This window comes from Pseudoalteromonas sp. MIP2626, from assembly GCF_013414205.1.
Lineage (GTDB): Bacteria > Pseudomonadota > Gammaproteobacteria > Enterobacterales > Alteromonadaceae > Pseudoalteromonas > Pseudoalteromonas nigrifaciens.
The window spans coordinates 1-42,555 of the sequence record NZ_JAATTW010000030.1; the positions used below are offsets into that span (position 1 = coordinate 1).

Sequence of the window (42,555 nt, forward strand, 5' to 3'; positions counted from 1 at the left end):
AAAGTTTTCTGGCGAATTCAATTATACCTTATCTTCATGCTGTTTGTTTTTCATACCACAAAGATCAACACGCCCTAGTTAATACCGATGGTTTAACTAATATTGCCAATCGCCGCTGTTTTGATGAAACACTTAAAAGTGAAATACAACGTTGTGCTCGTAATAAGCATTCACTTAGCTTAATTATGTGCGATATAGACTTTTTTAAACGCTATAACGACAATTATGGCCACCAAAAAGGCGATGACGCACTTAAGCTAGTTGCTAAAACACTAAATCAACTTTGCAGGCGCGAGGGCGATTTAGCTGCGCGTTATGGCGGGGAAGAATTTGCAATTATTTTGCCTTCGCTTAACGCAGCAGAGTGCCATCAATTTGCATTATTATTACAACAAAAAATAGCGCTGCTAAACAAAGTACATAGCGACTCTAGTGTTGCAAAAACACTCACACTTAGCGTGGGCTTTTATAGCACATATCCAACTAAAAACACCCGCCCCGAAACAATTATTAATAATGCTGATGCAGCCTTATATGAAGCTAAAGAAACGGGCCGTAATAAAATTTGTCAGTTTTTTGAAAGTAATTGAATATCACCTTACTAACTATTTTATAGTGAAACCACATCAGCAATGTTACTCTAGCAACGTTGAAATTATAAACAACACAAACAATTCAACTTGTTAACTCTTTATTATTAGAAGGAATATTTACATGGACCCGATTGCACAAGTGCTCAATACAATATTTACCGTTGAAGCATTTTTACTCATTTTTGTTTTAGTACTGCTAAAAAGTAGTGTCAAATTTGTACCACAAAACCGCGCTTGGTTAATAGAACGCTTTGGTAAGTATCAATCAACTAAAGAAGCAGGTCTAAACTTTATCATCCCATTTATTGATCGTATTGCTGCAGATCGCAGTTTAAAAGAACAAGCACAAGACGTGCCTTCACAGTCGGCAATCACTAAAGATAATATTTCGCTTACTGTAGATGGTGTTTTGTATTTCCGTGTGCTTGACCCATATAAAGCAACCTACGGCGTTGATGATTACATATTTGCTGTAACTCAGCTTTCGCAAACAACCATGCGTTCTGAGCTTGGTAAAATGGAATTAGATAAAACTTTTGAAGAGCGTGACGTACTGAACACTAATATTGTAACTTCTATCAACCAAGCGGCAGAGCCTTGGGGCATTCAAGTATTACGTTACGAAATAAAAGATATTGTGCCACCACAATCTGTAATGGAAGCGATGGAAGCACAGATGAAAGCAGAGCGAGTTAAACGCGCACAAATACTTGAATCTGAAGGTGACCGTCAAGCCAATATCAATGTGGCCGAAGGGCGTAAACAAGCACAGGTATTAGGTGCTGAAGGTGAAAAGGCAGAACAAATTTTACGCGCAGAAGGTGAAGCAAAAGCAATTATTGCAGTTGCCGAAGCACAAGCCGAAGCCCTGCGTAAAGTGGGTGAAGCTGCCGATACAGAGCAAGGTCAAAAAGCAATTCAGCTTGATTTAGCAACTAAAGCAATAGCTGCAAAAGAAGCCATTGCCAGAGAGTCATCAATTGTATTGCTTCCTGATAATGCCACCGATGCAAGCTCAATGGTTGCACAAGGTATGGCCATTATTAATAGCTTAAATAAAAAGCATCAAGGCTAATAACTAAATAAAGGAGTCGGTATGGAATTTATTACCCAAAATTTACCACAAACCTTAATGGTACTTGGGGTTCTTGCGCTGATCATAGAAGTAGCCGTATTGGGGCTCTCTACCTTTATATTGTTATTTTTTGGCTTATCGTTATTTATAACCGGGCTGCTCATGAGTATGGGAATATTAGCCGACTCTATGACCACTGCGCTTTGGAGTAATACTCTAATAACAGCTGCAATTTCTATATTGCTTTGGAAGCCCCTAAAGCGGATGCAAAATAATGTTGAGCGTAAACCAGTTAATAGCGACTTTGCAGAGCTGACTTTTGTACTTAACCAAGATGTGACTATTGAAGGGTTAAGTACTCATCAGTATTCTGGCATTAGCTGGCAACTTAAAAGCAAACAGCCCATTAGCGCCGGTACGCAAGTTAAAGTAACTAAAAAAGAAGTTGGTGTAATGTGGGTTCAAAGCATTTAAAAACCTACAGCAATTATATTTTTCTAAACAGTTAAAATAACAATAAACGGGCAATTAAACACTGCCCGTTTATTTTGTTGAGTATTTATAATAAATAATCGCCTACCTCCTCCCTCGCACTTTGCTAACTAAGTTGATAGCATTAAAAAATGATGTAAGGAATATATCGTTATGACAAATCAACATAAACACACTTTGGTTGTTGAAGGGGGTGCAATGCGCGGTATTTTTGCAGCCGGTGTACTTGATGAGTTTTTAAAACAAAACTATCAACCATTTGCACGTTATTTTGGCGTATCTGCAGGGGCTACAAATGTAGCCGCCTATTTATGCAAGCAACCAATGCGCAATTACAAAGTGATCACCGACTATTCATGTCGTCCTGAGTTTATTAATCTTGCGCGCTTTATAAAGGGTGGCCATTTATTTGATTTAGACTGGCTATGGCAAGAAACCATTCGTGAAATACGGCTAAACACCGAAGTGTTTGCGCAAAACCCGGCAGACTTTTATATTGTTACTACGGCTATCGAATCGGGTAAAGCCCATTACTTAAAAGCCACCAGCACCGATATGGTCGAGCAATTAAAAGCGTCTTGTGCTATTCCTATTGCGTATCGCGACTATCCAATAATTAATAATATAGCCATGACCGATGGCGGCGTAGCCGACTCTATTCCCGTTATAAAAGCGTATGAAATGGGTGCACGTGAAATAACCGTTATTTTATCTCAGCCTTTGGGTTATCGTAAAAGGCCAAGTAAAGCACCATGGTTAACTAAACAAATATATAAAAACTACCCGGCACTTATTAACACAACCCTCACCAGAGCCGATGTTTATAACCACAGTATTGATTTTATTAATAACCCACCCGCTGATTGCCGGGTAAATATTATAGCGCCACCAGTTAATTTTAAAGTGGGCCGTACCACTAAAAAGCTTGCAACCCTTAACACTGGCTACCAAATGGGTGTAGACGCCGCAAAAGCATTTTTAGCTTAATTCAAAACTAACTTTGTATTATTTAAAATTACTGCCCTTTATTTTAAATAAACATTAAAACACTTTAGATATTGTTAATAAGCTCTTATCCTATGGCGGAATTTTGATAAGTGAGTTATGTATTGTTTCTCATGAAATATTATGAGCATTAGCAACTCCCATTGTATTTTTTATTAAGTATTTAGGAACACATTGAACGTGGACATTTTTAACGCAATTATTTTAGGTATTATTGAAGGTATTACTGAGTTTTTACCTATTTCGTCAACCGGGCATATTATTGTAGCAGCGCAATGGTTGGGTATAGAAGCAACGGCTACTAATCAAGCATTCGGCGTAATTATTCAATTAGCCGCCATTTTAGCGGTACTAGCCAACTATAAAGATAAGTTCACTCCAAAACATCTTAACTTATGGATAAAAGTAGCCATCGCATTTATTCCGTTAGGCATTATTGCTTTCATTTTTAGTGACGTAATAAAAGCACTATTTAACGTACCTGTTGTGGGAGTAATGTTTATTGTTGGTGGGGTGATTTTTTTACTGCTAGAGCGCAATTATAAAGAACAAAACTGCACCACTACCGATGTTACTCAAGTGACTTATAAGCAAGCAATATGGATTGGTATAGCCCAAGTATTTGCACTTATTCCTGGTACAAGCCGTGCGGGTAGCTCTATTGTAGGTGCTATGTTGTGTGGCTTAAACCGCAAAGCCAGTGCTGAATTTTCATTTTTACTTGGTTTACCTGTACTTGCTGCAGCGTCTGGGTATGATTTGCTAAAGCATTATGACTTATTTACTTTTGACGATTTAACCGCCCTTGCTGTAGGCTTTGTTACCTCTTTTATAGTGGCCTATTTTACAATTAAATTATTTATCCGCTTTTTAGAAAACTTTACTTTTGTAAGTTTTGGTATTTACCGCATTGTATTTGGTGTTATTTTATTAACCATAGCTTACGTTTAAAACATATTTAAGAGAGAAAATAATGAACGAAAAAATAAATCAAGAAGCACTCCACGCACTTAAAATAGCATTTACCTACATGCCTAAAGCAATCGAGGTGACTAAATACGAGTACGGCGAGCGTTATCAAACCGTACTTGATCATATTGAAGCCGTGCGCGAAACACTTCTCATAAACGATGTAGATCCTGAGGAAGTAGGCGGCGATATAAATCCAGAGTACACACCAAATTCAACCTATTAAATAATCATAAATTGCGTTAGCTTATTTACTATTATTTAACTAGTATATTTACTAAGTATTTTTAACTAACACTCTAAAAAGTAAGGATCTATTATGAATAACAAAGTGATTGGTATTGTGCTTATTATTATTGGCGTTGCGTTGGCTATTTGGGGGTATGATGTTTATGAAGCAGCTGGCTCACAAGTTAGCCGCGCGCTAAGTGGCGACACGCCAATAGAAGCATGGGCCGGTATGATCGGTGGAGCTGTGTGTATAATAGTCGGCATTACCAGGGTTAAGTAACATACAGCTTATAAACGCTGCATGTTAAAAAACAAAAATAATCAGTGTTTATTTAACCCCTAAATTAAATATAAAAAAAGCCGCCTTTGGAGAAGGGCGGCTTGGGTGAACAAACAGCTATGGGTGTATTTTTGCTGTTATATCAAGAGACGTTTTTTAACTAACCTGATGCAGATTAACTAAATTAAGCTTGCTCTGTTTCATCGCTGTGGCGAATTAAGTAATCAAACGCACCTAAACTGGCTGTTGCACCACTGCCCATAGCAATTATTATTTGCTTAAATGGCGTATTGGTTGCATCCCCCGCACCATAAACGCCTGGGAGTGATGTTGCGCCTTTGGCATCAATTAAAATCTCACCAAATTTGCTCAGTTCAAGCTCGCTGTCTTTTAGCCATTCTGTATTTGGTATTAAACCAATTTGTACAAATATGCCCGCAAGAGTGAGTTGCTTACTGTCGCCACTTACGCGGTCGGTGTAAGTTAAACCGGTTACTTTTTTGCCATCGCCGAGTACTTCGGTTGTTTGTGCACTTTTAATAATAGTAATATTAGCCATACTGCTAGCTTTGCGAATAAGTACTTCGTCGGCACGTAATGTATCGGCAAATTCAAGTACCGTTACATGCTCTACAATATTGGCTAAATCAATCGCGGCTTCTATACCTGAATTACCGCCACCAATTACCGCAACTGGTTTGCCTTTAAATAAGGGCCCATCGCAATGTGGGCAATATGCCACACCGTGGCCACGATATTGTTGCTCGCCAGTCACGTTCATTTCGCGCCAGCGTGCACCTGTTGCCAGTACCAGCGACTTAGCACTCAGTACCGCGCCGTTTTCTAGAGTAATTTCGTAACCATTATTATTGCGACTAAGCCTAGCTGCGCGTTGATTATGCATTACATCTACATCGTATTCTTTTACGTGCTCTTCTAGTTGCGCTACCAGTTTTGGCCCTTCGGTGGCTTTAATCGAAATAAAGTTTTCGATTGCTAAAGTATCGGCTACTTGTCCGCCAAACCTATCTGCAACAATACCGGTGTTTAACCCTTTTCGTGCTGAGTAAATAGCAGCCGATGCACCCGCAGGCCCACCACCAATAACTAACACGTCAAACTTTTCTTTTTTACTTAACGACTCAGCTTGGCGCATTGCACCTTTGCTATCTACTTTATTGAGTATGTCGGTTAGGCTTAGTGCACCTTGGCTAAATGGTTCGCCATTTAAATAAACAGCCGGTACAGCTAAAATGTTGCGCTCTTCTACTTCGCCTTGAAATAACGCGCCATCTATCATGGTGGCTTTAATTTTATTATTCGTTGCTGCCATTGTATTTAAAGCCTGCACTACTTGTGGGCAGGTTTGACAACTTAAGCTTATATACACTTCAAAATTAAGCGCTTGGTCGAGCGACTTTATTTGTTCAATGTCCTCGGCTTTTGCTTTACTGGCATGTCCGCCAGTGTGCAATAGCGCTAACACTAAACTAGTGAATTCGTGGCCCATAGGTACACCCGCAAACGTAATATGGGTGTTTTTAATAGGTGAATGTACAACCATTGACGGACGACGCGCGCTTGTGTCTGGGTTGTTTATTACCGTAAATTTATCGCTTAGTGAGGCTAAATCATTTGCTAAGCTTGCTACTTCTGTTGATTTTTTGCTGTCGTCCAAGGCGATAAGCAGCTCAACAGGTTGAGTAAGCGATTCAAAATGGCTTTTTAATTGATTTTTTATGTTGTTATCTAACATGGCTTAACCCTTTTAGAAAATTTAAACAGCAAGCCTCCCATGCCAAATAATGCATGTGCTTAAACAAGTATATTGATATAGGAGGCACCAACAAACGGATGTTCGTTGATTTAAGGGCAGTTACCTGCCCTTACTTGGTAAATCGAGTACTTAGATTTTACCAACTAGGTCTAGTGAAGGTGCAAGTGTGTCTTCACCTGGCTGCCAAGATGCAGGGCAAACTTCACCGTCGTGCGTTGCAATGTATTGTGCAGCTTGTACTTTACGAACAAGTTCTTTAGCGCTACGGCCAATACCTAAATCGTGAGTTTCGATAATTTTAATTTCGCCTTCTGGGTTCATTACAAATGTTCCGCGAAGTGCTAAGCCTTCTTCTTCGATCATTACGCCAAAGCTACGTGTAATACGCCCTGTTGGGTCGCCAATCATAGGGTAAGTAATTTTACCTATTGTGTCTGACGTGTCGTGCCATGCTTTGTGAGTAAAATGAGTATCGGTAGATACTGAATAAACTTCTACGCCCATTTCTTGTAATTGTGCGTAATAATCTGCCATGTCGCCAAGTTCAGTTGGACATACAAAAGTGAAATCAGCTGGGTAAAAGAAGAAAATAGACCATTTACCAAGTACGTCTTTTTCAGATAATTCTACAAAGTCGCCGTTGTGGTAAGCGGTTGCATTGAATGGTTGTAATTTTGTGTTGATTAATGAAGTGCTCATGGTATTTCCTCATTTATGTTTAATGTATTTAAAAAGTAATCAACGCTATCGTTTTAAACGACCTTCTGCGTTGGCTTGATTAATACTATAAGACTAATGAAGATTTAAATAAAATTGATTGTTTAGATTGATTCAATCAGTTTTTAAGATGATGGTTTGGCAAATTACTTTTATACGCAATTTTTTAAGGTAGCTATTAGTAATACTGTTACAATAGCCGCGCTAAATACTCACCATATAAACGAGGCGCGCTGTTATGGAAAAATTTATTAACCACATACAACTAGGCTACTTGGGCTTGCTCCCATTTTTAGGCTGTGTTGGTTGGCCACTAATGTTTGGCAGTAACAGTGTAAACTTAGAGTTTTTTACTTTTTACAGCATTGCTATTTTAGCCTTTATGGCGGGTAACTTATGGCGCGCTGGTGAGCAAAGTTACAGTAATGCTATAAAAGCAGTTATTGTAGTTATACCTGTACCGTTTTTATCATTTTTACCAGTTGAATGGGCGCTTGCGTGGTTAGCGGTAAGCTTTTGGTTGGTGCTTATTTTTGAAAAAGCCTCACCGCAATGGCAAAGTTACCATAAAGATTATCAAAAAATGCGTTTTGTACTTACCTCTGTCGTGTTTGTATGCCATATATTTACTATTGGTATGAGCATTTACCCTAACTAATTTAAACTATTGCGCTTAAGGGCACACCATGATTGACCAATTGCGCCAGCAACTTAATACGCTTGGCGAAAACTACGTAGAAAAAAAAGCGGTATTTAAAATTAAAGTTATTCCATTTTTTTGTGCCATTAGTATAAAAAAAGATCATAAAAGTGAAGGCCGTCTGAGCTTTTATTCTAATCAACTCATTGAAATACTTATGGTGGTATTATTTGTTTTGTTTGGCTTATCTATTTACGACATAGATGCTGGCTTTACCCATGGCCCTATTCATATTATGTTCGCAATTTTAATTACCTTTAACCTTATACTTAAGCAAGTGGCTATTGAAGGGTTAAAAACACGTTTAGCCATGCTGCGTTTATATGAGCAACAAGCGCTAAATAATAACGCCGACGTTATCATTGCAAATAGCGATAAAAATACTAAATAACCTGATCTCAAGCAGCTATTTTCAGCGCTAACTGCGTTGAATTTACTTGCAATAGGCCAGCTATTGACGCGTAAATTCGCCTTGTTTTCACTGAAAACCTCTGGCTAGAGAAAATAAAATTAAATATAAATATGATTCAATACGTTAGTAAATCTCTTAACCAGAGTCCAGGTTAAATAACTTATGTACCTAAATCCCAAATGGAAAATACTCACTGTGGGCGATGGCGATTTATCGTTTTCTAACGCGCTGCATCAGCACCTAAAGCCGAGCTTATTGGTTGCCTCTACGTTTGATGACACAGCCACTATTGAGTATAAATACCAAGACAATGCACTAAGCACATTAAAAGCCAATAAGGTAACCGTACTTAATAGCTTTGATGTTACAAAACCCCAGTGCTGGCAAAACCTAAACGTTAACTTACATAGCTTTGATGTGGTTATTTTTCAATTTCCGCTTGTTCCTGCCTTTGTGGGCCGCGAAGCGTTTGAAAACAATACTCAACAAACCAGTATGAACGTATTTAATCGTGCTTTACTGCACCAATTTATAAAATACGCTAACGAGTATGCACTTAACCCCAATGGCCCAATGCTGTGCTATATCACTTCAAAAGACGTAAAGCCTTATCGGGAGTGGAATATAGAAGGCAGTTTAAATGCACATTTAAACGCTGAGTATTTAGGGCAAATGCCGTTTGATATTAGCCGCTTTGCTGGTTATAAAATTCGCAATGTTGACCGTGATAAACACGTAAAAGACACCAGCGGTATTACCTATGTATTTAGCCCAAAACAGCATAGCGAGTTAAGCTGCCATCTTACTTTGCCGCATTATTTAACCCCAAATCACTGCCCACTTTGTCGTGTTGGCCCTTATATGGCAACCGAGGACGAAAACAAACACTTAAATGCCAAAAAGCATCAGCAAATGCTGCGCCTAGAACACGACTGGCAACAATGGCTTAATGCCTTTTATGCTTAACGCTTAATTTAAGGATTAGCCTGCTTAATTAAATCGGCCGTTTTTTCAGCAATAGCAATAACCGCAGCATTGGTGTTACCGGTTATTATGCTGGGCATAATTGAGGCGTCTACTACACGTAGCCCTTGTATAGCGTAAACTCGCAGCTCATTGTCAACTACTGCAAGTGGATCATTACCCATTTTACAGGTGCCTACCGGATGGTATTCGGTATCGGCCGTTTGACGAATAAATTCAATCAATTGCTCATCGTTATTTATATCAAGCGGGTAAACCATGTCACCACGGATGGCATCAAATGCACTGCTTTGCATTATTTGTAGTGTTTTTTTAAGGCCCTGTAACATCACTTTTATATCGTCGGGATGGCTTAAATAATTAGGATCGATTAGCGGCGCGCTGCGCGGATCACTATCGGCTAACTTAACAGTACCGCGGCTTTTAGGGCGCATAATACTACTATGAATACTGTAACCATGGCCAGTGTGTAATTTTCGGCTGTGATCATCTACTAAACCCAGCACAAACTCTAGCTGTACGTCTGGCGCAGGGGAGTCATCAAATAACTTAATAAATGCATGCGACTCTGCAAAGTTAGTAGTTAAGCACCCTTGGCGCTTACTAAACCAATCTATACAGCCTTTTAACACCCTAGCAGCCCCTGGGATACTCAAACCAAACGTGCCTTTACTGTTTTTTGCTCTATACAAAGGCACCACTGTAAGGTGGTCGTGTAAGTTAGCCCCCACCCCTTCTAATGGTACTATCACCTTAATATTATGTGCGTGTAAATGGTTGCTGGGGCCAACTCCTGAAAGCATTAATAGTTGCGGCGAATTAATTGCCCCGGCACTGAGGATCACTTCGTTATTGGCGTATAAATTAACCACCTGTTTATTACGTTCAATTTGTACACCTTGCGCCATATTATTGTTTATTATTACTTTATTTACATGGCTATTGGTTAATACGGTTAAGTTTGCACGTTTTAAATGAGGAGTTAAGTACGCTTTAGCTGCGCTGCAACGCTCTCCATTATGTTGCGTAACCTGTGAAAGCCTAGCACCTTGCTGCTCGGTTGCATTTATATCGTTATTTAAACTCACCCCTTGCTCAACGCAGGCATTTAAAAAACATTGATTTACTGGGCTTGGCTCATTCAATTCTTGTACGTGAAGTGGCCCTTGTGTGCCATGTAACTCACTATTGGTAAATGTTTTATTGTTTTCGGCTTTTATAAAGTAGGGTAATAAACTGTCATAATCCCAGCCACTATTGCCATTGGCCGCCCACTGATCGTAATCGTATTTATTGCCTCTAATATACACCATGGCATTAATAGAGCTTGAGCCACCCAATACCTTACCTCGTGGCATAAAACCACAGCGATTATTCAGCTCTTTTTGTGCTACTGTATTGTAATGCCAGCTATTAATACCATAAGGCACACTTGCAGCAACCCCTGCAGGCATTTGTACAAAAGCAGTATTATCGCTAGAGCCTGCTTCAATTAAGCATACACTCACATTGGCATTTTCTGATAGCCGCGAGGCAATAACACACCCTGCACTGCCCGCGCCTACTACTATGTAGTCAAATGTTGTATTCATAGCATGCCTTTTATAATTTTTACACATTAACCATAACCACAATATTGCATAGATAAAAACATAAAAACTTGATATTTTTAGACACCAACAACAAAGGTTAACTATGAGCAGTTTAATAAGAGCCACGTCTTTACAAGGTATTGATACGCTAATTTTAGAATTTGGCGCAAATGTAGCTACCGTTATGCAGGAGTGTAATATTAACGTTGATTTTACTCAGCTCGAAAACCAATATGTAAGCTATCGCTGCTATGCAGCATTATTAGAATACTGCGCACAACAATTTAATTGCCCCAGCTTTGGCTTAAAGCTCGCCAACCGACAAAGTTTTGATATTTTGGGTTATATTTCTATTGCCGCTAAAAGCGGGACCTATTTAAGTGATGCACTAGATTGGGTGGTTAAATATTTACATTTGCACAGCCCTGCTCTTAGGCTTACGGCTCATCCATTAGAGAACGATAAAAACTTGTTTTTATCGTTCGAAATTAATCTCAACCCGCTGCCTAACATAAACCAAGTTACCGAACTAACAATTGGCTTAGCCATGGGAGCGATTAAAAAGCTTAGTAATAACCAATGCAAACCTATCACAGTTTTTTTACCACAAAAGCTCACCACCAATAAGTATGCTTATAGCAGCTATTTTGACTGTAAAGTAATAGAGCACCGCAACAGCGCAGGTATTGTGATTGCAAAACAAGACTTAAGCATAGCACTTGAACAAGGGGAGCTGACTAACGTAGAGGCTGCACGAAACTTTTTAGCTAAAAATAGTCAATACAACAGCCCATTACCCATTCAAGTAAGCGCGTTAATGCGCCCTATGCTGCCTATTTATCAATGCTCTAATCACACGATTGCTGCGGCGCTTAATATGCATCCACGTACTTTACATCGCAAACTAGCTAAGCATAATACCAGCTTTGTAAAGCTCAAAGATGCTACGCGCCGTACACTTGCGCAGCACTACCTAACACAAGGGCAACTTACTATATCAACCATATCAGAATTATTGGGTTATCAAGAGCAAGCCACATTAAGCACCAGTGTTAAACGCTGGTTTGGCTGTTCTCCTCGCGTAATGCGCAGTAAAAAATGATCTGCTAATTCATTTTAGTTTCCCTTTATTTTCTCTATCCCTAATCTAATTTATTAGCACTAATTACAGATGATTTTATTTGTTTAAAAGCACTCTGAATTAACTTCTTCTAAGTTTATTTTTTATCTATAAAAACAATTAGTTATTGATATTTATTATATTGCATTTATAATACAGATATTGTTATGCTATAGATGGCTAAAGCAGTAACTTATCAATACTCCTATCATATGCTGTCCATACATCAATACAGCCTCTAATATCAACATTCATCCTAATGTCGATTTAGTAGTATATTATCCATAATGTCATAAAGGACGACTATGAAACTTTATAAGTTCCCCTTAGCTGCAGGGCTTTTGTTTTCAGCACTTGCAAATGCTGGAGATCTACCATCTCCAATTAAAAATGTAGATGTTTATCATACTGACTCTAACTATCTCTCAATTCAAAATCTATCTATTGATACTGTTAAAATTGATATTTATGGTGAAATATTTACAGTGCTTCCAGCTTCTGGTGTTTCGTTTGAGTGTAACTCTTATTACAGCTTGGAATTATTATTTAAAAATAATGTTCATGATTTTTTTGAAGTTCCTTGTCAAAGCCGTGTCGTAATTAACGAACGTTACCAAAACAAATACTAACGGAGTATCAAAGTGAAAAAGTATATATTATTAGCACTTACATTAACTCTTGTTGGTTGTGGCTCAAATTCAGATGGGTCAAGTAAGTCAACTTACTCTTCTTGTAAGATAACTCAATCCAACGCAATACTTGCCTCAAATAGAGATAATGACTTAAAGCAATGCTGGAACGCCTCTGGTAACGGTTATGAAAGCCAAGGTGATGCACTACAATGGTGCGAAAAGACAGTGAATAACTACCTTTCTAATAAGTATCTAGTTACTCATAGTGTTACTTACGCTGTTGAATCAACATACTGTCCTAAATAGTTTGATTAGTTAAAAGGTTTTACCTACCTACTTTAATATGATGGTTTAACCTTTTTATTACTTTTTCCCTCTGTGGTTTTATACTTACTTTCTCTCCTCGCGATATGCACACTAAAAAATGATAAGCTTTACTTTTCCTCTACTTTTTATTGTTTTTTAGGAATATCCATGAATTTTGTTATTGTCGGTACTAATTTTATTAGCGATACCTTATTAAAAGCAGCCAACACCTTAATCGATTTTAATTTATATGGTGTGTGCTCGCGCGCAACAACGAGCGGCGAAGCCTTTTTAGCTAAACACCCAAAAAATACTCAAGCAAAAATTTTTACTTCAATAGAGCAAGTTTGTCAAGACGAGCACGTAGATGCCGTTTATATTGCCGCACCAAATAGCTTACATCAGTTATATGCAGTGCAATGCTTAGCAGCAGGTAAACATGTACTGGGAGAAAAACCAGCAGCGGCCAATAGTGCCGAACTAGCCGCTATTATAGCAACCGCTAAAAAGCATCAATGCTTATACATGGAAGCCATGATGACCACGCATTTACCCAACTTTGCACTGTTGCAACAGGCCATGCTAAAAATTGGTACGCCGCGTAAGTTTATTGGACAATATAGTCAATATTCGTCGCGCTACGATAAATATAAAAATGGCGAGCGCCCAAATACCTTTTTACCTCAATTTGCTAATGGTGCTTTGGTTGATTTAGGCATTTATCCACTGTATTTATTAATAGCACTGTGGGGCGCACCAAATAGTGTACACGCAAGTGGTGTACTCCTTGATACAGGTGTAGATGGCGCAGGCGATGTACTCTTAAATTATCACGATAAACAAGCGGTGATCAGCTACTCAAAAATATCGCAAGGCGATAATATTACCGAAATACAAGGCGAACTTGGCCGCATTCGGATTGAAGCAGTGTCGCAACTCAAAAAAGTAGAGTTTATTGCTAACAACGGTGAACGTGAACTACTTTCGCAGCCTTTTGACGAGCATTTTATGAAATATGAAGTTGATCATTTTATGCAAATGGTGACACAAAAAGCGCCGCAATCGGATATTAATACACACCAGCTTAGTGTTGAAGTAATGCATGTACTTGATACTGCTCGCGCGCAATTAGGTGTTGTATACCCAAACGATAAAGCGTTTGAGACAAATTAAACCTTTGCTATAGTGCCTATTAGCCGCTTTATAATATGAGTGTTAGTTTAATAGCTAACGCTCATACGTTTTTAACTACTTTTAGCTTGTGAAGCAACGAGCTTAACAGTCGCAACAACATATGTTTTCTTTAACAATAACAAAGCGTAAGTTGCTTAATATGTTGTTTATCGAATAAGTTTACCTCGAGTATCAAAAACAGGTAGAATGCGCCAAATTTAATAGTGATATACAAGGAAAATAATGCATTCATCTACGAAAGAACTCTTACTCGCTGTTTTTTGTATATTGCTCGCTATGGTAACTATCCAATCTGGTGCGTCGCTTGCCAAGCAACTCTTCCCTATTGTAGGCCCTGAAGGGACTACTGCACTGCGTTTAGGTTTTTCTGCCACTATTTTATGCCTGATTTTTAAACCGTGGAAACACTTACCTGCCGCAGGCCAACGATTTCCTATTTTAATTTACGGCCTGAGCCTCGGCGGTATGAACATTTTGTTTTATTACGCCATAGAGCGTATTCCACTGGGTATTGGCGTTGCACTTGAATTTACCGGCCCATTAGCAGTTGCATTATTTTCATCGCGCCGTAAGCGTGATCTATTTTGGGTAGGCTGTGCTATTGCGGGTATTTTATTACTACTGCCTGATATGAAAGGCCAAGAAAGCCTAGATCCGGTTGGCGTTATATTGGCGCTTGCCGCTGGTGCATGTTGGGCAGGTTATATTCTTTTTGGTAAAAAAACCGGTAATCAAGGCTCTGGTGGTGCAACTGTGGCTATGGGTATGACTATTTCGGCCATTGTACTTGTGCCCTATGGCGGAATTTTGCAAGCCTCTTCATTCAGTTGGGATATTATTCCGTTAGGTATTGCTATTGCAGTACTCTCAAGCGCCCTGCCGTATACCCTAGAAATGATCACTTTGCGTAATATGTCGTCGCAAGGCTTTAGTATTATGATGAGTTTAGAGCCCGCAATTGCAGCATTAGCCGGATTACTCATATTAGGCGAACTATTGTCTATTTGGCAGTGGCTGGCAATATTACTGGTAATTATTGCCTCTGTTGGCAGTTCAACTTCAAAACCACAAAGCAGCAGTTAAACTATCCTCATTAAGCGATTAGGGCGTATTAACCTTAGGGATTAAAATTTGTTCAATTTAGAGGCAGCTTAATCCCGGCGCGAAGTTTGTTATCTAATGGGCTCAATAACTGCCCCGGCTTTATTTTACTGGCTTACATCCATGCAGGAAAAGTTACTTCCCCCTAGATAGAAGCCTTCGGGCAGCACATATTTGGCATTTATGCATCGTTATCGCCTGCTTCTGGGGAATAACCACATTACATAGGCTCTGCCTAGCCTAAAAAACAAACGCACTGCTGTAAATTCAATCTCAAAAGATAAATACGCCCTACCCCCTAGTGACTTTAATTTTTTAATGAAAACGGCCATATTTTTTGTCTCATTTCTGCTTGTTACTTTAACCCTCAGCCTGCATTTAAATGCATAACGGTTTTGCTCATCCGTGTAATCTCACTCGCTACTCACATCTTGTTATAAAATTTTACTACTGTTTAGCTTTTAACAACTAAGCAGCAAGAGCTTACTGAATGCTTTTTAAGCAAGTAATTGTTGCTAGTGGTTATTTATTAATCTAAATAAACTTGGGTATAATATTTATTCTATAAAAGTGAATTATAATTCACATTTTTATTCCCAGATGTATTCCACCCTGATAAACTAAAACCCTTACTTACTCATTATAACTAATTGCACTAGGATCACTTTTTATGTTTAAACCAAGCCTGTTAACCTTGGCTATTTCAAGCACACTTTCAAGTGTGGTTTTATTCTCTAATACCGCTTCAGCTCAAGAACAAGTGGTTACAAAAAACAAATCACTTGAAGTTATAGAGGTTACGGCAACACGACGCAGCGGCTCTGTACAAGCAGCACCACTTAATATAACCGCGCTTGACGCTGATGTAATGAAAGATCAAAACATTAGTGAACTTGCCGATGTAGCACGCTGGGTTCCTGGTTTAACAATTACTGACCAAGGTGGCCGCGAAGGCTCACCTATTATTGTACGTGGTTTAAATACTAACTCATCGGGTCCAGCGTCAGATGGCGGCACTGTAGCAACATATATTAATGAAATTCCGGTAAGCGTTGATATGCGCCTCGTTGATATTGAGCGCGTAGAAGTACTCATTGGGCCACAAGGTACATTATATGGCGCAGGTACATTAGGCGGCGCCATTCGTTACATGCTAAAAGCGCCAGAGCTTGATTATACCTCAGGCGAAATTTACGGTGATGTTTTTCAAACCCAAGAAAGTGACTCAGTAGGCGGTGAAGGCGGCTTTATTTTCAACTTACCAATTATTGAAGATACGCTTGCCATACGTACTAGCTTAAACCTATATAAAGATCCGGGTTTTGTAGATTACAATTATGTTGTTCGTGAGCCGGGAGTATCGCTTAGCGATCCTGATTGGAGCAATACTGATGCCGTTAACAACAACCTTAAACAAGTAAAAGATGCCAATGGCGAAACAACCACTACTGGGCGTATATCAGTTCGTTATAAAGCGAGTGAGTCTTTTGAAGGTACGCTTAACTATTTTTATCAAAAACAAGACAGCGAAGGTCGTTCAATTGTTCATAGCAACAGCTTAAATGCAAACAATGGCTTAAGCGATATAATTGGTAAGTACGAATCAGCGTATCGTTACGAAGAGCCACGCGTGAAAGAAGATCAATTACTTAGCCTAGAACTCAAAGCAGACTTAGGCTTTGCAGAGTTAGTATCGGCTACCGGTATATCAAGCTTTGAAGCTGAAGGTCAACGCGACCAAACAGATTTACTGATCCGTCTTGATTATGGCTACGAAGAATTTCCAGCATTTTCAACATTTACCCGCGAAATTGATGAAGTAGATACTTTTACCCAAGAGCTGCGTTTAGTATCACAAAGTGATAGCGATTTTAGTTGGATAGTAGGTGGTTTTTATAATAAAAAAGACACAGATGCATCAAGCAGAGAATTTACACCAGGTTTTGATCAGTTTGCGGTTGATAACTTTGGCGCAACTCAACTTAGACCTGATGCACTAGAGTACCTAGAAATAACGAGCAGCAAAGTAACAGAGTCGGCTCTTTTTGGTGAAGTGGGTTATCAAGTAACCGACAAACTAGATATAACGCTTGGTGTGCGCTTTTACGAATACGATGTAAAGTCTAAAGCCGCTTTTGACTTTCCGTTAGCAAATACATTATATGATGGTGCTGGCCCTAACGATATCGCTATTAACTTTGAAGAGAATGCAGCAAGTGATAACGGTAATCTGTTAAAGTTTAACGCAAAGTATCAATTTAATGACACCGTAATGGGCTATGTAACGGTAAGTGAAGGCTTTAGAATTGGTGGTTCAAATGGCTTGGTTCCGTGCCCTGATCCACTTCCTGATGATCAACAAACAGGCTGTGGTAAACCAGATGAAATGCTATTTGATGCCGATATAACAACCAATTACGAGCTTGGCTTTAAAAGTACATGGTTTAGAAGTCAGTTACACTTTAACGCTGCACTCTTTAACGTAGATTGGGACAATGCGCAAATTACTGGGGCAACCGCAGTGGGGCAACTGCCTTACCTTTCAAACGCTGGCAGTGCTAACGCAAAAGGCATTGAAATTGCTACTCGCGCTATTTTATCAGACTCATTTAGCGCCTATGCAACATACGCTTACACTAAAGCGGAGCTAACATCAGATGCACCATTTTTATTTAACGCCGACGGGAGTGATGGCGCTGCAGATGGCGATCGTTTACCTGGTTCACCAGAGCATCAGTTTTCATTAGGTATTAATTACCAAACTGACGTGTTTAACGACAAAACATTAGATATAAACTACGGCTTAACTGCGCAAAGTGACGTTATTTCCAAAGTTGGTTTACGTGATAACGGTGAAGTACTACCAGGTTACAGCTTAAGTAATATTTCAGCTAAGTTAACAGCAGATGCGTGGTCAACTACATTGTATGTTGATAATATGTTTAATAAATATGCTGTTACATCGGTACGTCGCTCAGATGCCGATATTACAAGTGCTAATGGCGCAGAAATACAACGTAACTATGGCCATTACATTAACCGCCCTCTTACGGTAGGCATTAAATTTAACTACAAGTTTGAAATATAATTTAAATTACATTTAAACTGTACTTAATCTATGTCATAAAGGCTCAAATTTATTTGAGCCTTTTTATTTATACGAGCTAACTATAACTATGCCCCCTAGCCTAAAACAGTTACATCAAAGTGCCATAAATTACTTAAACCAAGGTGATGTGCAACAAGCGCATAAAGCTTTAGTTGAACTTGTTACCCAAAAACCAGACTTTGCAGACGGCTATTTTTTATTAGCTATGGTAAACCTGCAAGTGGGGCAAATTTACAAAGCCATTCAGCTGATTGAAAAAGCGCAAGGTTTGAAAGAAAGCATTGAATACACAGCGCAACTGGCAAAATGTTACGCGCTAACAGGGCAACTACAAAAAGCCAAAGCAACCGCATTAAGTGTTGCACTTAGCAAAATAACTAAAGCGCTGGATGCAGACACTTTAGGCGTTGCACTCACACAAGCGGGTTTACACGAACAAGCAATAAATTACTTTGAATGCGCGTTAACGCTTTCAAATAACAAACAAACTCCGCAAGCACAGTTTTTTTATAATTTTGGTGTTTGCGCTAAGTTTTTAGGCCTTTTTGAGCAAGCTCAAGATGCGTTTGAAAATGCTATTACGCTCAAACCATTACACCACCAAAGCCACTTTGCATTGAGCGATTTAACTAAAGCAAGCACGCAAACTAACCATATTAAGCGCTTAAAAACGGTTGCAGAACAGGTTACTCACCCCGATGCAAAACTACATATTGGCCATGCACTAGCAAAAGAATATCAAGATATTGGCGCATTTTCGGATGCTTTTATAGCACTGCAACAAGGTAAAGCCGATAAACTTAAAAACAGCCCATTTGATAACGAGGGATCAGCGGCTTTATTTGCACATATTAAAAAGTTAAGCCTTGAGCATAACAAGCTAAACGCCTCAGGAAACCCAAGCAAGGAGCCTATATTTGTTTTAGGTATGCCGCGCTCTGGCACCACCTTAGTAGAGCGTATTTTATCAAGCCACAGCGACGTGCAATCTGCAGGCGAACTACAAGACTTTGGCTTGTGTGTTAAAAAAATAAGCCAAACTACCTCGCCGCACGTGCTTGATAACCAAACCCTGAGTAGCGCTTATCAAATGAACTTTGAGCAACTTGGTACTCATTACTTAAATGCTACCCGCGTAGTTACAGGCAATAGTAAACACTTTATTGATAAACTCCCCTTTAACTTTTTTTATATTGATTTAATAACTAAAGCATTACCTAATGCAAAAATAATTTGCCTGTTGCGCGACCCAATGGACACCTGTATTGGTAACTATCGCCAACTATTTAGTATTAATAACCCTTATTACGCTTATTCGTTAGATTTACTTGATACTGCTAAATTTTATAGCCGTTTTTATAAACTAATGCAGCATTTTCAAAGTTTGCATAAAAATACAATAAAATTAGTTCAGTACGAGGAGTTAGTAGCGCAGCCCGAAGTGCAAATTAAAGATTTAGTTAAGTTTTGTGATTTAGCGTGGCAACCGCAGTGTATTGATTTTCATTTAAATACAGCGCCGGTTTCTACCGCCAGTAAAGTGCAGGTTCGCCAACCGCTCAACAACAAAGCCATTGGCCGCTGGCGTGCATTTAAACCACATACAAATGAAATACAGCAGTACTTTAAAGCGCAGGGAATAGGAGTGAAATAACAGCTAAATTACTCAAAGTGAAAGAGAAAGCGTTAAAACAAAAAACATTTGCTTTATACGGGCTCAGGCCGCGATTAAGTTAACCTTTGTTTTATTGAATTTAACTGCAACGGTTTGATGTCTAGCTACTACACGCTAGACATCAGCTTAATTTAATTAAGTTTAAGCATCTTCGTCAACGTCTCGAATACGGTCTAAGCGCTCCAGCTCTTCTTCACGAGCGGCTTCAATTTCTTCAAGTATTGCATCAACATCTGCGGCTTCACTGTTATCTTCAAATTCACCTGTTAAAGTGGAGTTAGCCGTTAAGTTAGCCTCAGAAAACAATGCCCACATTTCTTTGGCGTATTGAGTTTGCAATAAAGCTGGGGCATATTCGCCGTAATAACGGCGCATATTATTAACATCGCGAGCAAACATTGCTTCGGCGCTATTATTCGCTGCAGCATTAACCGCTTGCGGTAAGTCAATAATTACCGGGCCTTTGCTGTCAACCAACACATTAAATTCTGATAAGTCGCCGTGGATAATACCCGCACACAACATTAATTTAATGTAATGCATCATTAAGCTATGCTGCCTAAGCGCTTCTTCTTCACTAAGGGCTACATTACCTAACTGCGGGGCAACATCGCCGCTGTCATCGCACACTAGCTCCATTAGCAACACTCCATCAATACAGCCGTAGGTGTCGGGTACACGTACACCGGCACTCGCTAAACGTGATAGCGCATCAACTTCGGCATTTTGCCAAATTTCTTCTTCTAATTGGCGACCATAACTTGAGCGTTTACCCATAGCACGTGCTTGACGCCCACCACGAACTTTACGGCCTTCTTGATATTGTGCGGCTTTTTTAAAACTACGTTTACTGGCTTCTTTATAAACTTTAGCGCAGCGAATATGATCGCCACACTGCACTACAAAAACATCGGCTTCTTTACCGCTCATAAGCCTGCTGAGTACGTCATCAATTAAACCATCATCAACTAGCGGTTGTAGGCGTTTAGGTATTTTCACAGGTTTTCTGCTAAATAAAAGGTGCTAATAACATTTATTTTATTAACTTGGTTATGGTTGTCTAGGTGGTTCAAACGAGGTGTTACCTTTGCGGATTAAGTGCGGTTATAGAGTAGTAGCAAGCAGTAATAACATTTAAGTGTCAACTAAGCAGCTACATATATGTGCTTAGAATAAGCGACTCAAGCGTAAAAGCCAACCGCATTTTATAATTTATCAGCTTTTTTAAACAAACTTTAATACTGGCTGCATTTACTGCAATAAAATTGATGCCTAACTACAATAAATAATGGCTATATAGCGTACGCAGTGACAGTAACGCCCAAACGAGACTTTATTGCTGCAAAGACTTATGCGTTACTCGATATTTTAAAAAAGCACTTCGCTGAAGTCACCCTAGGCACCAAGCAACACTTATAACTATTCGTATTGTTGTTCTATATAATAAATGATAACAACCAGTTAAAAATTAAAACAAAAAGAGTTTAAATTTTATTCGATCCTAGTATTGAGTTAAATTAAATAATGTTTACAATATCAATAAGGTGCTTCTTAATTATTATAAAATTAATTTCTCGTTTTATTGATGCTATGCGCTCAGACACATTAACTATTATTTAGGAACTTTTCTGAGTGACTCCAGCACAACATTCAGCATTATTTGCAGCCCAACAACAGATTATAGAGCAGATCGCATTAGGTGTAGATATACACCTCTGCCTGCATACTATTTGCAAGCAAATTGAAGCGATTATTGACTCTAAAAATGCTAAAAGTTCAATTTTAATTTTAGAAGGCAACCAACTTCGCCATGGTGCTGCGCCTAAACTCCCCCCTGAATATTGCCAAGCAATAGACGGTGTTACAATTGGTGATAATGTAGGGTCATGTGGCACTGCGGTGTATACAGAGCAACAAGTTATTGTTAACAACATAGCCACTAGCCCACTATGGGCTAATTATAAAGCAATTGCACTAGCACATGGTTTGCAAGCGTGTTGGTCTACTCCGATTTTTTCCTCAGACAACAAAGTGCTTGGCAGTTTTGCCGTTTATTACACCCACCCAAACTCACCGACTGCGTTAGATTTAAAGCTCATTGAACGCTTTACTCATTTATCGGGCTTAGCAATAGAAAAAGCGCGCTCTGTCGCAAGAGAAAAAACACTTAGTTTAGAGCTACAACGCTCTAACGAAAAATTAAAAGCATTTATTGAAGTGATCCCCGATTTAGGAATCATTTTTGATGAACAAGCGCGGTATATTGAAAGTTATGGTGCAAGCAACGAGCTACAATGTAATAGCTTAAGTAATGAGCAACGCATAAGCTCACTGCCATTAGGTGATCCTAATAAAGTAATCTCTATCATTACTAAAACACTGAAAACAGAGCAAGTACAACTGTACGAGTACGAACTTAATTGTATGGGTAACCGACATATTTTTGAAGCTAGAACATCAGTTATTAATAACTACCTACTTGATGAGCCAAATAAAAAACATGTTTTATGGATGATACGCGACATTACCGAGCGTAAGCTTGCTGAAGAGCAAGTAAAAAAGCTGGTGTTTTACGACCCATTAACCACTTTACCTAATCGCCGCATGCTAACTGACACGCTCGAATTAATGATCAGCGAATCTAAACAGCTGCTTTCATTTGGCACTCTATTATTTTTAGATTTAAATGACTTTAAGCGTATTAATGATTCATTAGGCCATGTTATTGGCGACGAGGTTTTACTCGAAGTTGCTATGCGGTTAAAAGCCGTAATTAAAAAAGCAGGTATTATTGCGCGAATTGGTGGTGATGAATTTGTAATTTTACCTAAGCACCTAAGTAGTAATAAAAACAGTGCACAAAGCCAGGCAATAGTGTGTGCTAACCAAATACTAGACTGCTTCAAAAATCCATTTAAAATAAGCAACTGTAGTTATAAAATTACCGCCAGTATTGGTATTAGCTTTATTGAAGGCCCAGACACAACAAGCAACGATGTACTAAAGCGGGCCGATACAGCTATGTATAGCGCCAAAAAACTTGGCGGCCATCGTTTTGCATTTTACGATCCGGCACTGCAACACGAATTAGACTTACGCTTACAGCTAGAAAGCGACATTATAACTGCAATAAAAGAAAAGCAGTTCGCGGCTTACTTTCAGCCACAACTTGATTGCCAAGGTAATATTATAGCTGCAGAGGCATTAATTCGCTGGATACACCCTCAAAAAGGCATTATATCACCCTACTACTTCATTCCTGTTGCAGAGCAATCTGGTCTGATTGATCAACTGCAAAGCAGTGTATTGTTTGACGCTTGCATGTTAATTAAAACCTTAGAGCAAACACAGCAACTTCATGATTCATTTTGTGTTGCTATTAATATTAGTGCCTGCCAGTTTATAACACATTCCTTATACAACAATATTGTTAGCATTGTAGATGCGTTTGGTATATCCCCGACAAGATTTAAACTGGAGATAACCGAAAGTATTTTACTGGATGATATGGCTGAAAATATTGCACAAATGCAGCAGCTCAAAGCTAAAGGGTTCAAGTTTTCGATTGATGATTTTGGCACTGGCTATTCATCGCTAGCCTATATACACACTTACCCCGTTAGTGAACTAAAAATAGATAAAAGCTTTATTGATAAAATACATGAAGGTAATAGGGGGTCTGCCATTGTGAGTACTATAATCTCGCTTGCGCACAACCTTGGCTTTAATGTTATTGCCGAAGGCGTTGAAACCGCAGAGCAAGCTAAAACACTCACACAACTTAATATTACCGGTATGCAAGGCTACTATATGGCCTATCCTATGCCCGCAGCTGAGTTTATTTCTTGGTTAAAACAACGTAACAGTAACAGCAAAAAGTAAGAAGCGCAGCGCCCTTAACCTCTTTGTAAATAATTTACTTAAAACTATTTTTGCGAATGCATTTTAGGCTTTTTAAACCTCAAAGTGGTGAAAATAAAATAGCGTGTCTGGTTTTGTTTCTAATTGAAACTTACTATGACACGCTGAAAATTTATTCTGATTTATTAGCTATTTTTTGTAAATTCTCGTGAATTTTGAATAAAACGATAAGTAGTTCACACCAAATTCTAGCACCAATTACGCCACCAACAATAATACCAAGCCCGGCCCAAAAACCACCACCGTACTGCATAAACATAGTACTTACACCAGAAATTACAGCACCCAGTAACATTAACCAATATACAAAAGTAATAATTTTAGGTGTCAGCATAGATTCAAAGAAAAAAATATCTTTCATTTTTTAGTCCTTTTTAAAATAGTCAGTGAGTTTTTATTTCACAAAAAATGAGCGCTTATTAGCCCTCATAGTTATTAACTAGCTAGCCTAAATAAGGCTAACCGGCTGTATATTTAATTAAAGCTAATTACGCTATTAAATTAAAAATAATGTGCAGCAATTACTTATTTAAATTATCGAGTTCTTTTTCTAAGTCTTTCATTGCTTTTTGCGCTTTGAACTCTTCGTAAAGCGCTTCGCGTGAACCTGGGTCTAAACGTTTGCCCGATTTAGCCACTAGGTTATTAAAGGTATCTTGTGTGTTGCTCATTACTACTAAGGTACAAAGTTGTTTTTTGCCATCTAAACGTGCAAATGCTACCTCTTGAGGTATAGCGCCAACAAGACTTTGCTCTGCAACTTGTTTGCTTACTTGCTCAAATGTACCACCTACATTTAGCTCATCATTACTTTGCGCTTTACGTTGATATAGGCGGTCCATAACACTTGCTTTTACTTGTATTTGCTGCGATAGATCTGCACGCGCTGCTGCAATGGCCTGCGCTCTATCTGTAGACATACTGCCCGACCAAGGTACACATGACGAAGAAGCTAAACCTTTATCTGATACAGGTAAAAGTACCCAATTTGGTACTGAATCATTTTTAGCAAGCGGTGCTGATTGCGTTTGCTCTGTACTTGAACACGCACCTAACGCCAAAGCGGCTATTACTGGTAATAACTTTTTCATATTTAAATTCCTTTCAATTGTGCTTGATAATATGCGGTGCGTTTAACCACCTTTTGTAAATAATTACGGGTTTCTTGTGCAGGTAAGTTATTAACCATATAGGTATAAATCTTATCTGCCGACATTGCATTAGCAGCAATACTTGCCTGATTTAGTGAGTTTGAGCCACTGAGAGTTTTAGCTACATTGCCTGGGCCAGTATTATATGCGGCTATGCTCATATACAGTCTTGATTGCTCGTTACGTACATTTTTAAAATAGCGATTACTTAAAATATGCAGATAAGTACTCCCCGCTTCTACGTTATTATCAGCCTGAAATAAATACTCTGGGCTAAGCAATAACGGCTTACCTTGCAAGAAGTTACTTACATCTTTACCGGCAGAAGTAGGCACTATTTGCATTAAACCAAATGCAGGGATAGGTGAGCGTGCCAGTGGATTAAAGCTCGACTCAGTATGTATTATTGCTAACAATAAGGCTGGCTCTAAGTTGTAACGCGCAGCTTGTACTTTTACCTCTGGCAAATAACGCTTTGCTTGGTTTGAAAGCGTATTAGCAGGCAATTTGTAGCTAATTGTCACCCTGTCTTTTTGCTTAGTTATTACAGGAGCCTTTGCAGCTAGTACCTCTTGTACAATTTCTGTAGAGAGCACTGTTTGCTCAGCTACTTTTTTAGATTGAGTAGCTGTTAGTGGCTTACTTTGTTTAACCTTTTTATTTAAAGGCTTACCTGTTGAAATAATGCTTTTACTATTAAGTGTGTTATTAGCTGTAATGTAAATTGGATCTTTGGCAAGCGTTTTATCTACGGTTACCTGTGAGAGCTCGTTTAATTGCTCTTTTGCATATTCAACTGCTTGCTCATTACTTTTGCTACTTAATAACTCAACAACCACTTCACCGCTTTCAAAATTTACACTGGTGCGTTTATTTAAATCGTCACTATATTTGACCCACACTTTTGAGCTAGGTAGGTTTGGGTCTTGCCATTTTGCAGTTATTTGTTTTAAATAAGTGCTTTCAGCATCACGCCAGGCACTCACAAACGCTTCAAACTCTTGCTTTTGTTGTTGTTCGTACTGACTAAACTCGCTTTGACGCTGCTTTAAAAAAGCTTCAAATTCGGCTTCATCACTTGTTTGGGCTAGGCTATTTAAACTTAAAGTAAGGCACGCAATAGTACTTAACCTTAGTAAGTATTTACTTTTCAAGTACACTTTTTATATCCTTATAAATTAAAAGTAGCTGCTTAAATCATCTGCGCTTTGCTGCTCATACTCAGCCTCTGCGGCTAAACCTAAGCGTTTACAATCAACACTTTCACACTGTTGCATTAATGAAATAACTTGTTGGTAGCGCATGTCTTTAAACCATGCTTGCGCCACAGACTCTTTAGCGTCATCAAGTTTAAGTTCATCGGCTACTAAGTATTTATCAAGGTAAGCTAGGCGCTCGCTTTGCGGTGATTGATCGGCAACAAGTGCAACGGCATCTGATATAGTCGATGGGTGAGCCATTGCTATTTTAAGTAATGCACGCAAGTTGTTTTTATCTTGCTGTTTGCCTACTTGCCATGCTGCTCTAATTGCTAAGCCTGCCTCGTTTATGTCTGCTGCAGCAGGGGTAACAATACCTGTACAGGTTAGCCATTCTTGCTGTTTTTCTTGCTTATACCCCGTAACCTCAGCTTCAATAAAACTCACCGATTCTGGTAAGGTAATATTAAGCTTATTAGCTAAGGTACTTTTTATAATACTGCGCTGTGGCAGGGTCAATGCATTACGACATGCCTGCTCAAGCGCATTTTTTGCACTCGATTTTAACGCCTTAACTCGGGCGTATTGACCATTAGCCTGACTTTTAAAAAAAGCAGTTTGCTGTTCAATTGTTTGCTCTGAGTCGAAGGTGGCCGAAGCCACCAACGAAAGCGCTAAAATAGATGCTAGCATTAAAGCTCCTCTTCACTCGCTACTTTACCCGAAGCACCTTGTGGATTAGCCGCTTTTTCGTTTAAGCCACCCACTGCTTTAATTTTATGACCAGAGCGGCTCATACCATTTACTGTATTGCCGTTATTACCTGTCATTTCTTTAGCTGCTTGGCGCGCCGTTGCTTCTAAACTTGGCGCATAAACTGCTACGCTGTACTGCCAAAAGCCGTCATCACTTGCAAAGCTCTTTACACTCACACCTGGTGGTAATTTACCTTTAGATAATGTTGCATATTCATCAGACATTTTTAATTGGTTTAAAAATGTATTTCGATCCTCTTCAAGCACTTTTACTTGCTGTGGATCATTTAGGTTAGGATCGTCGTATTCAAACTGCTGAGTACCTTCCATTTGCTTTTCGTCAAAGCTACCTTCCCAATATACTTTCTCTCCTTGCATAGTGGCTAGGAGCGCTGAGCGTGCACGCGTTTGCGATTGTGATTTAGCAGCACCTTTTAATTTACGCGCCACTTTATTATTTTTATTACCGCGTATTATTGCCGAACCATAACCTAGTACTATTACTTCTCCGCTATCGGCGTTAGTTAACACTTTTGCGCCAACCGGCGGTAAAACACCTGATTTAACATCACTAATTACTTGCTGAAAAATAGCATTTGGCTCTGTAGTCACAGCAACTGCACCACGATTTCCTTTTATTTGCGAGCGTGTTTTAGGTGTTGAAATTAAACTAACGCGTACTCCCTTTTCTTCATTATTATCGTACACGTCATAAGTAACAAAACCGGCTAAAGAACCCGATACAGACTCCTTACACGCTTCCATCATATTAGTTTGCTCGTTTGCAACACCCTCAACACCGGTATCTATTACATCCATTGTTGCACTTACTACATTGCTACATTGGTGCTCAACACCTTTCATGTTTTCTATTAATTGCTTTTTAGCAATTAAATAAGCCTGATTATAAGCGCCTCGTTTTGAAAGCAATGTCGCATTCATGTTGTCATAAGTGTTATAGCTAGCACTACCAATTGATAAAATACCAGTACCACTGCCTACTTGAATCATTTTAATACCGTCTTCGTCGTCATCAATCAGCGCTTGATGAGCAACAGCTACCGCTACATTAGTATCTTTTGCAACCACTACATCGCCCGACACTTGGGCTTGATCTGCGTTAGCTACTTGTGCACCAGGGCGAGCAGGGATCATGTCTGTTAAGCTAAATTCTTCAGCTGCAATTGCAGGCATAGCTAAAACCATTGCTAATGTTAATATTTTCAATTTCATCATCTGTCCTTATTTGTACCTGAGTGTAAAGTCGTTTTCGATTGTAATTTTAGAAAGTGTTTTTACGGTAATCGTTGCTAATGCTTGATCAAGTGCATGGGCAAGTTCACCGGTATTACCTTTGTACCTAAGGCTTGCAACTGTATAACCACTGCGCTTATCGATAGCTACGTCGCTTACACCACCTAAAGTGCTTAATACTGCATGCAATTTTTCTGGTTGCGTTAATTTATTACTTGGCAACAGAACTTCTCTTACTAGTCCGCCTCTTGCAACAACTTGAGTAAACGCAGTATTAAGCGTGCTGTGCAGTGCTTTTGACTGCGATTCACCGGCTAAATGTACTGCCATTAAATCTTTTTCTACGTAAGGGTCATCAGGCAAAGACATAAATGAAGGATCATTTTTCCAATTCCCATAAATATTGCCAGCTAAATCTCGCACATTAACACTTAAGCTAAGTTGACGATTATTACCACGTTTAATAACATCAGATTGTGCATAAATCACTAAACTCGCCGCACCACCTACTTCAATACCTTGCTCACTCAACCAAACTTTTAACTCTGTTTTTAATGGTTCAGGAGCGATTACTTGTACTCTAGGTGAGCCAATCATGCTCAACAATTGCGATGCCTGCTGAATTAGCGGTGCTTTTTCTACTACCGCCATTATCGTAATTTCTACGCCACCATTTTTTAACTGCTTACTTTTGAGTGTTTGCCACTCTTTAACCAGTCCTTCACTATGACTAGAAAGCTGCTGGCCAATCAACTCCTGCATATTGGTTGACTCATTACCATCAACAATATCCATACTCATGCTTGACGATTGCGTGTGTTGCTGCGTAAGCCAAACCCCCACCACCTGAGATACAGCTCTTTGTAGTGCATCTTGCTCGGCATTAGTTAATGCTGTTTTACCTTCTTTTTTCCAGCCTTGACCTATTACTGTCACGCTTATATCTTGGGTCGCTTGTTGCCAGTTTTGCTCTTGCGGCTCTCCTAACTCCTGCGGATTAAGGCTTACAGTCATGCAAGTGTCGTTACCACTAAGCGTAGGCGTTGAGTAATTTAAAGGAACTGCACCTGCACTCAAACCTTCCATCATAGTAGTGCGTTGCTGCTCATATAAGCTGGCGGCATCATCAGTTAAATTTGTTGTTAAATGTTGCTGCGCACTTTGCGTTGTTAGGCTTTTATTACCTTTAATAAAACTTATAAGCTCAGCACTGGCCTGCGCTTTTGCACCAGAAATAGCCGAGCTGCCGCGCCCATAAGCACACGCCTGGGTTTGTAATGTTCCATCAGCTAAAACATCCACTTGTGCTTGTACGCTTAAGGAGCATAACGCTAATAAGCAAAGCTTTTTGATCATGTACGGTTCTCCAAAAATCCAGCTGGTGTGCCTACCGATACAGCAAATATTTTTGCACCTTTTGCTGGGCGATAAATACCATTTTCGGCTTTATCTTTAACGCTATCGGCCATGTTTGAATCTTTCCAGCGGATAATTTCACCATTTGCACTGTTACGTGACGGGTTAACATGCGCCACCCCTAATGGCTCAACAAATCCTGCTTCGTAACTAAATATAATCATGGTTTCATTTGGTAATACGCCGGCATTTTGGCCACGATCGAGGCTAATTTTGTTGCCTTTAATACCTAACACTTGCGCAGTGGCAGGCATTTCACTAAGCATACGGGTCAATAAAATATCAATACCACGCGAACCCATATCATTGAATACCGCGTTTACATGCGCACTATCATTTAATGGAAAGCCGCCTTTGGGTCGAGAATTTACATGGATAAATTTTAGTTCTGAGCGTTCTCGCACATCCTCTGATTTAACCCGTATTTTACCCAAATTTGGGTGCGATAGTTTTTCACGGGTTTGTGGGTTAATCACACCTGTGGTCAGTTCTAACGTATAATCAGCCCAATCTGTTATGGAACCTTCTGTTTTGATAGTTCTGAGTGAATCTATTTTTACAATAAAATCCGGCATTAACGCTTTTACTTCGGCGCGCTTGGCAGCCGCTTTAACACCTTGTTGTTGTAAAAATATTTGCTGTTCTTTTGAAATGGTATCGTCATCACGAGTAATAATTCTAAAGCGGTTAATGCCAGCAAATTGGTTTTCAACCATCAATAATAAATTTTCATTATCGAACTCGCGCATAGCATCTACACCAATGCCAGTACCAGTTACTTGGGCTAGGTCAAAATACATACGTACGATAGGCTTTTTCAGTGGGCAACTATCGGCTTCGTTGTTAATATCAAAGGTACAACGCTCTAGCCCTTGAGTATCAAAATAGGCAGGAATGGTAATATCATGATCTTTAAAGTCGTAGGCACTTTTAGCCACTTGAGCGTTAGATGCACGATTACTTACTTTTTCTACTTGTGTACTGCTGCCCGACTTTGTTTGACAACCAGCTAATAAGGCAAGTGTTAATGCTGACAGAGTTAATTTTTTTACTAGTTTCATTATTATTCCTAAATATCAAACAGCCACTGACTAGCAGGCGCTTTAAGTTGTTGCACTAAGTTTTGAATCACTTTTTGTTTGGCGTTTTCCCGCGTAGCGGCACTTTCTTGAGCATTTATGTCATGTTGTAATAACACTTTAAATGGGCTAGTACTGCGTGTTAGTGCTAGTGATAAAATGGCTTTTGCAGAGTGTTTAGTTGTAGTTTGCGCGTATTGCCAACGCAATTGTGGACGAAGCCATAGTTGTGTGTCGCCGCTGTGAGGTAAGGCGTCGTTTAAGGCAGATTTAATTTCGTGTGCGCTGATTGCACCAATCACATCGCACGCAACTGCATTAAATGCGATTGACTGTTCGGTTAATAAATTATTCAGTGTTGATTTAATCAACAACTCAGAACCTGATAAATGCTCCAATACTGCTAGTTTTTTTGTCGCCTGGCTTAGTAAACCACTATTTTGCAGTGCCCAAATAAAACGTTGCTCAGTATTTTTTTCTGGGGGAGTAATTCGAGATAGTACCGATAAATCAGATTTTAACGTTTTTACTATAACCGACTTTTTAACACCCATTTTTAAAGCAAATAAGTTGTTTTGTGCAACTGCATTTAACTGCTCAAGCCCCGTTAATGTAAACGGTAAACTACTGAGCGTTGTCGCTTGCTCAAAGTAGCTGGTTGATTTGTTGTTTTGCTTGGTTAGTGATTGTACTTGCAGAGTACTTACATCAACACTGAGTTGGGTTATAATTTCGGCTAAAGCCGCTTGCTTTGCAGCTAAGCGACTTTCACCAATACCAACCGCAGTAATGTATTCATCACTTTGTTGCGGTTGGAGTACCCAATCAGGCCAGCTTTGCGCTGAGCTTGTACAAGCAAATGCCAATAAAATGGCAAAAATGCTTGTTTTCATTAACCTTTCGCTTCTAGCTCTAATTGTAATTCGTTAATAGCTGAAATAGTAGCTTGCTCTAATTCAATAATTTCATTCGCTTCTAATGCTAACGAAAGCTGATCTTTTGCTTTTAACAATGCTACACCAATATCTTTTGGGTTTTCTGCTTCATCTTCCTCACCAGCAAACATACCCATCATACTACTGCCAGCACTGAGCGCTAACGCCATTGCCACTTCATTTTTATATTGAGATAAAATATAAGCTGACTTTGCAACTTCAACAGTTAAGTCGGTAGCAAGTGCGACATTTTGTTGATAAATACCTTCATTGGCTTCGTTATAGGCAGCAAGTTTATGGCCTATCTTTTCATCTTCATTTTTAGCGCCAGCATCAAATTCTGCAACAGCGGCTTCTAACTCTTCAGGGGTGGCATCGTTATAAGCGTATAAAAACGCTTGTACATCGCGATGATTATCTGTTGAGGTGCGGTATTGCCCCATTACTTTATATTGACGCTCAAGCACCATAGCCGATGCATTTAAAAATTCATTAATGCCTGGTACTACGTCTACAGGGTATTGGTAACCTAATGTATCCATACGTGTAGTTAACTCTGCAACAACAGCGTTACGATCTAAGTCAGCAGAAGTATCAGTTGTAGATACACAACCAGCAAAAAGAGGAGCAAAAATAAGTGCAGATAGGATAGTTTTTTTCATGTGGCAATTCCCTGTACATTTAAAAGGCAAGAAAGCATAAAGCTAAGCTTTTGACTTAATTCATTCTTCCTTGAATATTTTGTTAGAATTACCGAATTTTTTATAAATTGCAATACAGAAATTTAAGAAACTTTTATTACTTGTAATTAAAATAGCAACAAATGTAACCACAGCAAGGCATTCAGCTGAGGTTAATACTTTAAGCTCATTTTTACATAATCATTGTTTTTTACCCGTTTTAGGAGCTAATAACAAAAGAAAACTGCTTTTTTAATATTGTAATGCCGAGTAATTAATCTATTAAAGCACTACCCTACAGCCAGCCATACACCTACAGCGACCATTAAACTGCCCGCAATACGATTCATCCACTGGATGTTATTACCGCGCGTTAAAAATAATCGTAAGCTTTTTCCACCTGTTGCATAAGCCAACATACTTAAAAATTCGGTAACCATTATTACACTTAACAACACTAATAGTTGGGGGGCTACGTCATGTTCAATACTTATAAATGGTGGTAATAATGAGATCATAAACGCCCAGCCTTTTGGGTTGGCGATTGCAGTTACAAAGCCTTGCGTAAACAGCGACTGGCGACTTACAGCTGTAGCACTGCTGGTATTTACCGACATTTTTCCTTTAGATCGCCACATATTTATACCAATGTAAATTAAGTATGCACCGCCTACCCATTTTAAAATAGCAAACGCCTCTGGATAATTAAGCATAATACTTGCCACACCTAGCACTGCAGCAACGGCAACACTAGCAACGCCGAGTAGTTCGCCCACCATCATCCACAAAGTGCGCCGCACGCCAATGCTCATGCCTAGCGTCATGGCTAATGTCATACACATACCCGGGGTGATCGAAACGAAAAAGAAGGTGGGAATAAATACCGCGAGTACTGTTATATCAATCATTTAAAACTCGTAATGGGTTAAAGACAAAGTGGTAATAGGTTCTAGGCGAAAGGGTAAATGAAAAAGAGCTAAGGTGAAAGATAAATGATATGTAATATGAGCATTTGTACTCGCTCACCTTGAGCTTGTTTTTGGTAAGGTAACTTCCTCTAAACAAAGTATCAGCCCAAAATAAAAATTTCCTATTAGTAAAACACCTCCCACTTGAAAGCCCTGAACAGCAAGGTTTTTGCGTTATTTACCCTTTATTATGAAAAACAAAAAGCGTCTGAATTTGGAAGTTTTATACACTCATGCATGGCAAAAGTCTGAGATGATAAAGTGCAGCGTACATACGTTCACTTTGCATGGGGAAGGTGCCGTGAAATTAAGGGGGGATCTTCTTGCTCTCACGGCATAAACTCGTACTTTACTATTGGCTCGGTGTTGGCTCAGCCACTAGCTCAGTCGTTACCTTTACCGGCTCAGCAGAATCATCCATTAACAGGTATTTGTTTAGCCACTGCTCTTGTTCCCACAATACATGCAGTAAACTTTTACGGGCTCGATAGCCATGTGCTTCATGAGGTAGCATAACTAAACGCGCTTCTTTACCTAAGCCTTTTAACGCGGCGTACATACGCTCACTTTGCATTGGGAAAGTTCCAGAATTCGGATCTTCTTGCCCGTGAATCATTAACATTGGCTCGTTAATTTTTTCGGCATGAAAAAAGGGCGACATGTTTGCGTACACATCTTGGGCTTGCCAAAAGTCGCGCTCTTCGCCTTGAAAGCCAAACGGCGTTAAGGTGCGATTATACGCGCCACTGCGGGCAATACCGGTTTTAAACAAGTCACTATGCGCTAATAAGTTAGCCACCATAAATGCACCATATGAATGACCCGCTATGGCAATATTGTTTTTATCAGCAATTCCTTTTTTAACCAATACATCTACGGCAGCTTGTGCGCTGGCCACTAGTTGCTTTCTAAAGTTATCGTTTGGTTCAGTGCCCTTAATACCTACAATAGGCATTTTAGGATCGTCAAACACCGCAATACCTTTAGCTAAGTAAGGCATTGGGCCCCAATAACCAATAGAGGTAAACTCATAAGGCGATTCACGCACTTGAGAAGCGACTGCTTTATCTTTATATTCAAGCGGGTATGCCCACATTAATACAGGTAATGGACCTTGAGTTTTATCATAACCTGGTGGTAAATAAAGTGTGCCTGAAAGCTCAACACCGTCATCTCGGGTATAACGTAATTGCTCTTTTGTTACGCCTTTAAATGCAGGGTAAGGGTGCTCAAAATTAGTAATTTGAGTTAAATTTTGTTTATTTAAATCACGAATAAAAAAGTTAGGTTGCTCTGTTTTAGACTCTCTAATAGTAATAAAACGCTTACCTTCGTCATCCAGTAACGCACGAACACGCTCATAATAAGGCGCCGCTGATTGCCACAAACGTTTGCTGCTATTCGTTTTTACATCGTATTGATCTAAAAACGGCACATTACCTTGCTCTGATGCGCCATTACCGCGTAAAAATAGATAGCGTCCGCCAACCACTTTTATTACCTTGCTGCCTAAATCATTGCGCTCATATATTACTCTACCTGGGTCTTTGTAGGCATCGTTGTAACTACGCTCTGAAAATAATATGCGGTTTTTATCAGCATCACGCGGGGCAATAATATAAGTGCGCACTTGGCGGTCACTAAAGCGCCAATCGCTGAGCATAGCAATATTATCGTTACCCCATTCTATACCCGAATAACGACGCTCTACTTTAGCAAACAGTTTAGGCTCGCGCTTAAACGGTGCACGTAAGCTGTAAATAAAGTCGTGATATTCAACATCGGTTTTCATATCACCACCATCTTGCGCTTCAGCCCAAATAACCTCTGCACCTTGATCGCCTCGCCACTCAAAGTCACGTCTGCCAGTATGTACACTGTCGTAGCCTTGTGGAATATTATCGGCTAATGGTTGTTTTGCCAGCTCAACTAGTGAAAAACCACGCATTCCCCATATTTGCCATGTTGTAGCAAAGCGGTTGTATGGAACTTGATACGAAAATGGCTCGTTTATGCTTGCCACTAATATATTGGTTGAGTCGGGTGATACTGAAAATGACTTAAGCAACGCAGGGCGGCCAATCGGTTGCGCATGACCATCAAGCGTTATATAGGCGAGTTGCCCTTGGCCATAAAACTTAAACTGCGCCTCATCAAACGGACCGGTTAATAAGTTTTGATAAGTACGTGCAGGGGCTTTTTCGCCGCTACTTTGCTGAATAACAGGCACCGTACTTTGGCTATCATTTTGTAACCTGGTTTTTCCTAAATTAACGGCTAAATTTGCAACCAAGGCACTGCTATCGGGTAGCCATTCATAGGGAGATGCAGTTAGGACAGAGTTAAGCGCAATTGAGTTTAGCTCATTAGCTTGTTTTGTTTTTACATTGTATAACCATAAACGCGCATCATTTTTTTGCTCAACCACAAAGGCTAAGTACTCACTATTTGATGACCACTTTGGCGCGCGAATAATACCTTGTGGCAAGTTATTAATATTAATAACCGTACCACTTTGTACGTGTTTAATTTGCACCGCACTGTATTTTGCACTTACGCGTGAGCGTGAAAAGTTTGCCGGGTTGAGTTTAATGCCCGCCAGTTTAAGCTCCTCTTTTGCCAACTCATCTAGCGACACAACACGTTTGCGCTCAAACAATGCCAGCCATTGGCCATCGTCTGACAAACTACTGGTGGGCGATAACTTAGCATCTACTAATGTAGCAAGTTCAGCCGATGGCGTTTGATATCCTTGCTCTGCATAGCTCATTGGCAGTAATGCAATACAGCCAATAAAGGCAACTAACAGCCTAAAAGCGTTCATGTTTTGTCCTTTAGTAATTATTTAGTTTAATAAAGCTATCTAAACATGTTTTGCCGCATTCATAAAGCATTAAGGTTATACAAAATAGCGTAAATGATTTATCGCCACCCTAACTTAAGCTACACTACAGCGCTATTTATAAAGTGCTGTACACCTAAAAAACAATGCAGATGAATAAAGTAAATGCCGTCATATTTTTTAATATTACCCATTAATAAAAAATGACTTTATAAGCATTGAACTTGTGTAGAACTAGTGCGCTAAATTTACTGGACTACTACCGTTATTATTGTAATAACCATCACAAAAAATAAGCTTACCTGTTTCTATATGGGTAAATTTAAACTTACTAAAAAGAGATCCTAGCCAATGAAAAAAGTGCTGGTAATTGGCTACGTATGGCCAGAGCCCAACTCATCTGCTGCAGGCACGCACATGATGTCGTTATTAAATGCCTTTAGAGCCCAAAACTGGCAAGTAGAGTTTGCAACGCCGGCACTGCGCACCGAGCACATGGTCAACCTTGACGACTTTGGTATTAGTAGCAAGAGCATTGCGCTTAACTGCGAAAGTTTTGACGATTACGTTAAAGCATATGCTCCCGATATCGTTATGTTTGACCGTTTTATGATGGAAGAACAGTTTGGTTGGCGCGTTGATAAGTATTGCCCGAATGCGCTGAAAATTTTAGATACCGAAGATCTACAATGTTTGCGTAATGCCCGCCACGAAGCCCATAAAGGCGAGCGAGAATTTACCACTAACGACTTGCATTCAGACATAGCAAAACGCGAAATTGCAGCCATCTTACGTTGCGATTTAAGCCTTATTATTTCTAGCTATGAAATGAGTTTACTTAATGATGTATTTAAAATAGAGCCTAGCTTATTACACCATTTACCTTTTATGGTCGATTTAAACACATTGCCCACCAGCACTAAAACCTTTGAGCAGCGCCAACACTTTATGACCATAGGTAACTTTAGGCACGCGCCAAACTGGGATGCAGTGCTTTATTTACAACAAATCTGGCCTCTTATTCGCAAGCAACTGCCTAAAGCTGAGCTGCATATTCATGGATCGTACCCGCCGCCAAAAGCAACTGCACTTAACAACCCTAAATCGGGGTTTTTAATTAAAGGCTGGGCCGATAATGCGTTTGAGGTAATGCAAAGCGCACGAGTATGTTTAGCACCACTGCGTTTTGGCGCAGGTATTAAAGGTAAATTACTTGAAGCCATGATTATGCAAACCCCAAGTGTTACCACTAATATTGGCAGTGAAGGTATGCATAATGAGTTACCTTGGCCTGGAAAAATAGCAAACACCGCCGAAGATTTTGCAAATGCAGCCGTTGAAATGTACAACAATCAAAGTGAATTTGAACAAGCACAACAAGATGGCAATACACTACTTAATACGCTGTATGACAAAGCCCAATTAAGCGCTGCGTTAATTCATAAAGTCGATTCAATAAGTAGCGATTTAAATGCCCATCGCGAAAAAAACTTTACAGGCCAAATGCTCAAACATCATACAATGCGCAGCACACAATACATGTCGCAATGGATAGCTGAAAAAAATAAAAAATTAGATTAAAAATGACTAGACACACACCAATTAGTGTTTAAAATCGCGCCCATTAAACATGGGCAAATTTCGCAATTTTGTCTATATTTTTAGCTTAGTTATTTAACCGTTGGCTTAAAAGCATTTGAAAAACGCAACCTTTACAGAAAAACGCAAATTTATCGTTAAATTAGGTAAAATGCTGCACAAATATGGTACGCCCGCATACCGCTTAGAAGCGCATTTAATGGAAGTTGCGACCTACTTAGACCTTAAATCGTCGTTTGTTATGTCGCCTACCTCTGTTACCTTTGTTATTTGGACCGACGGCCACGAAGACGAGTATACCCATGTTGCACGGGTAGATCCTGGCGATCACGACCTAGGCTCACTTGCCGACACCGACGACTTAGTTAATCAAATGCTTGATGGCAAGTTAACCTTGCACGAAGTGGACGAACAGCTAGACATTATTTTTGTTGCTCCTAACTCTTACAATAAACTCACTACGGGCATTGCGTTTGCCACATCTGGTGGTGCGTTTGCTATGTTAATGGGCACCAGCTGGTTTGATGTAGCTTGGTCTGCGTTGCTCTCATCTATTGTATACTTGTTTGTACTTTGGTCGGGGCGCTCAAAACGTGTCGCCCACATGCTTGAGCCTTTGGTAGCAATTGTATCGTCAATCGTTGCCTGTGCTATTAGTGTTTATTTTACCCCAGAGATCAATATACGTTTAGTGGTACTGTCGTCCATCATTGTATTTATTCCGGGTTTAGCATTAGCCCTAGGATTAGCAGAACTTGCAGCAAGGCACTTAGTGTCGGGTACAGCACGGGTAATGGACTCATTCATGTTGCTGTTTAAACTCTACTTTGGTGGTTTTATTGGCATAGGTATTGGTTTTGCATTATTTGGACAGGCCGACTTTGTGCAACCTGCGCCACTGCCAGCGTGGACGCCTTGGCTTGCTATATTTTTGCTGTGTAGCAGCCTAATAGTCATATTTAGAACCAAGCTTAAACATGCCGTGTGGTCTATCGCATCTGGTTTTATTGCTTATGGCACCAGTATTGGCTCTGCTATGTATCTCGATTACACCTTAGGGACCTTTGTTGGCGCATTAGCCGTTGGCATATTTAGTAACTTATTTAATCGCGTGGCCAACGCCCCCGCTTCTATTGTTGCTATGCAAGGCTTAATTGTATTAGTACCGGGTAGCAAAACCTATATTGGCTTAAACTCGCTTATTGAAGGTCAAGACTTTGTTTATGCAGAACATATAGGCCAGCAAACGTTTTTAATTTTTATGTCGCTAGTAGCTGGGTTAATTTTTGCCAACGTAGCACTGCCACCTAAAAAGAGTTTGTAACGCGCTTTTCTCACCTATCCATTAATTAAAATATACGCCAACATTTGTGATAAAAGTTGGCGTCATTACTTTTATCACCGCTTTATCCATTAACCTTTATAAACAGTGTGTTAATCGCATTTTTTAGCCTATTACATCAGCCTTGCTATACTGCCAAGTTAACGTGTATATAAAGGAAAGTTTAATGTTAAAACTTAGCTTAGTGCTTGCAATGGGATTATCTAGCTCATTGGTAAGTGCTTCAACAGTATTAACGGTTGAAGATATCCCAAAAATTCAATCAGTTATTCAAACCAGTATTAGTCCAGATGGCGATAATGTCGCTTTTACTCGTTCGGTGCCGCGTGAGCTGTACGTTGATGAAAATGGCACTAACTACCGTGAGCTGTATGTGGTTAACGATAAAGGTGTAGAGCGCCCTTTTATTACCGGTTCGGTTAGTATTAGCAGCATTCAATGGTCTAACAACAGTAAAACCATCTACTTTTTAGCAAAATTAAAAGATGACAAATTTACCGCGCTTTATCAAATTCCGGTTGATGGCGGCCAAGCACATAAAGTACTGTCATTAAAAGATACCTCTATTTCAAGCTACGCACTAAGCCCTGACAATAAACACCTCGCTATTTTGGCAATGCCAGCAGCTGATAAATCTGATAAAGAGCTTAAAAAATTAGGCTTTATGGCAGAGGTATACGAACAAGGTTTAAAAAACAAACAGCTGTTTATTGCTGATTTAAAACAAACCGATAAGCCACTTTCACCTGCCGCGCTCAATGTAGCTAACTATGTTAGTGATGTTAACTGGGCTGCCGATGGCAAAAAGCTACTGGTTAAAACTCAGCCTACTGCGTTAATTGATGATAAATACACAAAATCACAATGGCACTTGTTTGATATAGCAAGTAATCAAGTAACTATGTCGTTTACCACAGAGGGTAAACTTGGTACAGCAGAGCTTTCTCATGATGGTCGTTATATCGCAATTTTAGGCGCACAAGATAAACACGACCCTGCTACTGGTCGCTTATTTTTAGCCGATACAAAAAGCGGTAAAGTAGATGAGTGGTTACCCAACTTTAGCGGCCACGTAGCCGATATTGAATGGCAGAATAAACGCAATACCTTAAATTTTATTGCCAATGTAGGCACCCAAAGCTTTGTCGGCAGCATTAAAACCGGCAGCAATAAATACAAAAAAATAGTTAAAGAAGGTCAATTTATTGCCTCAAGCCTAAGTATCTCTGCTTCAGATAAAACCTTAGCGCTGCGCGCCAATACCGCAAAACATCCTAACGAAGTGTTTATTGTTCGTAGCAATAAAGCAGAGCGTTTAACCGATTCAAACACGTGGCTAAACGACAAGCGCTTTGCCAAGCAACAAACAATTAATTTAAAAGCCCGTGACGGCGTAGAAATTGATGGTGTACTTGTGTATCCGCTTGATTATAAAAAAGGGACACGTTACCCATTAATCATGTCGGTACATGGCGGCCCTGAAAGCCATGACAAAGACGGTTGGTTAACTAACTACTCACGTCCTGGTCAAATGGGAGCAGCTCGTGGTTACGCTGTATTTTATCCAAATTATCGTGGCTCAACGGGTAAAGGGGTTGATTACTCTAAGCTTGGCCAAAATGACTACGCAGGCAAAGAGTTTGATGACTTAGTAGATTTTAAAAACCACCTTGTTGATATGGGTTTAGTAGACACTAAACGTGTTGGTATTACTGGTGGCTCATACGGCGGTTATGCTTCTGCGTGGGGCGCAACAAAATTAACTGAGCACTTTGCTGCCAGCGTAATGTTTGTTGGCGTATCAAATCAATTATCTAAGTTTGGTACTACCGATATATCTAACGAAATGAACCTAGTACATGCTCGTTCATACCCTTGGGATAAATGGCAATGGTACTTAGAGCGCAGCCCTATTTATTGGGCTGGACAATCTAAAACACCGTTATTAATTATGCACGGTAAAGACGATCCTCGTGTACACCCAGCGCAATCAATGGAGCTATACCGCTACATGAAAGTGCAAGGTAAAGACGTGCGTTTAGTTTACTACCCTGGCGAAGGCCACGGTAACCGTAAAGTAGCAGCCCAGTACGACTACAGCTTACGTTTAATGCGTTGGATGGATAACTACCTGATCGATGGCAATAAAGACATGCCTGCGTTTGAAATTGACCACGCAGCTAAACTTAAAGCAATAAAAGACGCAAATAAATAGCTAGCTAAATACGGTTATGAATAAGTAAGTTATTTTATTACAGGGCTAGTAGCAATATTAGCCCTTTTTGTTGTTAGCTTTATACAGTGCATAGTAATTTTTACACACCTCTCAAATAATCTCTTTGTAATAAAAACAAAACCCCTTGTATTACAGTGTATTAAAAATGGCCTTATATTTGCTTCATATTATTTAAACAATGAGTAAAGTAGGAAATAAAATGAATATTTTTGAAGCACTACGCGCCGATCATGACATACAACGTAAGTTAGTAGATGCGCTTATTCAAACTCATGGTGATACAGATGAGCGTCAAAAATTAATGCTTGAACTAAAAACACAGCTAAAACAACACGCAAAATTTGAAGAGCGTTATTTTTATAACCCACTGATGTTTGAAGATCTAACCCATGAAAAAGCCCGCCATAGTGTGGCAGAACATCATGATATTGATGAATTAATTGAACAACTTGAAGAAACCGATAGGAGTTCACCAGCGTGGTTAGTTGCTGCTAAAAAACTCCATCATTTAGTGCATCATCACTTAGATGAGGAAGAGCACGAAGTATTTCAATTAGCGGGCAAAGCGCTTACCGAAGGGCAAAAAGAAAGCTTAGCTGAGCACTACAACGATGCAATGCACTAACTGCTGCAGTAACTACTTTATACACTATAACTTTAACTTTGATACACTCCCTTGTGTACTATTTGGTTATAAGCCAAGCGGCTTATAACCAATTTTTTATGTATTACTTTATAGTAAATTTTACGTCTTGGTCGCGCAGTAAATACAACGCAAAACACGCTGCCCACATTGGCCATGCAGTAAAGAATAATAAGTGATTAAAGCCATCTATGTACTGGTTGTACGATGAAAGTGTAGACAAGCCATGCATTACAAAAATGATTCCGTAAGTAAGTCGCTTTTTAATACCCGCCAAAAATGCTAATACTAAAACTAACTGCAGCGCACCTAACACATACGCCACTATATCTGTTGACCCACTAATGCCATAAAACTTTTCAAAAATACCGGCGCTATGTGCCGGGTTCACAAATTTATCCAGCGTCCACATTATCATTACAGTGAACTACCCATCGACGCCACTCCGTGTCGATCAATGGGCTTCTACAGCCTTGACTTAGAGACTAGGCTGCTTCTTTTTTCTCAGTTCCAACAGCAAACTTCGATAGCTCGAAGACTTTCGTTTTAATGGCTGATTTCTGCTGAGATG

The 42,555-nt window shown here is 39.5% G+C and carries 36 protein-coding genes and 1 pseudogene; 21 read left to right on the forward strand and 16 right to left on the reverse strand.

What is annotated here, in order from left to right:
- From HC000_RS12415 to HC000_RS12445, 7 genes are all read left to right on the forward strand, one after another.
- The coding region (locus tag HC000_RS12415) for a diguanylate cyclase (protein ID WP_257025517.1) at window positions 1-590 on the forward strand (590 nt) is incomplete at its 5' end.
- A 124-nt stretch (window positions 591-714) separates the two neighbouring features.
- The gene (locus tag HC000_RS12420; RefSeq protein WP_011329902.1) at window positions 715-1,668 is read left to right on the forward strand and encodes a slipin family protein; all 954 of its coding nucleotides are present in this window, start codon (window positions 715-717) and stop codon (window positions 1,666-1,668) included.
- A gap of 21 nt (window positions 1,669-1,689) precedes the next feature.
- Window positions 1,690-2,142, forward strand: a complete 453-nt coding sequence (locus HC000_RS12425) for a hypothetical protein (protein ID WP_011329901.1) — start codon at window positions 1,690-1,692, stop codon at window positions 2,140-2,142.
- A gap of 171 nt (window positions 2,143-2,313) precedes the next feature.
- The gene (locus tag HC000_RS12430; RefSeq protein WP_179807811.1) at window positions 2,314-3,147 is read left to right on the forward strand and encodes a patatin family protein; all 834 of its coding nucleotides are present in this window, start codon (window positions 2,314-2,316) and stop codon (window positions 3,145-3,147) included.
- A 198-nt stretch (window positions 3,148-3,345) separates the two neighbouring features.
- Window positions 3,346-4,116, forward strand: coding sequence for an undecaprenyl-diphosphate phosphatase (locus HC000_RS12435; protein WP_011329899.1), 771 nt, complete (start codon window positions 3,346-3,348; stop codon window positions 4,114-4,116).
- A 22-nt stretch (window positions 4,117-4,138) separates the two neighbouring features.
- Complete coding sequence (locus tag HC000_RS12440) at window positions 4,139-4,360, forward strand: hypothetical protein (RefSeq protein ID WP_011329898.1); 222 nt, start codon at window positions 4,139-4,141, stop codon at window positions 4,358-4,360.
- Between the two features lie 93 nt (window positions 4,361-4,453).
- Window positions 4,454-4,645 carry a DUF3185 family protein gene (locus tag HC000_RS12445; RefSeq protein ID WP_011329897.1) on the forward strand — a complete coding sequence of 64 codons (192 nt, stop codon included), beginning with the start codon at window positions 4,454-4,456 and terminating at the stop codon, window positions 4,643-4,645.
- A gap of 184 nt (window positions 4,646-4,829) precedes the next feature.
- On the opposite strand, the gene ahpF is transcribed toward HC000_RS12445, so the two are convergent.
- Window positions 4,830-6,401: an alkyl hydroperoxide reductase subunit F gene (ahpF, locus tag HC000_RS12450; RefSeq protein ID WP_089369179.1), complete on the reverse strand. Its 1,572-nt coding sequence runs from the start codon at window positions 6,399-6,401 to the stop codon at window positions 4,830-4,832.
- Between the two features lie 150 nt (window positions 6,402-6,551).
- Window positions 6,552-7,121 carry an alkyl hydroperoxide reductase subunit C gene (gene ahpC / locus HC000_RS12455; protein ID WP_011329895.1) on the reverse strand — a complete coding sequence of 190 codons (570 nt, stop codon included), beginning with the start codon at window positions 7,119-7,121 and terminating at the stop codon, window positions 6,552-6,554.
- Window positions 7,122-7,377: 256 nt separating this feature from the next.
- On the opposite strand from ahpC, the gene HC000_RS12460 reads away from it, so the two are divergent.
- The 3 genes from HC000_RS12460 (at window position 7,378) to HC000_RS12470 (ending at window position 9,217) form a co-directional block, all read left to right on the forward strand.
- On the forward strand, window positions 7,378-7,797 hold the full coding sequence (locus HC000_RS12460) for a DUF3429 domain-containing protein (RefSeq protein ID WP_011329894.1): 420 nt from the start codon (window positions 7,378-7,380) through the stop codon (window positions 7,795-7,797).
- A 28-nt stretch (window positions 7,798-7,825) separates the two neighbouring features.
- Window positions 7,826-8,230, forward strand: coding sequence for a hypothetical protein (locus tag HC000_RS12465; protein WP_011329893.1), 405 nt, complete (start codon window positions 7,826-7,828; stop codon window positions 8,228-8,230).
- A 183-nt stretch (window positions 8,231-8,413) separates the two neighbouring features.
- A complete protein-coding gene (locus tag HC000_RS12470; RefSeq protein ID WP_086994567.1) occupies window positions 8,414-9,217 on the forward strand; it encodes a class I SAM-dependent methyltransferase in 804 nt (267 codons plus the stop codon).
- Between the two features lie 8 nt (window positions 9,218-9,225).
- Here HC000_RS12470 and HC000_RS12475 read toward each other — a convergent pair whose 3' ends face one another.
- A complete protein-coding gene (locus HC000_RS12475; RefSeq protein ID WP_179807812.1) occupies window positions 9,226-10,827 on the reverse strand; it encodes a GMC family oxidoreductase N-terminal domain-containing protein in 1,602 nt (533 codons plus the stop codon).
- A 103-nt stretch (window positions 10,828-10,930) separates the two neighbouring features.
- Here HC000_RS12475 and HC000_RS12480 point away from each other — a divergent pair, with 103 nt between their 5' ends.
- The 6 genes from HC000_RS12480 (at window position 10,931) to HC000_RS12505 (ending at window position 19,943) form a co-directional block, all read left to right on the forward strand.
- Window positions 10,931-11,929 (forward strand): AraC family transcriptional regulator, encoded by a 999-nt coding sequence (locus HC000_RS12480; protein ID WP_179807813.1) that lies wholly within the window; start codon window positions 10,931-10,933, stop codon window positions 11,927-11,929.
- A 323-nt stretch (window positions 11,930-12,252) separates the two neighbouring features.
- Window positions 12,253-12,576 (forward strand): hypothetical protein, encoded by a 324-nt coding sequence (locus tag HC000_RS12485; protein ID WP_011329889.1) that lies wholly within the window; start codon window positions 12,253-12,255, stop codon window positions 12,574-12,576.
- Window positions 12,577-13,053: 477 nt separating this feature from the next.
- Window positions 13,054-14,058: a Gfo/Idh/MocA family oxidoreductase gene (locus tag HC000_RS12490; protein ID WP_089369174.1), complete on the forward strand. Its 1,005-nt coding sequence runs from the start codon at window positions 13,054-13,056 to the stop codon at window positions 14,056-14,058.
- Between the two features lie 243 nt (window positions 14,059-14,301).
- Window positions 14,302-15,162, forward strand: coding sequence for a DMT family transporter (locus HC000_RS12495; protein WP_089369173.1), 861 nt, complete (start codon window positions 14,302-14,304; stop codon window positions 15,160-15,162).
- 688 nt (window positions 15,163-15,850) lie between these two features.
- Window positions 15,851-18,268 carry a TonB-dependent receptor gene (locus HC000_RS12500; protein ID WP_179807814.1) on the forward strand — a complete coding sequence of 806 codons (2,418 nt, stop codon included), beginning with the start codon at window positions 15,851-15,853 and terminating at the stop codon, window positions 18,266-18,268.
- An 88-nt stretch (window positions 18,269-18,356) separates the two neighbouring features.
- On the forward strand, window positions 18,357-19,943 hold the full coding sequence (locus HC000_RS12505; protein WP_179807815.1) for a sulfotransferase family protein: 1,587 nt from the start codon (window positions 18,357-18,359) through the stop codon (window positions 19,941-19,943).
- A gap of 162 nt (window positions 19,944-20,105) precedes the next feature.
- Here HC000_RS12505 and HC000_RS12510 read toward each other — a convergent pair whose 3' ends face one another.
- Window positions 20,106-20,963, reverse strand: a complete 858-nt coding sequence (locus HC000_RS12510) for a PA4780 family RIO1-like protein kinase (RefSeq protein ID WP_179807816.1) — start codon at window positions 20,961-20,963, stop codon at window positions 20,106-20,108.
- Between the two features lie 633 nt (window positions 20,964-21,596).
- Between HC000_RS12510 and HC000_RS18685 the strand changes: the two genes are divergently transcribed.
- Entirely contained in the window at window positions 21,597-23,846 is a 2,250-nt protein-coding gene (locus HC000_RS18685; RefSeq protein ID WP_179807817.1) for an EAL domain-containing protein, read from the forward strand.
- A gap of 151 nt (window positions 23,847-23,997) precedes the next feature.
- Here HC000_RS18685 and HC000_RS12520 read toward each other — a convergent pair whose 3' ends face one another.
- From HC000_RS12520 to HC000_RS12570, 11 genes are all read right to left on the reverse strand, one after another.
- Window positions 23,998-24,246 carry a DUF4282 domain-containing protein gene (locus HC000_RS12520; protein ID WP_179807818.1) on the reverse strand — a complete coding sequence of 83 codons (249 nt, stop codon included), beginning with the start codon at window positions 24,244-24,246 and terminating at the stop codon, window positions 23,998-24,000.
- A 160-nt stretch (window positions 24,247-24,406) separates the two neighbouring features.
- Window positions 24,407-24,976, reverse strand: coding sequence for a hypothetical protein (locus HC000_RS12525; RefSeq protein WP_058374882.1), 570 nt, complete (start codon window positions 24,974-24,976; stop codon window positions 24,407-24,409).
- Between the two features lie 2 nt (window positions 24,977-24,978).
- Window positions 24,979-26,196, reverse strand: a complete 1,218-nt coding sequence (locus HC000_RS12530; protein WP_179807819.1) for a murein transglycosylase domain-containing protein — start codon at window positions 26,194-26,196, stop codon at window positions 24,979-24,981.
- An 18-nt stretch (window positions 26,197-26,214) separates the two neighbouring features.
- Window positions 26,215-26,928: a hypothetical protein gene (locus HC000_RS12535; RefSeq protein ID WP_058374880.1), complete on the reverse strand. Its 714-nt coding sequence runs from the start codon at window positions 26,926-26,928 to the stop codon at window positions 26,215-26,217.
- Complete coding sequence (locus HC000_RS12540) at window positions 26,928-28,223, reverse strand: hypothetical protein (RefSeq protein ID WP_086994611.1); 1,296 nt, start codon at window positions 28,221-28,223, stop codon at window positions 26,928-26,930. The genes HC000_RS12535 and HC000_RS12540 overlap by 1 nt, the downstream gene beginning before the upstream one ends.
- A gap of 9 nt (window positions 28,224-28,232) precedes the next feature.
- Window positions 28,233-29,600 (reverse strand): hypothetical protein, encoded by a 1,368-nt coding sequence (locus HC000_RS12545; protein WP_179807820.1) that lies wholly within the window; start codon window positions 29,598-29,600, stop codon window positions 28,233-28,235.
- Window positions 29,597-30,721, reverse strand: coding sequence for a hypothetical protein (locus HC000_RS12550; protein WP_179807821.1), 1,125 nt, complete (start codon window positions 30,719-30,721; stop codon window positions 29,597-29,599). Before HC000_RS12550 ends, HC000_RS12545 begins: the two co-directional genes overlap by 4 nt.
- 8 nt (window positions 30,722-30,729) lie before the next feature.
- Entirely contained in the window at window positions 30,730-31,632 is a 903-nt protein-coding gene (locus tag HC000_RS12555) for an LPP20 family lipoprotein (RefSeq protein WP_179807822.1), read from the reverse strand.
- Window positions 31,632-32,336 carry a hypothetical protein gene (locus HC000_RS12560; RefSeq protein ID WP_179807823.1) on the reverse strand — a complete coding sequence of 235 codons (705 nt, stop codon included), beginning with the start codon at window positions 32,334-32,336 and terminating at the stop codon, window positions 31,632-31,634. Before HC000_RS12560 ends, HC000_RS12555 begins: the two co-directional genes overlap by 1 nt.
- Before the next feature lie 308 nt (window positions 32,337-32,644).
- Complete coding sequence (locus tag HC000_RS12565) at window positions 32,645-33,262, reverse strand: LysE family translocator (RefSeq protein ID WP_179807824.1); 618 nt, start codon at window positions 33,260-33,262, stop codon at window positions 32,645-32,647.
- 412 nt (window positions 33,263-33,674) lie between these two features.
- A complete protein-coding gene (locus HC000_RS12570) occupies window positions 33,675-36,146 on the reverse strand; it encodes a prolyl oligopeptidase family serine peptidase (RefSeq protein ID WP_179807825.1) in 2,472 nt (823 codons plus the stop codon).
- Window positions 36,147-36,515: 369 nt separating this feature from the next.
- Here HC000_RS12570 and HC000_RS12575 point away from each other — a divergent pair, with 369 nt between their 5' ends.
- The 4 genes from HC000_RS12575 (at window position 36,516) to HC000_RS12590 (ending at window position 41,966) form a co-directional block, all read left to right on the forward strand.
- The gene (locus HC000_RS12575) at window positions 36,516-37,745 is read left to right on the forward strand and encodes a glycosyltransferase (RefSeq protein WP_179807826.1); all 1,230 of its coding nucleotides are present in this window, start codon (window positions 36,516-36,518) and stop codon (window positions 37,743-37,745) included.
- A gap of 115 nt (window positions 37,746-37,860) precedes the next feature.
- Window positions 37,861-39,087, forward strand: a complete 1,227-nt coding sequence (locus HC000_RS12580) for a threonine/serine exporter family protein (protein WP_179807827.1) — start codon at window positions 37,861-37,863, stop codon at window positions 39,085-39,087.
- Window positions 39,088-39,271: 184 nt separating this feature from the next.
- Window positions 39,272-41,320 (forward strand): S9 family peptidase, encoded by a 2,049-nt coding sequence (locus HC000_RS12585; RefSeq protein WP_179807828.1) that lies wholly within the window; start codon window positions 39,272-39,274, stop codon window positions 41,318-41,320.
- 220 nt (window positions 41,321-41,540) lie between these two features.
- Window positions 41,541-41,966 carry a hemerythrin domain-containing protein gene (locus HC000_RS12590; protein ID WP_011329866.1) on the forward strand — a complete coding sequence of 142 codons (426 nt, stop codon included), beginning with the start codon at window positions 41,541-41,543 and terminating at the stop codon, window positions 41,964-41,966.
- 103 nt (window positions 41,967-42,069) lie between these two features.
- Here HC000_RS12590 and HC000_RS12595 read toward each other — a convergent pair.
- Window positions 42,070-42,504, reverse strand: a pseudogene (locus tag HC000_RS12595) (hypothetical protein).
- Window positions 42,505-42,555 lie beyond the last annotated feature (51 nt).

Bases quoted from the DNA above. Each gene is read 5' to 3' on its own strand.
- HC000_RS12490 (WP_089369174.1), top strand. From the start codon at position 13,054: ATGAATTTTGTTATTGTCGGTACTAATTTTATTAGCGATACCTTATTA.
- HC000_RS12535 (WP_058374880.1), bottom strand. From the start codon at position 26,928: ATGCTAGCATCTATTTTAGCGCTTTCGTTGGTGGCTTCGGCCACCTTC.
- HC000_RS12465 (WP_011329893.1), top strand. From the start codon at position 7,826: ATGATTGACCAATTGCGCCAGCAACTTAATACGCTTGGCGAAAACTAC.
- HC000_RS12540 (WP_086994611.1), bottom strand. From the start codon at position 28,223: ATGAAATTGAAAATATTAACATTAGCAATGGTTTTAGCTATGCCTGCA.
- HC000_RS12520 (WP_179807818.1), bottom strand. From the start codon at position 24,246: ATGAAAGATATTTTTTTCTTTGAATCTATGCTGACACCTAAAATTATT.
- HC000_RS12565 (WP_179807824.1), bottom strand. From the start codon at position 33,262: ATGATTGATATAACAGTACTCGCGGTATTTATTCCCACCTTCTTTTTC.
- HC000_RS12485 (WP_011329889.1), top strand. From the start codon at position 12,253: ATGAAACTTTATAAGTTCCCCTTAGCTGCAGGGCTTTTGTTTTCAGCA.
- HC000_RS12445 (WP_011329897.1), top strand. From the start codon at position 4,454: ATGAATAACAAAGTGATTGGTATTGTGCTTATTATTATTGGCGTTGCG.
- HC000_RS12505 (WP_179807815.1), top strand. From the start codon at position 18,357: ATGCCCCCTAGCCTAAAACAGTTACATCAAAGTGCCATAAATTACTTA.
- HC000_RS12525 (WP_058374882.1), bottom strand. From the start codon at position 24,976: ATGAAAAAGTTATTACCAGTAATAGCCGCTTTGGCGTTAGGTGCGTGT.
- HC000_RS12495 (WP_089369173.1), top strand. From the start codon at position 14,302: ATGCATTCATCTACGAAAGAACTCTTACTCGCTGTTTTTTGTATATTG.
- HC000_RS12555 (WP_179807822.1), bottom strand. From the start codon at position 31,632: ATGAAAACAAGCATTTTTGCCATTTTATTGGCATTTGCTTGTACAAGC.
- HC000_RS12425 (WP_011329901.1), top strand. From the start codon at position 1,690: ATGGAATTTATTACCCAAAATTTACCACAAACCTTAATGGTACTTGGG.
- ahpF (WP_089369179.1), bottom strand. From the start codon at position 6,401: ATGTTAGATAACAACATAAAAAATCAATTAAAAAGCCATTTTGAATCG.
- HC000_RS12460 (WP_011329894.1), top strand. From the start codon at position 7,378: ATGGAAAAATTTATTAACCACATACAACTAGGCTACTTGGGCTTGCTC.
- ahpC (WP_011329895.1), bottom strand. From the start codon at position 7,121: ATGAGCACTTCATTAATCAACACAAAATTACAACCATTCAATGCAACC.
- HC000_RS12500 (WP_179807814.1), top strand. From the start codon at position 15,851: ATGTTTAAACCAAGCCTGTTAACCTTGGCTATTTCAAGCACACTTTCA.
- HC000_RS12430 (WP_179807811.1), top strand. From the start codon at position 2,314: ATGACAAATCAACATAAACACACTTTGGTTGTTGAAGGGGGTGCAATG.
- HC000_RS12560 (WP_179807823.1), bottom strand. From the start codon at position 32,336: ATGAAAAAAACTATCCTATCTGCACTTATTTTTGCTCCTCTTTTTGCT.
- HC000_RS12480 (WP_179807813.1), top strand. From the start codon at position 10,931: ATGAGCAGTTTAATAAGAGCCACGTCTTTACAAGGTATTGATACGCTA.
- HC000_RS12420 (WP_011329902.1), top strand. From the start codon at position 715: ATGGACCCGATTGCACAAGTGCTCAATACAATATTTACCGTTGAAGCA.
- HC000_RS12550 (WP_179807821.1), bottom strand. From the start codon at position 30,721: ATGAAACTAGTAAAAAAATTAACTCTGTCAGCATTAACACTTGCCTTA.
- HC000_RS12440 (WP_011329898.1), top strand. From the start codon at position 4,139: ATGAACGAAAAAATAAATCAAGAAGCACTCCACGCACTTAAAATAGCA.
- HC000_RS12475 (WP_179807812.1), bottom strand. From the start codon at position 10,827: ATGAATACAACATTTGACTACATAGTAGTAGGCGCGGGCAGTGCAGGG.
- HC000_RS12575 (WP_179807826.1), top strand. From the start codon at position 36,516: ATGAAAAAAGTGCTGGTAATTGGCTACGTATGGCCAGAGCCCAACTCA.
- HC000_RS12545 (WP_179807820.1), bottom strand. From the start codon at position 29,600: ATGATCAAAAAGCTTTGCTTATTAGCGTTATGCTCCTTAAGCGTACAA.
- HC000_RS12570 (WP_179807825.1), bottom strand. From the start codon at position 36,146: ATGAACGCTTTTAGGCTGTTAGTTGCCTTTATTGGCTGTATTGCATTA.
- HC000_RS12470 (WP_086994567.1), top strand. From the start codon at position 8,414: ATGTACCTAAATCCCAAATGGAAAATACTCACTGTGGGCGATGGCGAT.
- HC000_RS12585 (WP_179807828.1), top strand. From the start codon at position 39,272: ATGTTAAAACTTAGCTTAGTGCTTGCAATGGGATTATCTAGCTCATTG.
- HC000_RS12590 (WP_011329866.1), top strand. From the start codon at position 41,541: ATGAATATTTTTGAAGCACTACGCGCCGATCATGACATACAACGTAAG.